The organism is Chishuiella sp. (assembly GCF_032109125.1).
Classification (GTDB): Bacteria; Bacteroidota; Bacteroidia; order Flavobacteriales; family Weeksellaceae; genus Empedobacter.
Window position 1 is genome coordinate 1 of the sequence record NZ_DAMCLZ010000011.1, and the last position, 57,671, is coordinate 57,671.

The following is a 57,671-nucleotide window of genomic DNA, read 5'->3' on the forward strand; positions in this document are numbered from 1 at the left end:
TGAATAACTTGGGGATTTTTTTATGCTTATAATTTACGTAATATGTACAATGTACCAAGTATTCGGTGTTTTTAGTAACTATACGTATTACTTGAAACTTATAACTCAAAACTTAAAACTTCTAGTTTCTAAATTCAGACTTTGTAATTCGCAATAGGGATTGCAGAGGAAATCCTTTATAAACAATTCTATTTACACTTAAGAACATATTTACTTGTTTGGAAAGATTGTAACGGAAAGCCTGGCCAGAAGGGATTGCCCAAATAGAAATTATTTTTATAAAAAAATCCAAAACTTAGATGCTTTGGATTCTAATAATTCTTTTTTGAACAGATCTAATATTTATTAAGTTCTTTTTCGAATTCTTCTAAATATTTTGCTAAATGTATTCCGTCTACAAAGCCATGATTTGCTTCTACAGAAATGGGCATATACATTTTATCTTTGTCCTTATAAGCTTTTCCAAAGATTATTCGTGGAATAGATTCTTTAGTTCCGTAATTTGTAGGCTGTATTAGTCCTGTAAATCTTGTCCAAGGCATAGTAGAATGTCTTACAAGTCCTTCTGTAATATCTTCATTTTTTATGTGTAAACCAACAGAGTTTTCTACACTTGCTATTTGTTCTTTTAATTGTTTATTGAATACTTCGAAGTCTTGAGTGAAATTCATTAAAGCAAATCCAAAAGTTCCATCTTTTCGTCCAATTGTTGTTCCACAATCTAAATGATCATATAAATAGATTTTATCATCTTCAATTCTGTATTTAAATTCTTGTACATTATTTTCTGCTTGCATAGAGCAAAATAGATATAGAGCAAAAAACGAAATTTGATTTGACTTAGAAAATTTAAAAGCTTTAGTACATTCTACTTCTGCAACAATACCAACATACGGATTATCCATATTAGAGAACATATTGTAATGTTCTTGTCGGTTCCAACCTTCAGGATTAAAAACTTTTCTCATACTGCAAAAGTAAAATAGATGAATAAAGAATGTAAATTTTTTTCATTAAATTTAAGAATCTAAGTTAAAAATTATGAAACAAGAGAATAGTATTGATTTGTTAGTTGGTTGTTATACGGAAGAAAATGAGAATTCTGGTTTAGCTTTCTATAAATTTAATCTCGTGACTGGAAATGCTATTTTTGTGAATGATTATAAAATTAATAATCCTTCTTATTTTACAAAGAATGCTGACGGTACAATTATATATGTTGTCTCTGAAGAAGAAGATAAATATGAAAGTGCTGTATCTGCTATAAAACTAGATAAAAGCAAAGGAAATTTTACGTTATTGAATTCTGTTTCTACAAAAGGAGCTGCTCCTTGTTATATATCCATAGATAATGAAAATAAATATTTGGTAACAGCGAATTATTTAGGAGGAAGTATTTCAGTTTTTAAACTACAGGAAAATGGTAAAATAGAAGATTTAATTCAACAAATAAAATTTGATGAAGAAAGTATACATCAAGAAAGACAAAATCAGTCACATTTGCATTGTGTAGTTTATTCACCATCTTATAATCATTTATTCGCTACAGATTTGGGTGGAGATAAGATTTATAAATTTGATATCAATAAAGATACTGATGATTATTTGACACCATCAGAAAATTATTTAACAGAAATTGAAGAAGGATCAGGACCAAGACATTTAATTTTTAGTGAGAATAAGTTTGCATATTTGATTAGTGAGCTGAGTGGAGAAGTAAAAGTTTTTGATTTTTTGAATGAAAATCTTTTAGAAAAACAAACTGTAGTTTCTCAGTATAACAATGCGGAAGGAAGTGCTGATATACAAATTCATCCGAATGGAAAATATTTATATACGTCGAATAGATTAGAGGATGATGGTTTAACTATTTTTAAAATAGATCAAAATTCAGGATTACTTACTTCTATTGGTTATCAGGAAACAGCTTTGCATCCTCGTAATTTTGTGATTTCTCCTAATGGTAAATATTTATTGGTTGCTTCTAAAGATTCTCATATTATTCAAGTTTTTGAAATTGATAATACAACAGGATTATTAACAAATATTAATAGTGATATTGAAATTGATTTACCAGTTTGTATAAAATTTATTTAATAATGAATATATTTTACATGTCTAATCTTTAATATCATTCTCTTTTTTCCATTTTCTTATTCTGGCTCTAGCATTTGTATATGGAGATGAAGTATTGAACTGTATCATTCGCCCTAATGTCCATTTTTCATACCAGGCTATTTCATATAAATCCTGATTAGATTTTGAATTGATTATATTAATAATGTCAGTAACTATTTTATCTAATTTAGTATTTAGTTCTAAATAGTTATAATTTTGATAATCAATATAAAATTTTTGAGCTAGTTTACCTAATTCATTCCATTTGTAACCTTCTTCAGGAAAAGAAACAGGTAACCCTTGCTCTTTTTTATAAATCCATTTTAAAACCAATTCTCCCCAACCAATAAGGTAGGAAAGAAGATTATTTATACTCATGACTGTCCCTTTTGAATGACCTTCTAATTCTTTTATAGAAGTTAATTCTGATGGAATTGTAATTAATTCTTTTTTTAGTTTGCTATAATTTAATGTAATAGCTTTTATTAATTCTTCTTTATTTACTGGTACAGCCATAATTGATCATTTAAGTTATTAAAAATAGAAAAAGTGTATAATAAAATTGGCATAATTTTTTATGAATCAATAATTAAACATAAAAAGAATGAAGAAAATAATCTTAACTACTACTTATTTTTTATTAGTGAGTTTTACTGCTTGTGGGCAAAATAAATCAAAAGATAATGAATCTTTTAACTTATCTAAGATTGAAAATTCGGAAGAACTTAATTTAAGTGATTATCAAAAACAACAAATAAAAAAAATAAACCAAGAAATAGGACCTAAGTTTGAGCAAATAGGTAGAGATAATTCATTGTCTGGATATGAAAAAGGGAACAAAAAAAGAGAGTTAGCAAAAGAACATAAAACTCAAATTTTTAATGTCTTAACTAGTACTCAAAAGAAAATATGGATTGATAAGTACGGTAATAATCGAAAATCTATAAAAGATAATATAACAGATCATATTGATGATCAATTAAATATTTTAGAAAAAAAATATAAGGCAGATAAAAAAGAAATAGAAAAAGATAATTCTTTAACGAAAGAAGAAAAAAAACAGAAAAAAAATCAATTAGAAGATAAATTTAAGAATGATAAAGAGCAATTAAAATTTGAGAAAAATTCTAAAAACAGCGATTTATTAAAAGGTTCGTAATTAGATTATTTAAACAGTATCATAAAACAATATGATATTTATTTATCATATTGTTTTTATATATAAAACTATTTGTTGATTAATTTTTTTCCAAAGCAGACAGCTTTATCATTACCTATATAATTACCATAGTTTTCAATTTTTTGATAACCATTTTTTAAGTAGAATTGACAAGCTTCATGATTTAATTTTCTTGTTTCTAGCCAAATTTTAGTATAATCAAGAGATTTTGCTTTTTCTTCTAAATAGTTCAATATAATTTCTCCAATTCCTTTTCTAGGATATTTTGCATACATTCTTTTTAATTCTGCAATTTCATTGGAAATAGGACGAAATGCACCACAGCCAACAATTTCATTATTGATGTAAACCTTTATAAAAATAGATTTTTTACATTCGTTATCCCAATCGATAAAAGAATTTTTACCACTACTACCAAATCTTTGCTCTAATTCATTAGAAAGTAATTCTATAAGAGGTATAACTTCATAATCTGTAGGAGAGGTTTCTATAATTTTAATATTCATTTTAGTGTAAAAATTTCAATTTTAACTAATTTACGCCATTCCTCCGTTAATACCTATATTTTGACCAGTAATCCATTGTGCATCATCTTTTGCTAGGAATAAGATAAGAGGTATAATATCTTCTACATTTCCTATTCTATTGAATGCAGATAGACTAGCAATTTTATCAATTAACTCATCTGATTTTCCTTTTAGAAATAATTCTGTATTCATTGGTCCAGGAAGAACAGAGTTTACAGTAATTCCTCTATGTCCAATTTCTTTTGCAAATATTCTTGTCATTTGCTCTACGGCAGATTTTGTGGCTGAATAGATAGAATATGCAGGCATAGCTAATTTGGAAGTAGAGCTAGATATATTAATAATACGTCCATTGTCTTCTAGTTTTTTAGCAGCTATTTTCATCATTAGAAAAACACTTTTTACATTTGTATTAAACTGTTGGTCAAATTCTTCTTCAGAAAAATCTTTTAAAGGTTTTGTTATCATAATTCCTGCATTATTAATTATAATATCTATTTTCCCAAAATGTGTTATAGTTGTATCAAAAAGATGATTAATTTCTCTACTATTCCCAACATTTGCTTTTATAGCGATAGCATTTCCTCCATTATTATTTATTTTGTCAACAACATCATTTGCTTCTTTTTCGTTAGAATTATAGTTGATTATGACGTTAGCACCTTGCTTTGCAAATTCTATGGCAGTATTTTTTCCTAATCCTCTAGAGGAACCTGTTATAATTACAGTTTTATCTTTTAAATAACTCATTTTTAAAATTTTATATTAATGTAAAGTTATGAGAAATAAAATCTATAAAAGTGGTGAAGGTTTCAGAATTTATATTTTATTTAAAACTATTTTTCTATACAAAGATGGTGTTTCACCTGTATGTTTTTTAAAGTATTTTGTGAAATTTGTAGGTTCAAAAGTTAATAGTTTAGCAATTTCTACAATTTTGAGTTCGCTGTTGCTTAATAATTTCTTTGCTACATTAATCGTTTTTTCATTACAAATATCACAAGGAGATTTTCCTGTTTTTTCTTTTATTGTATTACTAAGATGAATGGGATGAATATTCATAATATTTGCTAAATCTTTTATACCTAAATATTCTTCTTCTTCTCCATTTATTATTTTATCTAAATGATTGTCTAGTATATAAAGAAACTCTTTTGTTATTTCTTCAGGTCTTTTAAGAGTTTCTTTTTCATTTAAATTTTTCATTTTTTTTATTCTTTTTCAGCTAATTCTTTTAATTTTTTATTCATTTCGATGAATCCATTTTTCGTTTTTTCAGGATTGAATAATCCTACAAAAATTCCATTGAAAATTTCAGATTGTTTAAAAGTTACAGAACCATCCATATTATCTGTAAGCTCAAATTTATGTTTTCCATCAAATAAACCACTAAAAATAAATTTACCTAACCAACTTAGTTCTTTATTTTCTATTCTAGAAAGTACTGTTGGTTTAAATGTCATTCCTTGTCCGTTAGTAGGTTGAATATGAACAACTAATTTACTACCTATTTCTGCTTTTCCTGTTATAGAAGTCATAAAAGGATTCCAAACAGGAAAATTTTTGAAATCTATAAGGATAGACCAAATTTTTTCTGGAGTAGAATAAATTTTAATTTCTGATTTAATTTCTTTTGTCATGATGATTGAGTTTTAATTAATCTCTTTTTTTCTATAACAAAGTTCTTTAAGATATAAATAAATTGGCTTGATAAAAATCAAGAAATTAATCAATTTGCTTTTTTCTTATTCTACTAAATGTTTCTGGAGTCATACCAAGCATAGAAGCAATATAATTTAATGGAACATGATTGAATAATTCTTTGTTATTTTCAAAAAAAGAAATATATCGTTCCTCTGCTGTCATAGATAAATGACTAAAAATTCTATCTTCAAGTGTTGTAAAACAATGTACAATAAATAATTTTTCTAATTCATTCCATTGTTTTACAATTTTATTAAGTTTTTCATATTCTTTCTTCTCTATAGTATAAATCACAGTTTCTGTAAGAGCTTGTATTGTCCAGCGAGCAGGTTTATCAAAAATAAAACTAGAAAGGTCTGTCACGAAATAACCTTTAGGAGAAATCCATTGTGTTATTTCTTTATTTTCTGTTTCTAAAAAAATTCTTAAATAACCAGATTGAATAAAACTTAGTCGATTACACTTTTTATTTGTTTCGAGAAAAAAATCTCCTTTATTTAGTTTCTCTATTTTAAATAAGGAAGTAATGGATTTTAGTTCATCATTATTTAAAACTCCAAAATAAGATTTTATACTGTATTCTAATTCTGTTAAGTTTTTATCTTCCATTGTATTTTTTTTGAGATAGTAATTTAAGCTTTTTTATTATTTAATCTTAGAATATATTATATGAAATATGAATTAGCTATTTGTAATTAGTTGTAAATTGTAATAAAATATAGAGCCAATGAAAATAGCATTTTTTTCATCTAAACCTTATGATGAATTATTTTTTAGAAAAGAGAATGAAAAATATAATTTCGAACTAAATTTTTTTGATACTAATTTAAGTTCTCATTTAGTAAATGCATTAGAAGATGAAATAGCTATTTGTGTTTTTGTGAATGATATAGTAGATAGAAATGTTATAAAAATACTAGCGAAGAAGGGAGTTAAAATAATTGCACTGCGTTGTGCTGGTTTTAATAATGTAGATTTAGAAGCAGCAAAAGAATATGGAATAAAAGTTTGTCGTGTTCCTGCCTATTCTCCTGAAGCTGTAGCAGAGCATACATTAGCAATGTTACTTACATTGAATAGAAAAACGCATAAAGCTTATAATAGAGTTAGAGAGCAAAATTTTTCTTTGAATGGTTTATTAGGATTTAATATTCATAAAAAAACTGTTGGCGTAATAGGAACAGGAAAGATAGGAAAAGCTTTTATAGATTTGATGAAAGGATTTGATTGTAAAATATTAGCTTATGATTTATATCCAGATAAAGATTTAGAAAATTCAGGAGTAAATTATGTTGGTTTAGATACATTATTTAAAGAATCTGATATTATTTCATTGCATTGTCCTCTTACTCCAGAAAATAAATATCTTATCAATAAAGCTACAATAGCTATTATGAAAGATGGCGTTACAATTATTAATACAAGTCGTGGAGGATTGATAAATACGATTGATGCAATAGAAGCACTTAAAGAACATAAAATAGGATATCTAGGTATTGATGTTTATGAACAAGAAGAAAAACTATTTTTTCAAGATTTATCAGCAGAGATTATTCAAGATGATACAATTCAACGTTTAATGAGTTTTCCAAATGTTTTAGTAACAGCTCATCAAGCATTTTTTACACAAGAAGCTCTAGAACAAATATCAGAAATTACTCTGCGTAGCATTTCAGATATAACAACAAAGGGAAAAACAGAGGAAATAGTGATGTTGTAAAATTAAAATTCAGCAATTCGAATTTCATTTCGATTAAGTATTAGAAAACCATTTATTTCTAAAGCTTTTAATAATCGAGAAATAACAACTCTAGAAGTATTAAGTTCATAAGCAATTTCCTGATGGGTTTTGTTTATGAATTTACTTTTATTGATGGATGCAATATCTAATAAATATTTTTTAAGCCTATCACTCATCGTATTAAATGCAATATTATCTATTGTTTCTAACATTTCATCTAGTCGATTATTATAACTATTTAAAATGAACTTTCTCCAACTTTTATATTTGGCTAACCATTCATCCATTTTTACTGATGGAAGCATTACTAGTTCTCCATCTGTTTCGGCAACAGCTCTTATTTTACTTTGTTTATTTTCTAAACAACAATCAATAGTTAAAGAGCAAGTATTTCCTCTTTCTAAAAAATAAAGTAATAATTCTCCATGATCAAAATCTTCTCTCATTATTTTTATTGCACCACTTAATAAGATAGGAATACCATTAATATTTTCATCAATATCTATAATGATATCATTTTGATGAAATCTTTTTAGCAATCCTAATTCTTCAAATTCATTTAATAATTCGTTATCAAAAAGATTTGGATAAACAATTTTTATTTTATCTTTTATCATTGCTTAATGAGGGATATATTTTTTAATTATACCATATAGATATGTACCTAATAAAGCTCCTAAAATAACAATTAGTATAGAGTAAACACCACTTCCTAATAATACAAATAGAGGTCCTGGACAAGCACCAACAAGTGCCCAACCTAAACCAAATAATATACCGCCAACAAGATATCTAGTGATAGAATATTTTTTATTTTCGATTATTATTTTTTCTCCATCAATATTTTTTAATTTCTTCTTTTTTATAAGTTGTACTCCAATTAAACCTACAACTAATGCAGAACCAATAAAGCCATACATATGGAAGGATTGAAACATAAACATTTCATATATTCTAAACCAAGAGGCAGTTTCCGATTTATACATTGTTATTCCAAAAAGAACACCTAATAATATGTAAATAATATTTTTCATAATTTTTTAAAATATTAAAGGAAATAAAATATGAACCATGAACAATCCACCAATAAAAAAACCAATAACAGCAATAAGAGAAGGTAATTGTAAATTACTTAATCCAGATATAGCATGCCCAGAAGTACACCCGCCAGCATATCTAGTTCCAAAACCAATTAGCAGCCCACCAATAAACAATAATACAATATTTTTGAAAGACATTTCATTAAAAATCTCTGTAGGGAAATAAGATTTTCCAGCACTTTTAAAACCAATTTTATATAGGTCATCTATCGTATCTTCTGAAATAGTAGGAATTTGATTTTGAGATAGAAAATGTACAGAGATATAACCTCCTATAATAGAGCCAAAAAGAAAAAGTAAATTCCATTTTTGTTTTTTCCAATCAAATCGAAAAAAATCACAAGATTTTCCAGCACCAAATGCCGAGCATATTGTTCTAAAATTAGAAGAAAACCCAAAAATTTTACCAAGAAAAATTAATATTAACATTATTATTGCTATGATAGGACCTCCAAAATACCAAGGCCAAGGTTTTAAAATATAGTCCATATTTCAGATTGTTTATATTTTCAAATATTATACAATTTATTGATTTCTTTAGTAACGAATGTTACATATACTTTTTTATAAAAAACTGTTTCATTAAAATTTATAAAATCAAAAAAATAAATACATTTGATAAATAGAGAAAATGAAAATGATAAAAATTGCAATTTTTGGAGACATACATGGTAATTTACCAGCTTTGGAAACGGTTTTAAATGATATAGAAGTAAGAGGTATAAAACAAAAATACTGTTTAGGAGATTTAGTAGATTTTGCTCCTTGGGGAAATGAAGTGATAGATAAAATAAAAAAACTTAATATTTCTTGTATTATGGGAAATCATGATGAAAGAATAGGACGTGATTTACCAATTATTCCAATAGCAAGACACTCTGAAATAGAAACAGAAGCGAGATTTATAGCAATTAATCATTCAAAAAAAACAATAACAGCAGACAATAAACAATTTTTAGCAGAATTACCATTTCATATAAAATTAAATTATATAATAGGACAAAAACATTGGAATATACAATTGGTTCATGCAAGTATCGATAGTAATACCAATTACATTTATGAATCAGAAGATGATGAGATATTCAACGCAATGTTTACCGAATCAAAAGCTGATATTATTTTTATGGGACATACTCACCTTTCTTATATAAAACAAATAGAAGATAAATGGGCTGTAAATACAGGTTCAGTAGGTCGTTCTAGAGAAGAAAATAGATTAGCATCTTATGCAATATTAACTTTAACAGAGGAAAAATTAGAAACTGAAATAATACAGTTAACCTATCCGATTGATAAAGTTGTAGAGGCAATAGAAAATAGTGAAATACCAAATTACTATGCTCATTTTTTATTAAACAAAGCTTAATTTATAAAAATATACTTTACTATTTAATCAATTTAAATATGAGAAAAATACAACAAGTATTATTTGCTTTTTTATTTATAATTCAAATTCATGGGCAAGTAACCAATGAAAATAAAGCACGTATTATTATTTTAGCAACAGGAGGTACAATTGCAGGTTCTGGAGAATCTTCAACGAAATCAGCCTATACTGCAGGAAAAGTACCTATTGATAATTTGTTAAATGCAGTTCCAGAAATGTACAAATATGCAGATATAAAAGGAGAACAAATAGCACAAATAGGAAGTCAGGATATGAATATAGAAACTTGGCTAAAACTAAGTAATCGTATTAATCAAATTTTTGAAAATAATGAAGCAGACGGAGTTGTTGTTACTCATGGAACAGATACACAAGAAGAAACAGCTTATTTTTTATCACTTACAATTAATTCTAAAAAACCAGTTGTTTTAGTTGGAGCTATGCGACCAGCTACAGCAATGAGCCAGGATGGTAATAAAAATTTACTAGATGCTGTTATGGTTGCTTCGTCTCCAGAAAGTAAAGAAATAGGAGTTGTAACAGCAATGAATGAAGAAATTTTTGCAGCACGAGATGTTACAAAAACAATTACAACAAGCACAGCAACATTTCAATCAAGAAATTTTGGTCCTATTGGACTTATATATGATGGAAAAGTAAGTTATTACTATAAAACACTTAGAAATCCAGCTAAAAAATTTAATGTAAAAGAACTTAAAACATTACCATTAGTAGAAATAATATACGGTTATGCTGATGCAAAACCTTCTGCAATTATTGCAGCACAAAAAGATAGAGCTGTAGGAATAGTATATGCAGGAATGGGTAACGGAAATTTTAATGCCCCTGTAGGAAAAGCTTTAGAGAGTGCTTCTAAGGATGGTATTATAATTTGTCGTTCATCAAGAACCGGAGGAGGAAGGGTAACATTATATAACGAAGTAGATGATAAAGCACTTGGATTTATAGTAGCAGATGATTTAAATCCCCAAAAAGCTAGAATTTTATTGATGTTAGCATTAACAGAAACAAAAGATAAAACAAAGATTCAAGATATGTTTTTTAACTATTAAAATGATTTGGGCAATCATTTCGTGCCGTGATTTCCATTTAATCACTATCACAAACTAAAATAAAAAAAGGTTGATAAAGTTTTATCCTGTCAACCTTTTTTATTTAAAATAGGTTTGGGTTGTATTTCTTGATTTATACTATCATTTTGGTACTTATTCCAATTCTATTCCAGGCATTTATTGTAATTATAGCCATTATAATCTCGGCAATTTCGTTTTCATTGAATACATTTTTAGCTAACATATAAGTTTCATCACTTAATCCATTTTCATTAATTAATGTAATTTCTTCTGTCATAGCTAAAATTATTTGTTCCTCTTTAGTATATAAAGACGTTTCTCTCCAAACACTTAATAAAAATATGCGTTGATGTGTTTCACCTAATTTTAAAGCATCAGAGCTGTGCATATTTATACAGAAAGCACAACCATTTATTTGAGAAGCTCTAATTCGTATCAATTCAAAAAAAATATTTGGTAAAGAAGAACTTTGTAAATAATTTTCTAATCCGCAGATTGCATCATATGCTTTAGGTGAAATTTTCTCTATATCAATTCTTTTGTTCATTTTATCTCTTTTTTATGAGACAAACTTATAAAAGTTATTTTGTGAAAAACTTAAACTAGTTTAAGAACGAGTTTTATTTTTTATTTCACTAAGATATTCTGGTGTCATATTTAAATAAGAAGCTAGCATTCTTTGGGGTACTCTATTTGTAAATTCAGGAAATTGATTATTGAAATGATGATAAAATTGTTCCCTAGAAAAGTCAGATAAAAATTTTGATCTTAATTGTAGTGCACCATATGCTTTTTGATAAATTAATCTAAAATAACGTTCAAATTGAGGGAATTTTTTCAATAATTCTTCTTGATTATGATAATCGATTTTTAAAACAATTGATTTTTCTATACTTTGAATAGTAAATGAAGTGTTTTCTTTACTCTCAAAAGCTAAATAATCAGTAATCCACCAATTTTCTATTGCAAACTGGACCGTTTGCTCTGTACCTTTTTCATCAATGAAAAACATTCTTAAACAACCTTTCAATACAAAATAATGAGAGTTACATTTCTTATTTTGTTCTAATAAAAATTCTTTTTTATTGATTGTTTTTTCTTTGAAAAAAGACAGAATATTAGTTTCATCTTTAGAATCTATTTCTATATATTTTTTAAAATGGTTTAGGATATTGAGGAGCATATTAATGAAGTATAGATTTATATATTATTTGATAAATATAAAAACAAAAAAATCTCCTAAGAAAATAATTGCTTAGGAGATTTAGTATATTATTTAATGAATCTTTTTTTAATCATTCAATTTAAGAACAGCTAAAAATGCAGACTGAGGAACTTCTACACGACCAATTTGACGCATTTTTTTCTTACCAGCCTTTTGTTTTTCTAATAATTTACGTTTACGAGAGATATCACCACCATAACATTTTGCAGTTACATCTTTACGTAAAGCTTTAATTGTTTCACGAGCAATGATTTTAGCTCCAATAGCTGCCTGAATTGGAATATCAAATTGTTGACGAGGAATTAATTCACGTAATTTCTCACACATTTTTTTACCAATTGTATAAGCATTATCAACATGGATTAAGGCAGATAAAGCATCTACAACTTCACCATTAATCATAATATCAACTTTTACTAATTTTGAGGCTTTCATTCCTGAAGGCGCATAATCAAAAGAAGCATAACCTTTTGAAATAGATTTTAAACGATCATAAAAATCAAAAACAACTTCAGCTAAAGGCATATTAAATATCATTTCAACACGATGTTGTGTTAGATAATTTTGAGATTGTAATTCACCACGTTTTTCTATACATAAACTCATAACTGGTCCTACGAACTCAGATTTAGTAATGATAGCAGCTCTAATATATGGCTCTTCAACACGATTTAATCCAGAAGGATCAGGTAACTCAGAAGGATTATGAACAGGAATCATTTTTTCTGGATCCTTTTCTAAATAAGCTTCATAAGATACGTTAGGAACCGTTGTAATTACAGTCATATTGAACTCACGTTCTAAACGCTCTTGAACGATTTCTAAATGTAACATTCCTAAGAATCCACATCGGAAACCAAAACCTAAGGCAGCAGAAGATTCTGCTTCAAAAGTTAAAGAAGCATCATTTAAACGTAATTTTTCAATAGAAGCACGTAAATCTTCATAATCTTCAGTATCTACAGGATAAATACCAGCGAATACCATTGGTTTTACTTCTTCGAAACCATCAATAGCACTTTCAGCAGGATTATCAACTAGAGTAATTGTATCACCTACTTTTACCTCAGAAGCATCTTTAATACCTGAAATAATATACCCAACATCTCCTGTTTTTATAACAGGTTTTTCTACTTGGTTTAATTTTAAAGTTCCAATTTCATCAGCACCATATTTTTTATTAGTAGCCATGAATTTTACTTGTTGTCCTTTTTTGATTTGTCCATTTACAACTTTGTAAAAAGCTTCAATACCACGGAATGGATTATAAACAGAATCAAAAATTAATGCTTGTAGTGGAGCTTCTGGATCTCCTTGTGGAGCAGGTATTTTTTCGATTATTGTGTGTAATAAATCTAAAACACCTTCACCTGTTTTTCCAGAGCAACGTAAAACGTCTTCAGGATCGCATCCTAAAAGATCTACAATATCGTCTGTTACTTCTTCAGGATTAGCAGAAGGTAAATCGATTTTATTCAATACAGGAATAATTTCTAAATCATTTTCTAAAGCTAAATAAAGATTAGAAATAGTTTGAGCTTGTATGCTTTGTGCCGCATCAACAATTAACAAAGCTCCTTCACATGCAGCAATTGAACGAGAAACCTCGTATGAAAAATCTACGTGACCAGGAGTGTCAATAAGATTTAAAATATATTTTTCACCATCTTTTTCATATTCCATTTGGATGGCGTGCGATTTTATTGTTATTCCACGTTCGCGTTCCAAATCCATATCGTCTAAAGTTTGATTTTGTAACTCACGATCGGAAATCGTATTTGTTACTTGCAATAAACGATCGGCCAAAGTACTCTTACCATGGTCAATATGGGCGATAATACAGAAATTACGGATGTTCTTCATATTCTATTTTCGAATAGGCAAAAATAATCTTTTCCTTTCCATACTACAAGTTTTTTAAAAAATAAAGTAATATTTTAAAAAGAAACTATTTTAATGAAGGTTTCACTTCCAGTATATATCTATAATTTTCGTACTTTCTATCATTTATTGCAGGTCTTATATATAAACCTTTTGTTGCATAATCATTTAAAATAGTTTCAATTCTTTCTAAATATTCCTTAGAAATAGTTGGATCACTACCTGAAGCATAACTAAACATTGAAATTTTCCAATCTTTCATTATAGTGAAATATAGTGTTAAGTCAGAATTTACTTGACTTTCTAATTTTTCAAATTTTTTAGTTTTTCTTAAATCTTCCCATAGTTTATCAGAAAAACATTGAGATAATTCTTCGTTTGTTTTTAAAATTTCACATCCAGGATATATAGGAAATTTGAAATTTTCTTGTGTATATGTGGGTAAGTATAGAGAGACAATAAGAAAGAATGAAATATTATTACTCATATAAATAGTTTTAAATCAGTAATTTAATTATTTATTTTGAGAAATAAAAAAAATAATTATACATTTGTCATTGAAAAACAAAAGTTTAACAATTAATACCGAAGACATAAAATGTTCAAAGATTACACATATCAGACTTCAGCTATTGCAAATGATTTTGCAATGAGTGTTCTTCGTGCATTTATTTTTTAGAAAAATAACTTCTATATTATATCATAGCCCGAAGGAACTCTCTTCGGGTTTTTTTATGTAATAAAATTTCCTGATGAAATGATTGATAAGAACAATTTTGTTCTAATAAAATCCTTTGTGTTCAATCAAAGAGATTTTTTAATTAATTATAAAAAAATAATGGGAAATAAAATCTCAGGAAAAGACTTTATTAAATTAGGTTTTCCGAAAAATAATTCAATAAATATTGTATTAGGACAAATACACAGATATAGAAAAAAAGAAAAAAAGCAAGCAATTTTAAACGAAGCGAAAGAAGTATTACTAAATCCTGAAAAATTTATGGGAGATGGAATATGGGGAAAAGTTGCTGAAGGTTTGATAAAACCAGTTGATGTTCGTTTACAAGAATTAAAAACAACTCGATCTCCATTTTCTATATTTGGTGAAAACGAAATAGATGAACAAGCAAAATTTCAATTATATGATGCTTTAAAATTACCAATTTCGGTAAAAGGAGCTTTAATGCCAGATGCTCATTCAGGTTATGGATTACCAATAGGAGGAGTTTTAGCTACAAATAATGCAGTTATTCCTTATGGTGTTGGTGTTGATATTGGTTGTAGAATGAGTTTATCTGTGTTTGATTTATCTGCAAGTTTTATGAAAGGAAAATCACATCAATTAGTTCAGGTTTTACAAGATCATACAAAATTTGGGATGTATGAAACACACAAAATAAAGGCTGATCATGAAATTTTTGAAGAGGCTATTTTTAATGAAATTCCAATACTTAAGAGTTTAAAAACAAAAGCCTTTCAGCAATTAGGTACTTCGGGAGGAGGAAATCATTTTGTGGAATTTGGAATTGTTAAGTTAGATGAGGTAAAACCTGAATGGAATTTAATTCCAGGAGAATATCTAGCAATTTTATCTCATAGTGGTTCAAGAGGTTTAGGTGCTAATATAGCTAAACATTATACATATTTGGCAACAAAACAATGTCCATTACCAAAACAAGTACAACATTTAGCTTGGTTAGATTTGGCTACACATGATGGGCAAGAATATTGGCAAGCCATGAATTTAGCTGGTAATTATGCGAAAGCTTGTCATGATGATATTCATCGCAGAATTGCAAAAGCATTAGGTAAAAGAATTGTTTTTAATATCGAAAATCACCACAATTTTGCATGGAAAGAATTGGTAGATGGAGAGGAAAGAATTGTTCATAGAAAAGGTGCTACACCAGCAGCGAAGGGAGTTTTAGGGATTATTCCAGGTTCTATGACTGCTGATGGTTATATTGTTGAAGGTTTAGGGAATGAGTTAAGTCTCAATTCAGCTTCGCATGGAGCAGGAAGAAAAATGTCTCGAGCAAAATGTAAATCAACAATTACAAAAAGTTTTATGAATTCTCAAATAAAAGATGCAGGAATTGAGTTGATTGGGGGAAGTGTTGATGAAGCTCCTTTTGCTTATAAGAATATAAAAACAGTAATGAGTTTACAAACAGAATTAGTCAAAGTTTTAGGAACATTTTCTCCTAAAATTGTTCGAATGGATAAATAAATATTATGATGAAAAAAATAATTCAGATTACATCTGGTAGAGGTCCTGCAGAATGCAATTTTGTTGTAACGAATGTTTTTAAAAGATTTCAAGAGGCTTGTACAGAAAATGATATTCAATTTTCTATTATAGAAAGAGAAATTGATAAGGATTTTAATTTAATCACTTCTATTATTTTAGAAGTTGAAGGAGAATCTTTGGACAACTTTTTAAATGATTGGATTGGAACAATTCTTTGGATTGGTAAAAGTCCATATAGAAAATTTCATCAACGAAAAAATTGGTTTATTGGTTGTTTTGAATTGGAGATACCAAAAGAAAATCAAATTAATTCTAATGAAATTGTTTATCAAACAATGAGGAGTTCTGGTAATGGAGGGCAAAATGTAAACAAAGTAAATTCGGCTGTTCGTGCAACTCACAAACGTTCTGGTATTTCGGTTGTTTCTATGGAGTCACGTTCGCAATATCAAAATAAGAAAATTGCTACAACTAGGTTATTATTAAAATTAGAAGAAGAGAATTCTAAACATTTGAAAAATTCGATCCAAGAAAAATGGATAAATCAAACTTCTATAGAAAGAGGAAATCCTGTAAAAATATTTCGTGGAGAAAAGTTTCTTTCAAGTTAATTAAAATAATGCGTTAGGGAATGAAGTGGAAATCCTTTTTTCATTAAAAAAAGATTATAACGGAATGTCCGACCGAATGGAACGCCCAAATTGTTTTTAAAAGCAAAATGCTGTTTTCATTTATATGAAACAGCATTTTTTTTGATTGAGCGTGTTAATTCTAAACCTTAATATAAATTTTATTTTTATTTAATAAATAAGCTAAAAACCAGAACAATACTAAAAAAATAAGTGAATAAATAAATGAACCTATTTCTGGTATTCCTGGAATTTTAGCACAAATATTTTGATAAAACCATCCGAATGGAGAAACATAATTGATTTCACCTTGTTCATTTTGTCCATTATTTATTCTTATTAATCCGAATAATCGAGGTAAAAGTCCACTGAGAACAAATATAAACAGCGGATTTTTTCCGAAAACATCAAAAAATTTCATCAAAATGTTTCTAATAGATAATATTTCAATAAACCAAATCATGGTAGCTATAGCAAGTATTGCAAGACCAGTTGTGTGGACAACATAGGAACTGCTCCATATTTTTTTGTTGTATGGAAATTCTAATTGCCAAAAATAGCCAATGATTAGCGCTATTGTTCCGATTGTAAATAGCCCAGCAACCAATCTATGATTAGGATAATCTGTTGTGGGAATAATTTTATTAAACCATTTAATATTACCTTGTTTTGTAATAAAATATCCAGCTAAGTAACCTAATAAAACTTGAGAAATCGTAGGAATTGTACTGTATAATCCTTCGGGATCAAAAGGAATACCTTCTCCTTTATAAATGTGTGCTAATCCTAATATTTGATGATCTAATTTTGCTCCATAAAAACCATCAATAGAATAAGGATTGTTCCCTCCTAAAATAATTGTTGTTAACCAGTAAATGATAAGAATTATGATTGAAATCCAAAGTACTTTTTTAGGTTTAAAATAAAACGCAATAATAGAAGCAAAAAAGTAAGCAATTGCAATTCGTTGTAATACTCCCATTATTCGAATTCCGTTTTCATCAGATTCTTTCCAAGCTTTGAAAATTAAATGATTATTATCCCATTTAAAAAAAGGAAACCAATTAAGAAATAAACCAATTAGAAAAATAATAATAGTTCGTTTAATTACTTTCTGCCAAAACATAGTTTGGGATGATTTTTGCATTCTAGGAATTACAAATGCCATAGCATTTCCTACAGCAAAAAGGAAAAAAGGAAAAACTAAATCAGTAGGCGTACATCCATTCCATACTGCATGCTGTAGAGGAGTAAACATAAAAGACCATGTTCCTGGATTGTTAACTAATATCATTAACGCAACAGTCGCTCCGCGAAAAACATCTAAAGAATAGTATCTAACTTGATTCATTTTGATTTTTAATAGGGTAAATATAATTATTTTTTTATATTTTAATATATTAACCTTGTTTTTTTAAGGGGTTGTTTGATAAAAATTATATCTTTACTCAAAAATGTAACAAATCTTTTTAAGATGAGAATTGAGTCAGATTTATTAGGAGAACTTCAAATTCCAAAAAATGCTTATTATGGTGTTCAAACCCAAAGAGCGATTAACAACTTCAAAATTTCTAACAATTATTTATCACAGTATCCAGAATTTGTAAAAGCACTAGGAATAATAAAATCAGGTGCAGCAAAGGCAAATTATGAATTAGGAATATTATCCTTAGAATTATATGAAGCAATAACTTTTGCTTCAAATGAATTAATTCAAGGAAAATATCTTGATGAATTTCCTATTGATATGATTCAAGGAGGAGCAGGAACTTCAACCAACATGAATGCGAATGAAGTTATTGCAAATATAGCTTTAGAATATTTAGGAAAAGAAAAGGGAGAATACCAATATTGTTCACCGAATGATCATGTAAACTTATCTCAGTCAACAAATGATGCTTATCCATCTGCACTGAAATTAGCTTTATATAATATGAATAAACCTTTAGTTGAGGCACTTATCAAATTACATAGATCTTTTGAGAAAAAAGCGAGAACGTTTGATGATGTAATAAAAATGGGACGAACACAATTACAAGATGCCGTTCCAATGACATTAGGTCAAGAGTTTGATGGTTTTGCTAATGGATTACAAAAAGAAGTGGAAAATCTAGAAAGAGTTTCTAAAGATTTTTTAACGGTAAATATGGGAGCTACAGCAATAGGAACTGGATTAAATGCTATTCCAGGATATGCACAACTTTGTACAAAAAGTATTGCTGAAATCATGAGAGAAGATGTTACTTTGGCAGATAATTTAGTTGCTGCAACATCAGATGCAAGTGCTTTTGTAGATTATTCTTCTGCATTAAAACGTCTTTGTGTAAAATTATCAAAAATTTGTAACGATTTACGCTTATTAACATCAGGACCAAGAACTGGTTTGTTCGAAATTAATTTACCACCAAAGCAACCGGGTTCATCAATTATGCCAGGAAAAGTAAATCCTGTAATTCCAGAAGTTGTCAATCAAGTATGTTTCAAGGTAATTGGGAATGATACAACAATCACAATGGCTGCAGAAGCAGGGCAGTTACAATTAAATGTTATGGAACCAGTAATTGGTTTTTCTATCATGGAATCTATTATTTATCTTACCAATGCAATGGATACTTTGCGTGTAGAATGTATTGATGGGATTACTGCAAATGCAGAACATCTTAAAAAAGAAGTTTTAAATAGTATAGGAATTGTTACAGCTCTTAATCCATATATTGGCTATAAAGTTAGTACAAAAATTGCCAAGGAAGCATTAGAAACAGGAGGAAGTGTTTATCAACTGGTTTTAGATCATGGTTTATTGTCTAAAGAAAGATTAGATGAAATATTGAATCCAAATAATATGTTAGGTCCACATTTATAAAAATATAAAAATTTAAAAAATCGGTTGAATATCATTCAACCGATTTTTTTATGATTTGATTAAAATATTATTTTAATGAATTATATTTTTTGGGCAATCCCTTCGGGCCAGGCTTTTCGTTTCAATCTTTCCAAACAAGTAAATAAGTTCTTAAATGTAAATAGAATTGTTTGCAAAGGATTTCCACTTCAATCCCTATTGCGAATTACGAAGTTAGAATTTAGAAACTATAAGTTTTAAGTTTTACGTAATACGACTTAAAACTAAAAAACTTAAACACATAAAAACTGAAAAATCTACTAATATCCATGTAAATTAACATCATCAGTAGAAACTAAATCTACTTTTTTACCCATTTTCTTTTGGATAATTTTAAAATGATGTAAATCTTCTTCTGTAATTAAACTGATAGCTTTTCCAGTTGAATTTGCTCTTCCTGTTCGTCCAATTCTATGTACATAATCCAAAGGAGAACGAGGTAATTCATAATTTATAACTGTAGGTAAACCTTCTATATGTATACCACGACCAATTAAATCTGTGGCAACCAAAACTTGTACATCACCTAATTTAAAATCTTCTAAATTATCCATTCTTGCTCCTTGCGATTTTTTACTATGAATCGCCATTGCAGAAATTTTATTTTTCTTCAATTTATCAACCAAATTATCTGCTGTTCTTGTAGAAGATACAAATACTAAAACTTGCTCTAAATTTTCAGATTTAATTAAATAACGTAAAAAAGGACCTTTATCCTCTGGGTTTACTTTGTAAGCTATTTGTTCTATTTGGTCAATATCAACTTCTTGTTTTTTTATCTCTACAATTGTAGGGTTTATAGCAAGAGTTGTTTTTATTTCCTCAATTTTGTCATTCAATGTAGCTGAAAAAAGAATAGTTTGTTTCTTTTTAGGAACAGCTTTTAGAATACGATTCATTTCATCTCCAAAACCTAACTGAAACATTTTATCAGCTTCATCAATAACTAAATATTGTAACTGATCTAATGTAAGTGCATTATGATCCATTAAATCCAATAAACGTCCAGGTGTTGCAATTAAAATTTCTGTACCATATAGATTTTTCATCTGTGGATTAATAGAAGTTCCTCCATAAACAGCTTGTGTTTTTACTTCGCGGCGTAAAGCTTCTTGTAAACCTACAAATGTTTGTTCTATTTGTACTGCTAATTCACGTGTGGGAACTAAAATTAGGGATTTTATCGCACGAGATTTTTCATACGGTTGATGTTGAATTTTTTGTAACAAAGGAGCAACAAAACATAATGTTTTTCCAGAACCTGTTTTTGCAATTCCCATTACATCTTTTCCTTTTAGAATTGATGGAATAGTTTCCGTCTGAATTTCAAATGGTTTTAAGAATCCTAATTTTGAAATTGATTTTGATAGATATGGAGATAATCCTAAACTTTCGAATGACATAAATATGATTAATGTTACAAAGGTAGAGATTAAATTTGAATGATTTTTTTATAAAAAAATCATTCAAATTTAATCTCTGTTCGCTTATTTAGAAAGTATTGAAATATAGTTAAATAGATGTGATTTTGTGAATTTTCTATAATTGCTACTTTTTTAGAATTAAGATAATGTTAAAATAAGATAAAACAGAAAAATATTCGGTTTAAAACTTTATAAAAAGCTTTTTGCTTTATAAAACTATATTTAAATTTGATTGTTATGAAAAATGATCAATCTAAAATAATTCGCGAACAAGCTCCAAGGTCAGCTACACGCGAACATTCAGTTCCGTTATATTTAACATCAAGTTTTATTTTTGATAGTGCAGAACAAGGTCGTGCTATTTTTGCAGAAGAAGAAGAGGGTATGGTTTATTCTCGTTATGCAAATCCAAATACAACTGAGTTTATTAATCGTGTATGTAAATTAGAAAAAGCAGATACAGGTTTGGCTTTTGCTTCTGGAATGGCAGCTGTTTTTGCATCTTTTGCATCTTTCATAAAATCTGGAGATCATATTGTATCTAGTCGAGCTATTTTTGGTTCAACTCATCAATTAATTACTCAATTGTTTCCTCGTTGGGGAGTAACATATACATATGTAGAATCTTCTGATGTTGAGGATTGGGAGAAATCAATACAACCTAATACCAAAATTGTATTCTTAGAATCCCCATCTAATCCAGGTTTAGAATTATTTGATTTAGAAGCTTTGGCTAAATTAAAAAATAAATTTCCACAAGTGATTTTTATAATTGATAACTGTTTTGCTACACCATATTTACAACAACCTTTAACATTAGGATTCGATATTTCTGTTCATTCAGCAACTAAATATATGGATGGTCAAGGTCGTGTTTTGGGAGGAGTTGCTGTAGGTAAAAAAGAATTGATTGATGAAATGATGTTTTTCATTCGTCACACAGGTCCTGCAATGTCAGCATTTAATGCTTGGACAATATCAAAAAGTTTAGAAACTTTGGGATTAAGAATGGATCGACATTGTGATAATGCTTTAGCCTTGGCGCAAGCTTTAGAGAAAACAAATGAAATTGTTGATGTAAAATATCCTTTTTTATCTTCTCATCCACAATATGAATTGGCAAAAAAACAAATGAAAGCTGGTGGAGGAATTGTGACATTTGAGGTGAAAGGAGGTAAAGAAAGAGCATTTAGATTTATAGATGCGTTAGAAATGATTTTATATACATCAAATCTTGGAGACTCTAGAACAATTGCAACACATCCAGCAACAACAACTCATGCAAAATTATCTGATAGCGAACGTGCTGATTTGGGAATTATGCCAGGTACAATTCGCCTTTCTGTTGGTTTAGAAGATAAAGAAGATATTATTAATGATATTTTACAAGCTTTAGACAAAACAAAATAACTTACTTTTTTGTAGGATATAATTTTTCCCTTTATAAATAAAAAATCCACTTTAAAGTGGATTTTTTATTTATATTTTGTCTAGAAATTCGTCAACTTTTTCTTCAATTGTTGCCCAAGAAGTTACTAATCGAATTGCAGCGTGTTTTTCATCAATTTTTTCCCAAGTAAAAAATTCAAAGTCTTTTTGTAAATTTTTGATTAACTCAATAGGAAAAATAGGAAAAATTTGATTAGATGAAGGTTCTGTTAAAAATTGAAATCCTTTTTTCGAGATGCCTTCAGCAAGTTTTTTTGCCATTTTATTTGCATGTAGACCTAATTCAAAAAATAAATTATTAGTAAATAATTCAGCGAATTGAATTCCAATTAATCTTCCTTTAGCTAACATTCCTCCTTTTTGTTTGATATGATAACGGAAATCTTCATTAAGTTGTAGATTATTTATAACAATTGCTTCGCCTAATAAAGCTCCATTTTTTGTCCCACCAATGTAAAAAATATCAGAATATTTTGCCATATCTTCTAATGTAATATCACTTTTAGATGACGTAAGTGCTGATGCTAATCTAGCGCCATCAACAAAAAGATATAAATTATTATCTTGACAATAGTTATATAAATGTTCTAGTTCATTTTTTTTATATAAACTTCCTATTTCTGTAGAATTTGAAATATAAACCAATTTTGGTTTTACCATATGCTCGTCGGTATGTAAATCTAGAATAGATTGTATCTGAATAGGAGTTAGTTTTCCGTCCGTAGAAATAACAGTATTCACTTTGTGTCCAGTTGCTTCTATAGCACCAGTTTCATGTACAGCAATATGTCCAGTATCTGCAGCGATAACAGATTGATGAGGTTTTAAAATAGAAGAAATAACAATTAAATTAGCTTGAGTTCCTCCAGAAACAAAATGAATGGCAGAATTATGTTTAAGTTCTTTTTTAATCAATTCTTTTGCTTCGTTACAAAATTCATCTTCTCCATATCCTGTTTGCTGTTGTAGGTTTGTTGCTATAAGTCTTTCTAAAATAGAAGGATGAGCTCCTTCGCTATAATCATTTTTAAAACTATATTTTCCCAAAATTATTTTATTTCAATTAGATTATAAATTTAGTATGTTTTTCCTATTTTTTTCCTAATTTGACGGTTAATTTGGCAAAATTATAAAATAAAATCAATGAAGGTATTAGTTGTAGAAGATGAAATAGAATTACAACAAACAATAGTTCAGTTTTTAGAAAATGAAAAAATAATTGCTGAAACTGCAAGTACATTTTCAGAAGGTATGGATAAAATTATTTCTTTTGATTATGATTGTATTTTATTGGATATTATGTTGCCAGATGGAGATGGAATCTCATTATTGAAAGAATTGAAAAAATTACAGAAAAAAACTGCTGTAATAATTTTATCTGCAAAAGATTCTGTTGATGATAAGGTAGAAGGACTTTTAGTTGGAGCAGATGACTATCTTGCAAAGCCTTTTCATTTTGCTGAGTTATTTGCTCGTATAAAAGTTGCTATGAGGAAAAATCATCAACAAGGAGAAGAGATAATATCTTATAAAAATATACAACTTTTTCCTGATGATCGTAGAGTTTTGATCAACAATCAAGAGATAAAATTGAATAGAAAAGAATATGATTTGCTATATTATTTTATGCTTCGTCCTGAAAGAGTTTTTCAAAAAACTACTTTAGCTGAGAGTGTATGGGGGGATCATATCGAATTTGTAGATAGTTTAGATTTTATCTATTCTCAAATAAAAAATTTAAGAAAAAAATTAAAAGAAGCATCATCTGAAGCTGATTTGCAAGCTGTTTATGGTGTAGGTTATAAATTAGTTTAGAATGAAGGTTTCTCTTAAAAATTATACTTTTCGATATCTTACAATTTCTCTTTTGGCTGTTATTGCTATTTGGGCATTGTTGTTTCATACTTTTATTTTAGATGAAGTTTATGATAATGTAGATGACGGATTAAAAAACCAGAAAATAGAGATTATTCGTCAATCTTATATCGATCCTTCTGTTGTTAAAACAAATAAGTTTGGTTTAAATCAGTTTAGAATATTACCTGTTGATGAAGCTCATTATGATGAATCCAATCGTCTTACTAACGAAATGATTTTTATGCCTTATGATGGTGAAGATGAGCCTTATCGTGTTTTAAGAACTGGTTTTTATGGACGAGATGGAAAAATGTATTCATTAGAAATAAGAACATCTACAGTAGAAGAAGATGATTTGATTTATGATTTATCTATTTCACTTTTTGCATTATACTTTTTTATTTTAGTAAGTATTCTATTGATTAATCATTTTGGTTTAAGTAAAGCTTTTAAACCTTTTGATAAAATTCTTAAACAATTACAAAATTATCGATTTGGGCAATCCAAAGAATTAGAAAAAGTTGAAACTAATGTTGTAGAGTTTGAGCTTTTACAAACTGAAATTTCATCTATGATTAATCGTAATGAACAAGTTTTTAACGACCAAAAATTATTCATAGGAAATGCTTCTCATGAATTGCAAACTCCATTAGCAATTGCAATTAATAAAATTGATTTATTATTAGAACAAGGAAATTTAGAAGAAAAAGAGTATATACAATTAGCAGATGCTAAAAAATCATTGTGGCGAATGGTTAGTCTTAATCGTTCTCTTCTGATGTTGTCTCGAATAGAAAATCACCAATATCAAGAAAAAGAAAGGATCAATTTTAATAAAATTATTGAAGAAATATTAGAAGATTATGAATCAATTTTTGAAACAGAAGGAATAACTGTAAAAAAAGAATTTAATACAGTCTTTGAAACAATGTTTAATAAAGACTTAGCAAATATTCTAATTTCTAATCTTATTCGAAATGCTATAAAACACAATAATAAAGAAAAATTGATTAGTATAAAAATAAACAATCTCAATGAAATTATTTTTTCTAATACAAGTGATTTATTTGCATTAAATCCTAATGAAATTTATAATCGGTTTTATAAACAAGGTTTTAGCGTAGAAAGCAATGGACTAGGGCTTTCAATTGTAAAAACTATTTTAAAGAACCAACAGACCATACATATAGATTATCAATATAAAGATGGTCTTCATCAATTTATACTAAGAAAATAATCCTATGAAAATAAATTCCAACTTCTTTCCTAAATTCTTTATCAAATTTGTCTTATCAAAACAAACTAATAATAGAATAATGAAAAAGACTTTAAGTATATTAATGTTAGGAATTGGAGCTTTTAGTTTTGCACAAGATCGTGATATTACTTTTGAGCAATTACCAGAAAAAGGTAAAAAATTTATCAAAACTCATTTTAAATCAGCTCAAATAAAATCTGTTATTTTAGATGATGATTATTTGTCTAAAGATTATGAAGTTATTTTAGCAAATGGAACAAAAATAGAATTTGATGGAAGTGGAAACTGGAAAGAAGTTGATGGAAAAAGAAATATAATTCCTACAGCTTATGCACCAGAAAAAATTATAGTATATGTTAAGAAAAGTTTCCCGAATACAAGTATTGTTAAAATTGAGAAAAATAAATATTCTTATGAAGTTGAGCTATCTAATGGTTTAGACATTGATTTTGATGCGAGAGGAAATTTTAAAAGAATTGATGATTAATAAAGTTGTTTTAAAATACATATTTATTGAGATCAAGTAGGTCTTTCTTTGTAATCTTTACAAAAAGAAAAATATTTTAAGTTTTAGTGCTTACTACACTATATTTTTTCTTCTATAAATTTATAGAAGAAAAAATATAGCATAAAACTAAATAAAAGGAAGCAACCAAATTTAAAGATAAATATTATTTATCTCTTCTTTCTAACATTGGAACAAACTTGAAGTTACCAAATTCGTAGTGTTCATAATTATCCTCAGATAATTTTATAATTACAATCATTTGTTGTGATGTTTCACCGACAGGAATAACCATTATTCCACCTATTTTTAACTGGTTTAATAATTCTTTTGGTATTTCTGGAGCACCAGCTGTTACAATAATTTTATCAAAAGGAGCAAAAGAAGGTAATCCTTTATATCCATCTCCATAAGTTTGATAACGAGGTTCGAAATTAATTTTTTTTAACATTATTTTCGAATAATCAAATAAGTCTTTTTGTCTCTCAATAGTAAAAACTTCTGCACCTAAGCCGACTAAAACAGCAGTTTGATAGCCTGATCCTGTTCCGATTTCTAAGACTTTTTCATTGGGATATATATCTAATAATTGTGTTTGAAAAGCAACTGTAAAAGGATGAGAAATTGTTTGTCCAGCAGCAATTGGAAATGCTTCATCACGGTATGCATATTCTACAAAAGCGCTATCTAAAAAAAGATGTCTTGGTACTAAGTTTATGGCTTCCAGTACTTTTTCGTCTTCTATTCCTTTTGATCTCAATAGATCAACCAACATTTTTCGTCGGCCTTTATGTTTAAAATCGTCTACAGACATTATTTCAAAATTTTTACAAAAATGCATTAAATACAAGTAATTCTCATTAATTTTAACGACAAAATCTGCCAAATGTTAAAAGTAGGAGTTATAGGTGCAGGACACCTTGGGAAAATACATTTAAAGTTATTAAAACAATCGGAAAAATACGAATTAATTGGTTTTTATGATTCTTTTCAAGAAAATGGAAAGAAAGTAGAAGCTGAATTTGGATATAAATATTTCTCTTCAATGGAAGAGCTTATTGACAATGTTGATGTTGTAGATATTGTAACACCAACTTTGTCACATTACGAAGTAGCATTAAAAGTTATTGAGAAAAATAAACATTTTTTTATAGAGAAACCAATAACACATACATTAGAAGAAGCTGACCATTTGCTACAATTAACAAATGAAAAAGGATTAAAAGCACAAGTTGGACATGTAGAGCGTTTTAATCCTGCTTTTACAGCTGCAGCACCTTTTATAGAAGAACCATTATTTATAGAAACTCATCGCTTGGCAGAGTTTAATCCTCGTGGAACTGATGTTCCTGTTGTATTGGATTTGATGATACATGATTTAGATGTTATTTTATCTATCGTAAAATCTGAAATAAAATCAATTCATTCTTCTGGAGTTTCTGTAATTAGTGATACGCCAGATATTGCAAATGCTAGAATTGAATTTGAAAATGGCTGTGTTGTAAATGTTTCCACTTCTCGTATGTCAATGAAAAATATGCGAAAAATGCGTGTTTTTCAAAGAAATGCTTATATTTCAATTGATTTCTTGACAAAGAAAACAGAAATTATAAAAATGCATAAAGCTCCTGAACATCCTAATGAGTTTGCAATGATATTAGAAAATGATAAAGGAGATCGCAGAGAAATTTGTTTTGAACATCCTGAGGTTTTACCTAATAATGCAATTTTAGATGAACTTGAAAGCTTTGCAGATGCTATAGTGAATGAAACTCCAATAAAAGTTTCTTTACAAGATGGTAGAAATGCATTAAAAGTTGCTTTGGAAATTATTGCTTATTTTGAAAAAGAACAACAAGTGATAAAAAACCAGACAATAGAAAAAGAGTAATGTATTATTAACTTTTAAGTCACTTATTCTCTAAAAATAAAGTTTGTTGAAATATTGTTTCAGAATTATATAGCTTTTTTAATATTATTTTAATTACCATGAGCAGAAAAAAATAAAAACATAACACACAAAAAAATGAAAAATATTACAGTTATTGGTGCTGGAACTATGGGTAATGGTATTGCTCATGTTTTTGCTCAGGCAGGATTCTTTGTTAGTTTAGTAGATGTTTCTAAAGAAAGTTTAGAAAAAGGTTTGAAAACTATTGAAACGAACTTGGATAGAATGTTGTCGAAAGAAATTATTACTGAAATAGATAAAACATCAACATTAAGTAATATTAAGATATTTTCTGATTTAAAGGAAGCTGTAAAAGAAGCTGATTTAGTTGTGGAAGCAGCAACAGAAAATTTAGATTTAAAGTTGTCTATATTTAAACAAATTGATGAATTTGCTCCCTCAAAAACAATTTTAACTTCAAATACATCATCGATTTCAATTACAAAAATAGCTTCAGCAACTAATCGTCCGAAACAAATTATTGGAATGCATTTTATGAATCCAGTTCCAATGATGAAATTAGTTGAGATAATCTGTGGCTATGATACAAGTAATGAAACAACAAATAAGATTGTAGAAATTACTGAAAAATTAAATAAAATTCCTGTCATAGTAAATGATTATCCAGGTTTTATAGCCAATAGAATTTTAATGCCAATGATAAATGAAGCAATTTATTCGTTGTATGAAGGTGTTGCAGGTGTTAAACAAATTGATGAAGTAATGAAATTAGGAATGGCTCATCCTATGGGACCATTACAATTAGCAGATTTTATAGGATTGGATGTTTGCTTGTCAATTTTAGAAGTGTTGTATGATGGTTTTAAAAACCCTAAATATGCACCATGTCCTTTGTTAGTAAATATGGTAACAGCAGGTAAAAAAGGAGTAAAATCTGGTGAAGGTTTTTATGATTATTCTACTTCTAAGAAAGCAGAAAAATTAGCAATTCAGTTTCAAAAATAAATAGAACAGCATTACTAAAATATAATAGTAATGCTGTTTTTTTAAATTATTTTATAGCTGCTAAAGCATCTTTGTAATCAGGTTCTTGTCCAATTTCAGGAACTTGTTCAGTATAAATAACCTCTCCGTTTGGATTGATAATTACGACAGCTCTAGATAATAATCCTTCTAAAGGGCCATCAACCATTTTCACACCGTAAGCATTTGCAAATTCTTCCGTTTTAAAATCAGATAATGTAATAACATTTTCTAATCCCTCAGCGGCACAAAAACGAGATAAAGCAAAAGGTAAATCTTTAGAGATGCATAATACAACTGTATTTTCTACTGAAGAAATTTCTTTATTAAATTCTCGAACAGATTGTGCACAAACCCCAGTGTCAATACTAGGAAAAATATTTAAAACAACATATTTACCTTGATAATCAGCTAATGTTTTTTGATTTAAATCACTTGCGGTTAACGCAAAACTAGGAGCTTTTTCTCCAATTGTTGGTAAAACTCCTCCTGTATGAATAGGATTTCCTTTAAATGTAATTTCAGACATAATAAATCTATTTTTTATTATTAAATTTTAATGATTAAAAGTAATAAAATTATAATGAGAAAAAAGTATCTTCGCAATAATAAATTGTTATACGACAAATAATTCACATAAAATTATGCAACTTTCTAAACGTTTACAAAGTTTAAAACCATCTGCTACAATAGCAATGAGTGCTAAAGCAAGAGAATTAAAATCACAAGGTATTGATGTGATTAGCTTGAGTATTGGAGAACCTGATTTTAATACCCCTGATTTTATAAAAGAAGCTGCTAAAAAAGCAATTGATGAAAACTATTCAGGTTATCCTCCAATTGCTGGTTATCCTGAGCTTAAAGATGCTATTATTAAAAAATTCAAAAGAGATAATAATATTTCTTACGAGGCAAATCAAATTGTAGTTTCTACAGGAGCAAAACAATCAATATATAATGTTTTACAAGCTATTGTTGACGAAGGAACTGAAGTAATTATTCCAACCCCTTATTGGGTATCTTACTCAGATATAGTTGAATTATCTGGAGGAAAACCAGTTTTTGTAGAAGGAACTTTAGAAGCAGATTTTAAAATTACTCCTACCCAATTAGAAGAAGCTATTACAGATAAAACACGTGCAATTATTTACTCTTCACCTTGTAATCCTTCAGGATCTGTTTATTCAGAGAAAGAATTAAAAGGGTTAGCTGAAGTATTAGCTAAATATCCAGATGTTATTATTATTTCTGATGAAATATATGAACATATTGTTTATGGGGATAAAAATGTTTCTATAGCATCTTTTCCTGAAGTATATGATCAAACAGTTACAATTAATGGATTAGCAAAAGCTTTTGCTATGACAGGTTGGAGAATAGGTTATATAGGAGCTCCTGCTTGGTTAGCAAAAGCATGTGAAACATTACAAGGACAAGTTACATCTGGAGCTAATTCTATTGCGCAACGTGCTGCAATTACAGCATTAGAAGCTGATTCTAGCTCTATAAAATATATGATTGATGCTTTTGCAGAGCGTAGAGAATTAATGTTGGGATGGGCAAGAGAAATTCCTAGTTTTAAAGTAAATGAACCTAAAGGAGCTTTCTATTTATTTCCTGATGTATCTGCTACTTTTGGTAAAGTATATAATGGTGTGCAAATAAATAATGCTGATGATTTGGCATTATATATTTTAGAATATGCTCAGGTTGCTGTAGTTTCTGGTTCTGCATTTGGATCAAAAAAATGTATCAGAATTTCTTACGCAGCTTCTGTTGATAGTTTAAAAGAAGCAATGACTAGAATAAAAAATGCTTTAATAGAAAAGTAAATTTTAGGCATAAATTTTGTTTAAAATTGATTTAATAAGTTTTAATGATTACAAAAGAATAAATAAATATAATTGAATTGAACGTTGAAATTATTTATAAAAGACTTTTGTAAACCAAATAATTACTATGAAAACGATATTAATTACAGGTGGAGCCGGTTTTATAGGTTCTCATGTTGTAAGAGAGTTTGTATTAAATTATCCTGATACACAAATCATCAATCTTGATGCTTTAACCTATGCGGGTAATTTAGAAAATTTGAAAGATATAGAAGAAAAATCGAACTATGAGTTTGTTAAAGCAGATATAGTAGATGCTAAACAAATACTAGAAGTTTTCGAAAAGCATCAACCAGATGGTGTGATTCATTTAGCTGCAGAATCTCATGTAGATCGTTCTATAACAAATCCTTTAGAGTTTGTAATGACCAATGTAATTGGAACAGTGAATCTTTTGAATGCAGCCAAACATATTTGGAAAGATAATTATGAAGGAAAGCGTTTTCATCATGTATCAACCGATGAGGTTTTTGGAGCTCTAGGAAGTGAAGGATTTTTTACAGAAGAAACATCTTATGATCCACACTCACCATATTCAGCATCCAAGGCATCTTCAGATCATTTTGTTCGAGCTTATCATGATACTTATGGTTTACCAATAGTTTTAACAAATTGTTCAAACAATTATGGACCTAATCATTTTCCAGAAAAATTAATTCCTCTTTGTATACACAATATAATTAATAATAAACCTTTGCCAATTTATGGAGATGGAAAATATACAAGAGATTGGTTATATGTGATAGATCATGCAAAGGCAATAGATTTAGTTTTTCATGAAGCAAAAGATGGAGATTCTTACAATGTAGGAGGATTTAATGAATGGAAAAACATAGATCTTGTTAAAGAATTATGTAAACAAATGGATGAAAAGTTAGGAAGAGAAACAGGAACTTCAGAACAATTAATCACTTTTGTAAAAGATCGTCCCGGACATGATTTACGTTATGCAATAGATGCAACCAAAATTAATAAAGAATTAGGTTGGTCGCCATCGGTAACTTTTGAGCAAGGACTGTCAAAGACGATCGATTGGTTTTTGGCTAACCAAGAATGGTTAGATAATGTAACATCAGGAGATTACCAAAACTATTACGAGACACAATACAATTAAAAATCTATAAAAAAGCTTTGAATAGTTAAATTCAAGGCTTTTTATAATCAACTTAATTTTTATGAAAGGAATAATACTTGCCGGAGGATCAGGAACACGCCTATATCCTTTAACAATAGCAGTAAGTAAGCAATTAATGCCAGTATATGATAAACCGATGATTTATTATCCATTATCAACATTATTATTGGCAGGAATAAAAGATATATTAATAATAACAACACCACATGATTCAGAACCCTTTCAACGTTTATTAGGAGATGGTTCACAAATAGGGTGTAATATACAGTATGCTATACAACCTAGTCCAGATGGATTAGCACAAGCTTTTATTATAGGAGAAGAATTTATTGGTGATGATTCTGTTGCATTAGTATTAGGAGATAATATATTTTATGGGACAGGATTAGAACAATTGTTAGTAAGTAAAACATCAGTAGAAGGAGGATGTGTTTTTGCTTATGAAGTAAGTGATCCAGAAAGATATGGAGTAGTAGATTTTGATGAAGCACAAAAAGTATTATCGATAGAAGAGAAGCCATCTCAACCAAAATCAAATTTTGCAGTACCTGGCCTTTATTTTTATGACAATCAAGTTGTAGAAATAGCTAAAAACTTAAAACCATCACATAGAGGAGAGTTAGAGATAACTGATGTAAATAAAGTTTACTTAGAAAAAGGAGAACTAGAAGTAGGAATTATGGATAGAGGAACAGCTTGGTTAGATACAGGAACGTTTGAGTCTTTACATGAGGCATCAGAATTTGTACGAGTGATAGAAAAACGCCAAGGAGTTAGTGTTTCTTGTATAGAAGAGATAGCTTATAGAAAGAGGTTTATTAATAAAGAACAATTACTAATAGCTGCTGAGAAATATGGTAAAAGTGGTTATGGGGATTATTTGAAATCAATTATTTAATTGTTATGAAAACAACTGTTTATACATCTGATAAGCAAACACATTTTATAAAAGAATTAAAAGATGTATTTAGTGATATTAGAAAATCTAATTTCCTAGCTTATCAGATGACTAAGAGAGATATTCAGTCTCAACATAGACAATCTATACTAGGTGTTTTTTGGATTCTTTTTCCAGTAATAATAAATTCTTTTATTTGGTTGTTTTTAAATGGCTCAGGAGTTGTAAGTATTCAGATACCTGGTGGTTTGCCTTATCCTGTTTATGTTATTTTAGGAACTACAATTTGGAATATTTTTACAGAAACTATACAAAGTCCAATTCTTTCTGTTAATCAAGGAAGAGGAATAATTTCAAAGATTAATTTTCCAAAAGAAGCTTTGTTAATGGCAGGAATTTATAAAATTATTTTTAATTTATTAATTAAAATGATTCCAATAATTGGTGTAATGATTTATTATCAAATTGTTCCATCATGGGATATCATATTATTTCCAATTTATATTTTTGTGATTCTATTGTTTTCATTTTCAATAGGTTTGATAATAACACCTTTAGGTTTAATTTACACTGATATATCTAAACTTATAAATACGGGTATACCTTTTTTGATGTATGTTACACCAGTTGTTTATGCAATTCCAAAATCAGGTTTTTTTAAATATTTATTTGAATTAAATCCAATGACCTATTTAATTACTGATACAAGAAATTCTTTAGTAGGATTAGATGCTCAATATACTTTATATATAATTATTTTAAGTGTAATTAGTTTCATTTTACTATCAATAGGTTTAGTTATATTTAGAAAATCAATGCCAATTATAATCGAAAAAATAGGAGGATAATGGAAAAAGAAGTATTAGTATCTGTTCAGAATGTATCAAAAAAGTTTTCTAAAAATTTAAAATCCTCTTTAAAATATGGAGCATCTGATATTATAAAAAGCTCTCTAGGGTTAAAAATAGATAAAGATCTTCGTAAAGATGAATTTTGGGCAGTAAAAGATATTAGCTTTGAACTAAAAAGAGGAGAATGTATAGGGTTAGTAGGTCATAATGGAGCTGGGAAATCAACTCTTTTAAAAGTTCTAAATGGATTATATAATCCAGATAAAGGACAGATTGTTATGAAAGGAAAAATAGGTGCTCTAATTGAATTAGGTGCTGGATTTAATCCAATTTTAACAGGACGAGAAAATATATATAATAATGCATCTATTTTAGGGTTCACTAAGAAGGATGTAGAAGAAAAAATGCAATCTATTATAGATTTTTCTGAAATTGAAGAATTTATTGATATGCCTGTACAAAACTATTCTTCTGGGATGAAAGTTCGTCTTGGATTTGCTGTAGCAGCTCATTTAGATCCAGATGTTTTAATAATAGATGAAGTTTTAGCTGTAGGAGATATGTCATTTTCACTTAAATGTTTTCAAAAAATAGATGAAATACTTCCTAATACAGCCGTAATATTTGTTTCTCATAATTTGACTCAGGTATCAAGAATATGTAGTCATGTCATTATAATGGATAAGGGACAAGATAAATATCAAGGGGACAATATTTCTGAAGGAATTAAAAAGTATTTTGAAATTAATGAAACTTCTGATTTAAGTAAAACACAAGTTATTTTACCAAACAAAGATTTTATTCTAGATAATTTTAAGTTTAACCAAGAACAAAATACAGATTTTGAGATAGATTGGAATGATAATTTGATAGTTAGCTTTGATTTTGAAAATTTTTCTTTAAAAAAGATGCCTTATTTTTATTTACAAGTATTTGACAAAGAACAAAAACCAATTATATCAACTAATTATACTTTTGATAAAATTAATTGGAATACTGGTCTTTATAATATAGAGATAGATTTAGGAAAAATAGATCTTTCTACCAATACATATTTTATTAATGTAGGAATTATGGAAGGATTCGAAAATAAAAATATATTTAAAATGAATAATATAGCTAAATTCTATGTAAAAAATAAATATGTTTCTTATTCTCCAATATTGAAAAAAATTAATCCAAAAATCAAAAAATTATTATAAAATTGTTATGTTATAAAACTAAAACAATTATGGTCAGTATTCAATATATACATAGAAAATAAAGTTTAAAGTTAGATTTTATTCGAAATTTTGTTTGTATGATAATATGGCCAAAATATATGATATTTTGTAAAATATTTATTATGATAAAAAGTTTTAATTATTTATTTAAAGATTTTTCTAAAATTCCTATACATTCTAAAATTGATGAAAATAAAACTAGAATAGTTGATGATATTTCTAATTTGGAAGTAGGAAAAAATATAATCCTTTCTACATATTTTACAACAAAAAATGATCCTCAGCGTGGTATTGGTATAAATAAAAATAATTTTAATTATATTGAAAATTTTTATAATAGTGCTATTTCAAGTAATTATAATTTAATTATTTTTCATGATTCATTAGATGATGATTTTATACATAAATATACAAACAGTAATGTTAAGTTTATAAAATGTAAAATTCTATGTTATTCATTAAATGACGAACGTTTTTATATATATAAAGAATTTTTAAATATAAAAAACGTTGAAAAATTAATAATGTGTGACATTAATGATGTAACTTTTAACTTAAATAAGGATATATTCAATTTTATTAAAAATGATATTTTTTATATTGGACGAGATGAATTATCCTTAATAGGCACAAATGAGTGGATTAGAAATAAAATTAATATTTTACCAAAAGAAATTAAACAGTATATCCCTCCAATATTTTATAATATGCCGGTTGTTAATGCTGGAGTAATTGGGGGAGATTATAATGTGATTAACTTGTTTTTAAAAGAATTGATTATTCTTTTTGAATTTATAAATAATGATAATAATAATAATATGATATGTGTAAATATTGTATTTTATAATTTATTTTGGACAAAATATATTAATAGACTTGATTATAAATTGATTAATCTTAAAAATAGCCAAAAATATTTAAATCAAAAATCAATCACTTATTCAAATTTTAATTTAGGTTTCCCATTTACAAGCAGTTTTAAAATGTATGAAAAATCTAATGAAATTTATATTTATCATAAATAAAAATGTAAAATGGAAAATCAATTTCTTATATCTATAATAGTCCCTTGTTATAATCAAGCACAATATTTAGATGAGTGTTTACAATCTGTTTTAGATCAAATTTATACTAATTGGGAATGTATTATTATAAATGATGATTCACCTGATAATACAGATGAAATAGCTTCGGAATGGGTGAAAAAAGATTCCCGATTTAGATATATTTATCAAAATAATTTAGGAGTTGCCGCAGCTAGAAATAATGGAATTAATAATGCTCTAGGAGAATGGATTTTACCCCTTGATGGTGATGATAAAATATCTGAAAATTATTTAAATAAAGCTTTTGAAAAAATAAAAGAAGGTTATACCTTAATATATTCTAATGCAATTTATTTTGGAAAAATTAATAAAGAATGGATTCTTGAGGACTATTCTTTAAATAAAATGCTTTATCATAATATTATTTTCTGTTCAGCAATTTTTAAAAAGAATCATATACGTTATGATACTAAAATGGATCAAGGACTTGAAGATTGGGAATTTTGGATTAATTATATTTTTTCACATAAAGAAATAAAGATATGTAAATTAAGTTCATTTGAATTTTTTTATAGGATAAAAGAAAATTCAAGAAATAATACGATAAATACTGATAATTACAAATTTTTATCTATGAAAAATTATGTATACTATAAACATTGGAGAATTTATGAAAAATATTTTGGAGATTATTTTACTTTATATGAAAAGAATTTAATATTAAGCAATCAAAATAAAGACTTTAAATTGAAGTTAGAAAGTAAAAGAATTAAAATACTAAATAAATTTTTATCATTTTTTAATAAATAATATGCCTTTTATTTCAGTAATAATACCAAACTATAATCATGCTCCTTATTTAAGACAAAGGATAGATTCAGTAATTAATCAAACTTATCAGGATTTTGAGATTATAATATTAGATGATCTTTCTCCTGATAATAGTAAAGAGATTATTGAACAATATAGAGATAACTCTAAAATTTCTCATATAATATATAATGATGTAAATTCTGGTTCAACTTTCAAACAATGGAATAAAGGAATTGATTTAGCAAAAGGAGAGTGGGTATGGATTGCAGAGAGTGATGATTTTTGTGAGAATATATTTTTAGAAACATTAGTATCGTTAATTGAAACATATAAAACAGCAGGTTTGATTTATTGTCAAAGTGTTTTTTATAATGAATTAGAAAATGACTTATCTCCTTATAGGAGTACGAATAATATTATTGAATTTATTGAAAAGGAAAATTTTGTAGAAAAAAAATTAATCCCTTTTACTACATTAATTAATGCTAGTATGGCAATTTTTAAAAAGGGTTTATATAAACAGATACCAGAAGATTATACAAATTATAGATTAGCTGGAGATTGGATTTTTTGGGCTGAAATAGGCTCATTGGCAGATGTAGTAATTAGTGGTAAATTTTTAAATTACTTTAGACAACATTCTATAAAAGTTTCAAATAATACAAAGAAAAATGGTATTAATTATTCTGAAGAAATAAATGTATTAAAGTATTTTAAAAATAGATTTCAATTAGATAATAATAAATATGAAAATGCTTTATTTCAACATTATTTTCGTTTCCTCTATGATTCATTTTCATTTAACGAAGGAGTGAAAGATAAAGTGAATAAATTATTTTTTGATAATTTCTCAGTAAAATTAAACAAGAGAGTAAGAAAACAAATTCTAGCAGATAGATTTACACATAGATATATTCCTAAATTATTAAAATTATTTTTTAATGAAAAATAATCCAAAAAATATTCTTTGGGGAAAAGGATTAAATAATTTGGATATTATCCCAAAAATAATTTGGATTTATTGGGATGGTAGTTCTGATTTAGTAGATATTTGTATAGAAAATGTAAAATTTTACCTTAAAGATTTTGAAATTAACATTTTAAATAAAAAATCTTTAAAGAGATTTTTACCAGATATTTTAGGACAAAGAGAAGATTTACCACTCGCTAATTATACAGATTTAATTCGACTTGAACTTTTGTATAAATACGGAGGTATATGGATGGATGCAAGTATTCTATTAACAGAAAATTTAGATTGGTTATTTGTTTTAAAAAAAGAAAATCATACTGATTTAATAGGTTTTTACTCTGATTTTTGTACAACAAACTATGATTATCCAATTTTAGAAACATGGTTTTTAGCTACATCGAGAGGAAATATTTTTATAAGAAAATGGTTAATGGAATTTAGGAATTGTTATTCATCTTTAAATCCTACATCTTATTATAATGATTTAAAATCAAACCTTGATTTAATACAAAATGTAAGTTATTTTGCAGATTACCTAATAGCTTATTTATCAGCAATAAAAATTATGAGAGAAAGTCGAGATTATAGAATATTAATGATTTCTGCTAATGAAACGGGACATCGTTATAATTTTGGTGCTAATTTTAATGATTATGAATTCATAGATTTTTTTCTAAATAATCAACCACCATCTAAATATCCAATACTTATAAAATTTGAAAAAAGAGGTAGAAATCTATTAGATAAAAAATTAAAAATAGGGAATTTTAAAAAATTATCATTTTTAATATTATTAAGCCAAAAAGAAAGTTTCAAGAAAAAAATAATTAGGCTATATAATTATTTAAAATTTATATTAACTAATATTTCTTCTAAAATATTAAAAAATGAATAAAGTTTCAGTTATTGTTCTTGTCTATAACCAAGAGGATTTTATAGAAAAAAATCTTCAAGGTGTTTTTATGCAAAAAACCAATTTTCCAATAGAACTAATTATATCGAATGATAAATCCACAGATAACACAGATTCAGTTATTCAGAAGTTAATAGAAAATGCACCTGAACATATTGAAATTAATTATACAAATCATAAAAATAATTTAGGAGCTACACCAAATTTTTATGATACATTAAAGAAAGTAAACGGGAAATATATTGCTTTCTGTGAAGGAGATGATTATTGGACGGATGAAAATAAATTACAAATACAATACGATTTTTTAGAACAAAATAAGGATTATACTATTTGTTGTCATAATGTGATCCAGGTTGATGAAAATGATATAATAATAAATAATAGTCAATTTAGTTCAATAGAAAATAGAGACTATACTGCATTTGAAATTTATAAAGATTGGCAAGTACATACAACTTCTATTTTTATGAAGTCAAGCGTTTTGAAAAATGATGCATTTCGTAAAACCTTAAATGATCCAACTCTATTATATTTTGATACAATAATGTTTATGGCTGCAACAACCTCAGGAAAAATGAGAGGAATGGATATTACTATGTCAGCTTATAGAAGACATTCTGCTGGATTATCTGCAGGAACAGATTTTAAAAGAGACTTGAGACATAATAAACTAGATCAGATCACTGGAAATTATTATAAAGGTAAAATTTCTCATTTAGCAGATTGGATGATTTTTTCTAGAAGTAGATTAGATTTTTGGGAATGTATAAATAAAAATAAATATTCTTTAGCATTTCAACATTTAAAATGGATTTTGAAGAAATATAAAATTTTACGAATTTATTTATTGAAGAAAATAAAATAAAATTGAAAAAAATAGCTTTTTTATCTGATGGAGATCCGAGAGATAAGTCATTATGGTCAGGAACAATGTATATGATGTATTCTAGTTTCATTCAACTAGGTTATGAAGTTGATTGGATTCCAGCTACAAAATATACTGAAAAAGAAATTAATTTTATAGAAAGAGTAGCTTCTTTTCATGAAAAAATATTAAATAGAACTTTCAATCGTTATCAAAATTTGACAAAAGCTTTTATAGCATCAAGAAGAATTAAAAATAAATTAAAAGAAACTGATTTTGATTTACTTTTTGTTTCTAATGCAATCAATGATATAGCTTTCTTGAATATAAAACAACCTATTATTTATGTAAATGATATTTTGTACGACCAACATATCAATTATTATTCCGCATATAAAGGGTTAGGTTGGTATTCTAAAAAAATATTACGTTATTTAGAGAGAAAAGCTCTTCAAAAATGTTCTGCTGTGCTTTTACCATCTGAATGGTCAGTAGAAAGAGCTGTATCTTTTTATCATTTACCCTCAGATAAAGTACATTTACTTCGATTTGGTGCAAATATAGATGTTCCTCAAAAAAATAATTTCCAACCAAAGAAGTTAACTCAACCTATTACATTCCTTTTTTTGAGTGTAGAATGGGAAAGAAAAAGAGGAGATATAGCATTAGATACTGTAGAGTTATTAGTAAAAAAAGGTTATAATGTAAAACTTAAGGTAGTAGGTTGTATACCTCCAAAAGAATCTGAGATAATGGAAGTTGTTCCATTTTTAAATAAAAATATACCTGAAGATTATCAAAAACTAAAAGATACTTTAAATTCATCTCATTTTCTTTTTGTTCCAACAGAAGCTGAGTGTTATGGTATTGTTTTTTGTGAAGCTTCAGCTTATGGATTACCGAGTATTACAACAGCTACAGGAGGAGTTACATCAATTGTTAAAGATGGAATAAATGGCTTTGCATTACCATTAAATGCTAAAGCAGATGAATATGCAAAAATAATTGAACCTTTTTTAATTAATGAGAGTAAATTTCAAGAATTAAGTAAAACTTCTAGAGCAAGATATGATCAAGCTTTGAATTGGGATGTTTGGAGAAATGAATTAAGAAATATTTTGAATAAAATTTTTGAAAAATAATGGAAAAGAGTTATAGGACAGAAAATAACTTTGATTTTTTAAGATTACTATTTGCAAGTGCTGTAGTTTTCTCTCATTCTTATTCTTTAACTGCAAAAGAAGATATTGTTTATGTATTAACTAATAAGCAAATTAATTTAGGCTGGCTCTCGGTTGATATATTTTTTATATTAAGTGGTTATTTAATTTTATCAAGTTTAAAATATAGTAAATCTATTCAGAATTATCTTTGGAAAAGGGTATTAAGACTATATCCAGCTTTATTTATATTGTTATTATTTACATTATTATTAGTTCCTTTTGTGTATGTAGGTAAGAATATTTTAAAGGAGGCTAGTTTTTGGAGTTATGCTCCTAGAGTTTTATCTTTATTTAATGTACAAATTGATATGAATAATGTTTTTAAGAATAATCCTTATCCAAGTGCTGTGAATGGATCGCTTTGGTCATTATGTTATGAGTTTTTAATGTATATTTTATTATTAGTAATCTATCCTTTTAGAAATAAAAATAAATTATTAATTCTATTTTTTTTATTAGCATTTATTTGTTCTTATATCCTTTTTTTATTTAAACCCACATTTCTTAATAGATATTTTTCTTTAATTTACATTGATACTTTTCAACTTTATAGATTATCAAAATGTTTTTTTGCAGGATGCTTATTGTATTTATTAAAATTAGAGAAGTTAAATTATTTTTTTGTTAGAGTGATCTGTATAAGTTTAATAACATTATCAATATATTTAAATTTATTTAAGTATATAGGACCATTATTATTACCAATATTTATATTATTGATTGGTCAATTAAAAACAAACTACATTAGTGGAATAATAAATAAAATAGGTGATATATCTTATGGGATATATATATATGGTTTTTTTGTTCAACAATATTTAATGTATTTTTTTAAATTAAATGTAATTGAATTAACTATATATGGAATGTTTTTTACAGGTATTTTAGCTTATTTTTCTTGGAATTTTATAGAAAAACCAATGCAGAAGTATAAAATGAAATTTTAAATAATTAACTATTCATCTAAAGAAAATAAACAATTTTCATTATTTTCATTTCCTAATTTTATTATAATAGTATTATTAAATTTTTGAACACTTTTAGGATTTGGCCATGTAGGCATTTCATGGATTAATTTAGTATCGATTTTATTAATATCTTTCAATGATGAAGGTTTTATATTCATTATATTTTGATATTTTAAAAAAGCTGAAATTCTATTTGTATCTCCTCCACACCATTCAAAAAATGAAGCACCGAAAACTTCTGATTTTTTTATTCTGAATTCTGAATTTTTTAATCTCCCATAAAAATAAAATGAATAATTAGGATCATTATAATCAGGTATGTTTATCATTAATTGAGTTTTTACATCTCTTGCTGTTGTTTTGTCTTGTTCTCCAACTTTATATTGAGAGTAATATAATTTTGAAATATAAAATATACTTGTAAGAGAAATAGTACTAATAATAATTGTTTTTAGATATTTATTTTTTAAGTGAGTTAAACAATAAATAATGGAAAAAGAAAAACAAATATTAGTTGATAAGAAAATTCTAGGAGGATAAGAATCCATTACAAGAATTATTATAAAAGGACTTATAACTAATATTATTAAAAATAAATAAGTCCAAATTTTTTCTTTATTTTTAATAATAGAATAAAGAATAAAACTTATTACAATTAAAGTTGCTAATAAATAAGGTTGCTGACCATAATAAAATCTTCCTAGTAAATTTCGAATAATATATTTAAAGTTCAATGATAAATTCTGTAATGAAAAAAAAGACTTTGCATACTCATTATTTTCCATTTTTATATTAAGTGTTTTTATTGTACAATAGTATATAAATACAGACACAGTTATAATTATTATATAGTAAAAGACTTTATTAAAAATTACTTTTACTTTATTCTCATTTTTTTTATAATCTAAAAAAAATCTTATAAATAATAATGTAAAAGGAAGTAATAGTAATGTTTGATAGATTCCAAGAATAAGATAAGAACAAATAAAACAAATAAAGTATTTTAATAAATTAGAAATATTATTAAGATATAATATATAAATACTCAAACTACATAAAAAAAGTCCAAATGATATAACATCAGCTTGTGTAATGAAATAATATTGATAAGCATATTGAGGAAAAGTTATATATAAAGCACTAAAAAGTATAGTATTAAAATTGTTAAAGTTAAAAATTTTAGAGTTTATAATAGCACTAAAAGATAAGAATATATTACTAATTAATATTGTGAAAAAAGGATTGTATGTATATATGGAATCTTTGTTAAGTCCAAATTTTATAAAATCTAAAAACCATCTTCCATGTTTTGATAAAAAACCATAATGAAGAGATCCTTCTCCATCAAGAGGTACATTAAAAAATATAATAGCTGGTAAATAGCTTATAAAAGCAATTAGAAAAATTAAAATATATAAATTATAATTTTTAGAATTATTAAGTAGTTTCATGTTTTGTTTTAAAGTATATAGTTTGGTTAATTTTTCTGTAGTATAATTTTTTTTAATCTATAAATTTAAAATTTTATTATTAAGATTGATTTACAAGTAAATTTTTACAAAATTAATTATTCCTATTTTACTTAAGACTTTAAATTTTGAATAGCCTTTAATTTTAGCAATTCCATTATATAATCTGGCAACTATTTTTCGTTGTTCATTATTTAGTGGAAATTTTAATAACTCTCTATAATATAGTAATGATGAATTAGGATTATTTAATAATAATTTTGAGTAAACTGAAGTTAATCCTCCTTCTTGGTACTCGCAATTATAAATAAATTCATCAATAAATAGGCAATTATATTTTTTACTTATTCTATTCCATACAACAGCTTCAGTACAAAATTTTTCATCATTAAAAACTGGAAAAAGAAACTCTTTCATAACAGAAGTTTTTACAACTTCTGCCATATCACCATTGTAATTATATTTATATCTAATATCAAAAAAATTAGATTCAAATTCTTTTTTATGAAATTCAATATTTTTCTCTAAATCATTTGTTATATATCTTTTTCCTGTTATTGATGCAATAGATGATATATTCTTAATTTTTCCGTAGTAAAATATGATTTTTTCAATACTATTTTCTGGTAAGTAATCGTCACTATCAACGATAAAAAACAAATCACCATTTGCTAATTCAACACCTTTATTAATTGCAGTGTGTTTACCTCCATTTAGTTGTTTATAGTATTTTATAGAGATTAGATTTTCGTTAAGAAACTGGTTGATTAAATTTTTAGTTTCATCAGTTGAACCATCATCGACAATTAACCATTCAAAGCTTTTATTAGTTTGTATAATTAATGAATTATATAATCTTGCTAGTAAATGTGCTCTATTATAAGTCGGTGTAAAAATAGTAACAATAGGTTTCATGTATAATACAATTGGTTATATTTGCAAATATACCTTAATTTATGATTCCAAAAATAATTCATTACTGTTGGTTTGGAGGAAAAGACAAGCCATCATCATTTGAATATTGTTTAGCAACATGGAGAAAATATTTACCAGATTATGAAATAAAGGAATGGAATGAGACTAATTTTAATATTTCTGAATCTATAGAATTTGTAAAAGAAGCATATAATCAAAAAAAATGGGCTTTCGTTTCCGATTATGTTCGAATTTATGCCCTATTGAATAATGGCGGTATTTATATGGATACAGATGTTGAGGTTAAAAATAATTTAGATGAGTTTCTTATACATAATTTTTTTATAGGTTTAGAAAAAGAAGGATTTGTTTCCACAGCTTTAATAGGAAGTATTAAAAATCACTCTATTTTATTAGATATGATAAATTACTATCAAAATCAATCATTTGAAATAAAAACAAGTAACCAAATCTTATCTTCAATCCTTACAAGTAAATATGCCTTTGATAATAAAAATAATAATACTCAAGAAATTTATAATAATATTTATATTTATTCGAACACCTATTTTAGTATAGATATTCCCAAAAATTATGCAACACCTTGGAATTTTATTAATAGAGAAAGTGCATATAAAAATTCATTACATGTACTTTATTATTTAGATGAATTAAATAAAATACCTTACGCTAAAAGAGAATTAAACAATATGATTAATAATCAAAAAATCATTGATGATAATTATTTATTAGATTTAATACCTTTAAAGAATATTTTATCTTATCTTAAGAAAAAACTAATTAATAAGTTTTTTAAATTTTAACGTTCATATCTTTTTATATAAAAAGGTGCACCGATCAACGTAGGTAAATGAAATAATAAACTTTTCTTTTTTTGAGTTATTGTATAATTATTAGATAATAATTCAATTAAATTGAGATAAGGATATTTTTTTAATTTTTTATAATTCTGATAAAAATATTTTCTATCAGAAGATAGAGCTTTCCATTGCATCATCAAAATCATTTCCTTATAATATAAAATGTATTTTTTTAAACTTATTTTTTTAAACTTATTTTTCTCGTTGTTATAAAATTTAGTGAAGACACTAAGTATAAAAAACATATCATCAAAATTCTTTTTTGTTTTTGATGATATAATAGAATTACTTCTTAGAAAATAGTAATAGGTATTCTCATTTACAAAGCTCACTTTTTCAGCACAAAGAGCCCATTCAAAAGCCCATAATTCATCCTCACCTAAAAGATTAGGTTTAAAATGTAGGTTGTTTTTTTCTAAAAATGATTTTTTATAAATTTTGTTTGGTGCAATAACAGGCCATTCATGGTTCATAAAAGCAGTAAAAACTTCTTCGTTATTTTTTAAAAACTTTTTAGTATTTAGTAGAGGGAAAATGACTTTTTCTATTTTTTCGTTTTCAAGATAACAAATTGTTCCACCTATAGCAACGTCAGAATTGTATTTTATAGAAGAGTTTAATAATAATTCTATAGAATCATTACTAATCCAATCATCGCTATCTAAAAAGTATATATATTCTCCATTTGAATTTTTAACTCCAGTATTTCTAGATTCAGATAAACCTTTATTTATAGAATGATGTATAATTTTTGTTTCAAAATAATTAGATAAATTATTTAAGTAATCATTAATTATAGGAATTGAATTATCTGGTGTACAATCATTCACTAATATAATTTCAATATTTTTATAGGTTTGTGAAAATACACTTTCTAAGCATTTAACAATGTATTTTTCTACATTATAAATGGGAATAATAATACTTACAAGTTTCATAGGAATAATTCTATTACGAAGATAAAATAAATTTGTAGATTTGAATTAATAATTAACTAAACTAAATGATACCAGTTACAAAGCCTTTTTTACCTCTTCAAGAAGAATACCAAAATTATTTGACAGGTATTTGGAAACGACAATGGTTAACAAATATGGGACCATTAGCAAGTCAATTGGAGATGGAATTAAAAAAATATTTATCTCTAAAGCATTTATTATTTGTTACAAATGGGACAATAGCTTTACAAATGGCTATAAAAGCATTAGATTTAAAAGGAGAAATAATAACTACACCATTTTCTTTTGTAGCAACTACTTCATCAATTGTTTGGGAAGGTTGTAAACCTATTTTTGTTGATATCGATGAAAAATCTTTAAATATAGATGCAGATAAAATAGAGGCTGTAATAACTGAAAATACATCAGCAATATTAGCTACACATGTTTATGGTAATCCATGTGACGTAGAAAAAATAGAAAAAATAGCTAAAAAATATAACTTAAAAGTTATTTATGATGGAGCACATGCTTTTGGAGTGAAGGTTAAAGATAAATCAATTTTCGAATATGGTGATATCTCTATTTGTTCATTGCATGCTACAAAATTATATCATTCTATAGAGGGTGGTTTAATGATAACTAATAATCCAGAGTTATTAAAAAAAATTGCTTTTATAAGAAATTTTGGAATCTCAGGTTATGATACATTCTCTGAACTTGGTATAAATGGTAAGAATTCAGAATTTCATGCAGCAATGGGATTAATTAATTTAAAATATGTAGATGAAATTATTTTAAAACGTAAATTATTAACAAAAAGATATGAAGAGAATTTAGTTAATTTTAAAGCTTCTAGACCTTTATGGCATAAATATTCAGAAAATAATGGAGCTTATTTACCTTTTGTTTTAGAATCAGAAGAATTACTTCTGAAAATAAAAACAGAATTAGATAAAACTGAAATATTTACAAGACGTTATTTTTATCCTAGTTTAGCAACAGCTTTACCTTATTTAAATTCGACAGATATGCCAATAACAGATGATATTTCTAAAAAAGTATTATGCTTGCCATTATTTTATGATTTGACTGAAGAGGAGGTAGATTGGATATGTAGAATAATTTTAAGAATACAAAATAATTAATATATGAAATATAATATTTTGGTATTTCCTTGTGGTTCAGAGATAGCTTTGGAAATACATAGATCTTTAAAATATTCTATTCATGTAGATCTTTTTGGCGCAAATAGCGTTGATGATCATGGGAAGTTTATATATGAAAATTATATAGGCAATTTACCTTTTTTTAATGAAGAAAATTTTATACCTAAACTAATAGAAATTGTAAAAGAAAATAAAATAGATGCTATATATCCAGCGATGGATTCAGTAATAACTATTTTAAAAAAGAATGAAGAGTATTTAGGCTGTAAGATAATATCTTCATCATATGAGACGACAGAAATATGTTTATCAAAATTAAAAACATATAGAATTTTAAGTACAATTATACCCACTCCATTGGTTTTTGATAATGATGATAAAAATATTAATTTTCCTGTATTTTTAAAACCAGAAATAGGTTATGGATCCAGAGGAGCAAAAAAAGTGACTTCTCAAGAAGATTTAAAAAATCATCTTAGTAATTATCCAACATGTATAATATCTGAATATTTACCAGGTAAAGAGTATACAGTTGACTGCTTTACTGATTTTAAAGGGAAGTTATTGTTTGTAGGTTCTAGAGAGAGAAGTCGTATATCTAATGGAATAAGTGTTAATACTTCATCTATGATCCTAGAAGATAGATTTTTAGAATTAGCAAAAAAAATTAATGATGGATTAAATTTTAATGGAGCTTGGTTTTTTCAAGTAAAAGAAAGGTATAGTAAAGAATTAGTTTTGATGGAGGTTGCATCTAGATTTGGAGGATCATCATCAGTATACAGAATGAAAGGAATAAACTTCGCAGCCTTAAGTTTATTTAATATATTCAATATACCAGTAAGTATAATAGAAAATAATTACGAAGTTGAGATGGACAGGGCATTAGATATTAAATTTAAAAGTAATTTAGTATTTAATCATGTTTATATTGATTTTGATGATGTTATAATTATAAATGATAAAGTAAATATTGAAATAATATCCTTTTTATATAAAATGATAAATGAAGGTAAACAAATTTATTTAATAACTAAACATAAATTTGATATTAATAAAAGCTTAATTAGTCATAGACTTGAACATCTTTTTGATGAAGTGATTCACTTAAAACCAGATGATAATAAATGGAAATATATAAAATATTTTGATTCAATATTTATAGATGATTCATTTTCAGAAAGAAATGAAGTTAAAAATAATCTTCAACTTCCAGTATTTAGTCCAGATATGATTTCATTACTAATATAATTAAAACAGTATGCAAACAATGCTGCCTAAAGTAAGTGTAGTAACAATAACCTGGGGACACGAAAAATTCATTGAGCAAACATTAGATAGTATTTTTTCTCAAAAATATGAAGGTCCAATTGAAATTATACTTTCAAATGATAAATCACCTGATAAGACAGATGAAATAATTAATAAATATTTATTAATTAATAATATTCCTAAAAATTTTGAAGTAAAATATACTAATCATGAAAATAATATGGGAAGTATGAAAAACTTTATTTGGTCTTTGCAACAAGCAACAGGTAAGTATATTGCTATTTGTGATGGTGATGATTATTGGACGGATTCTTGTAAATTACAAAAACAAGTAGATTTTTTAGAAAGAAATGAAGACTTTCAAATGATTTTTACAAATTGTAAAGAAGTTTCTTTAAACGGAAAAATAAATAATTTGTTAAAAAAAATATCAGAATCTAAATCTTATTCTGATATTGATATTTTTACAAATTGGATTATACCTACTTCAACAGTATTATATAAAAATAATTTTGATAAAAAAGATTGGAATATTATAAAAGATAAAAAAGTTTTTTTTGGAGACTTAGTTTTATTTCTTATTAATGCTAATAAAGGAAAAATATATGGATTAATAGATGAAACATCCATATATCGTATTCATAAAGAATCGTTAACAAATAATGAAAAATCTATTGTTTACTATGAAAAATTATTTTTTCATTTAGAGTATTTAAGTGTAATATATAATAACAAATATTTCTCTTATAGTAAGAGTAAATTAAAACAACAATCATATAAAAATTTTAGATATTTTATTAAAAAATTTAATATTAAATCAATTATATATTTTATGAAATATATAAAGTATAATAACTAATAAATGGTGTATGATTTTTTTATCAGAGCTTATCAAGTATTCTAAAGTTATTATCCAAGAATAGAAATTCTTATACATGTAATTAATAAAATATATTTCACATGAATTTATTTAAAATACCTAATTTAACTAAAAATAGAGTTTTCGGTTTAGATCTTTTATGTTTTTTTGCTATATATGGACATGCAGCATATTTTTTACCTTTTCGTGATAAAGTAGATCTTCATATGAAAATTTATTATGATGGCGTTGGTATTTTTTTTGTTCTCAGCGGATTTTTAGTTGGAACTATAATAATTAAACAATTATTTAAGGATGATGTGAAAAAATCTGAATTAATACATTTTTGGAAACAACGGTTGTCTAGAACTTTACCTAGTTATTATTTATTTCTTTTATTTGTCATAATTATATCTTATTTACCAATTTGGGATAATGTTGATATTTTTATTTCAACTCTTTTGAATAGAAAAAGTAGTTGGGGAATTACAATGAGTATTTTATATTTATTATTTTTGGTTGTAACTATATCATTATCAGTATTAATTTATAAATATTTTGAAATTCCAACAACTAAATATTTAAGAAATAATACAAATTTAATTTCAAAATAATGGACATAATAATAAAATCATTTAATAGGCCATACTATTTAGATAGATGCTTATATTCTATTAAAAAATATGCAAAAGGAGATTTTAGGATAATTATTATAGATGACGGAACTCCTGAGAAATATTTAGAAAAAATTAAAGAAAAATATCCAGATGTAGTTATAAAAAAAACAACTTTAGCAGATAAAAAAAGTGAATATTTTAAAAATATTTTTAATAAAAATAATAGTAAAGTTATTGGTTTCCCTGCAAAAGATTGGATAAAAACTGTAGAAGAATCAAGTAGCGAGTATATTTTTGTGACTGAAGATGATGTGTGGCTTACTCAAGAAATTAATTTTAATGAATATATTGATGATATGCATAATTATAATATATCATTATTAAAAATATCATGGCAAGGGATTTCTTCGAAAGGTTTAAGTATTGAAAATCCACTGACCAAAAATATTTTACAAATATTACCAATTAAAATGATTACTCCTTCAAAAAAAATGATTCATAATATTTTTTTTAATAAATGGAAAATAAAATCAATTCTTTATAGATTAGGTATAATTGATGCTACTATTTTTAAAAAATATTATTTATTAATATCAATTTCTATGGGAATTTATAAAAAAGAATATTGGTTAAAAACATGGGAAAATATTGATGGAGATTATATGGAATTAAATCAATTATCTAATGTAGGATCTAAATATAATAAAAATACAATTATTGCTAGATCTAATGAAGAATTTTTAAAGACTACATATATTTCATCTGCAACAATGCACGATCATAAAACCTCAAGTGATTTTGATATTGACTATTTTAACTTTATACTAAATGAGGAATGGTATAACTCTCAGCTAGATTCATATAATAATTTTCCTGATGATTTTTCAGAAAAGTATATAGAAAATTTTTTAGAAAAATATAATATTTCAGAAGCTTCTGTAAATGATTGGAGAAATTGGAGAAATAATTTTAAGCAATATTTTATTAATTCCGGAGCAAAAGTAGAAACAAATATATGAAAATGCTACTTGTTGTAATTTAAGAACTATTGAGTGGTTTGTGAATTGGTTAATTTACTTTTTACTTAAATAAACTTATTTTAATATCGAAATTATATGTATAAATGATGTATCTACAGATTCAATATTAAATGCTTTAAATGAATATCAAAAAATAGATAATAAGAATTATTGTTTTAGGTAAAGAAAATAAAAAATATGCTCAATATTCTATAATCGTAGTAAAAATAGCTTCTAAAATTATTTTTTTAATTGATTATGATAATTTTATTAGGGAAATATTTAAATCACTGGGCAAGAATATTAATAGCGTATAGTAGCATAATATGATATTAATATAAGAGGATTAGTAAAGTCTTCAATATTCATCATTATCTTTTAATTTTTTAGCCTTTAAAAATAATTCTCAAGATAAAGAAGTTGTAAAATTTAAACATAAAAAAGACTACAATTTATTTTATATTAAACGAATAATATTTTATAAATACTTAAACTATGATAAGCATTCTATCGAAAATAACTCTTAAAATATTAAAAAAAGGTACTTTTAAATTACTTTTTTCTCACAAAGCAGTAAAAAAATCAAACCAATTAAAAATAGGTAATTATAATACATTTACTATTCATGAAAATGCTTTCGAAGTTATTTTAGGAAAGTTAGAAATTAGAAATTATTGTAATATTTTAGTTCATAATAATGCAAAACTCATTATTAATAATAATTTTTTTATGAATAATTATTGTTCTATTAATTGTTTAGATAAAATCGAGATTGGTGAAAATACCTTGTTTGGAGAAGGTGTTAAACTTTATGATCATAATCATAAGTATTCGTCTTCACCAAATTTTAGAATTGAAGCAAGAGAATTTAATACAGCTCCAATAAAAATCGGTAAAAACTGCTGGTTGGGAAGTAATGTAACTGTTCTAAAAGGAGTAACAATAGGTGATAATTGTATTATTGGTGCAGGTTGTATTATATATAAAGATATTCCAGCAAATAGTATGATTATAAATAAACAAGAAGTTTTAGAAAAAGATTTGTAAAATGAATACTTTAAATTCTCCATTATTATCTGTAATAATGTCTGTTTATAATGCTGAGTTATATATCAAAGAAGCTATTGATTCTATATTGAACCAGACTTTTAGAGACTTTGAATTTATAATTATAGAAGATTGTTCCACGGATAATTCTCTGAAAATACTTGAAAATTATGCATCTATAGACAATAGAATTTGCATTATTAAAAAGGAAAAAAATCAAGGAGCTAAAGGTTTTATAAATAACCTTAATCTTGGAATAAAAAATGCTAAAGGAAAATATATTGCTAGAATGGATGCTGATGATATTTCTTCTTTAGATAGGTTTCAAAAACAAGTAGATTATTTAGAAAATAATTCTTCTATATTTATGGTAGGATCAATAGTTTCTTTAATTAATGCAAATGATGAATTGATTGGAATGATGGAAACTCCTGAGATTGATTCTGAAATAAAAAATAGAATGATCAATCATATATCGATGTTTCATCCCGTTATATTATTCAGAAGTGAGAAGAATATTTTTTATAGAGAGAAAATGTATGGATGTGAAGACTATGACCTTTATTTACGTTTAATGAATGAAGGAAAAAAATTTTATAATTTTCAAGAACCCTTATTAAAGTATAGAATATTAAACGATAGTATTTCAAGAAAAGAAAACAAATTAGTTCGTTGGAGCTTTGTAGAGAAAGCTAGACAATTTTATAAACAATATTCAAATAATATGAAGGATGGTTATGATAATTTCAATCCTAATAATTTTAAAAATATACTTGATAAAAATCAACAGAACAGTGAAAATGATATTATTTTCTGTATTAAAAGTGCAATAAAATTTGAAGATAAAAATAGTTTACTTTTATTGATAAACAAATTAAAAAAACAATATCCTTCTTCTCCAAATTTAAAATATAAAGTAGTTTCTTTTTTACCAGTTTCTTTTTATAAAATAATTAATAAATTTATTTAAACTTATGAATATTATTATAAAATCATTTAATAGAGCTTTTTACTTAGATCGTTGTTTGAAATCTATTGAAAATAATGTGAAAGGTAATTATGATATAATTATTTTAGATGATGGTACACCTAGTAAATTTATTGAAAAACTTAAAATTAAATATCCTAATGTATGTTTTAATCTATCAAGTCAAGTCAAAGAAAAACAGCTAGCGATTGAAAGTAATTTAAAGAATGGAACAAAAATAGATGGTTTTAAAATACCTACTGATTTATGGAAAATAACTGTAGAGAAAAGTGATGATTATGTTTTAGTTATTGAAGATGATGTATGGTTTACTAAGGAAATCAATCTTAATAACATTATTAATCAAATGATTTTATATAAAATTCCTTTAGTTAAATTAGGTTGGTTAGGTAATTTGAATGATGAGATCAATTTCTGTGAAGTGAAGGATTTATCAGTAGATTTAAAATCAGTAATTCCCAAAAAAATATTCACATCAAATAAATTTATTATGAATTTATTTATGTATAATAAATATAAATTTTTTACTATATTATATAAATTAGGAATTGTTGATAATTATACTAAAAATAAATATTGGACATTAAATTCAATTCTAATGGGATTATATCATAAAGATTATTGGTTATCAATATGGAAGGATGCAAAAGGATTAGTAGATGAGAAACAACAACTCCGTAATGCAGCAGTTTGGTATCATAATAATAAAAAAGTAATTTTCGCAAGAACCAAAGAAGAAGTTCTAAAAACTACGTTTCAATCTTCTGCTACCGGATCATATCATAAGGGTCAGGAAGAATTTGATGTTAATAGGATGAATCATATTCTAAATGAAGCTTGGTACAATGATGAATTTGATTCGATAGAAAATTATCCAAAAGATTTTTCTAATGATTATATAAAAAAGTTTTTAGATAAAGAAAATCATCCTGACGCTCAATATCAAGAATGGTTTAATTGGGCTGAAAAATTTAGACAACAATATAGAACTTTAGGAGCTGAAATAGACTAATAAACATATAATCATGAAAAAAGTAAAAGTACTTTTTCGTCATCGCTCTATGGAGATGGGAGGAGTTCAGAAAGTATTATTGGATTTATTGAATAATTTAGATAGAAATAAATTTGAAATAGCTTTACTTTTAAATTTAAATCAAGGTATTTTACTAAAAGATATTCCAGAAGATATACATTTATCTTTTCTTACTGAAGGAAAAGATAGTTTTTCGGATAATTTTATTTTAAATAAAATTCAACTTGGTTATAGAAGACTAAAATTAATTTTATTTAATAAATTTCCAAATCTCACAAAATCAAAAATTCCATTTGTACCAGATATAGAGATAGGTCTTTTTCATTATGATTTAGAAGGTCTTATTAATAGTCCTTATAAAAATTCTAAGAAAATATGTTGGTTGCATTCTAATTTAAGTAATTTATTACATTCTTTTAACATTAATAAGATCATATCTTTATATGAAAAGTGTGATTTATCTATACATGTTTCTCAAGATACTTTAGATGATGCAGTTAAGACATCAAATGGGAAGTTTACTAATGGTATTGTTATATATAATGCATTTAATATAAATGAGATTTTTAAAAAATCTAAAGTTGAAGAAGTGTATTTAGAAAATAAATATCCAACCTTTATATCTGTAGGAAGAATAGGAAAACAAAAAGGCTATGATATGTTATATGAAGTTCATAAACTGCTATTAGTTGAAAATATTCATCATACAATTTATATTATAGGTCAAGGTCCAGATTATAATGTTTTAAAACAAAAAATAGAACATGAAGGTTACAGTGAATCTTTTGTTTTACTTGGGCAAAAAGAAAATCCTTTCCCTTATATACAATCAGCTAATTTTTATGTACAATCTTCAAGATATGAAGCTTATCCATTAAGTATAGGTGAAGCTCTTATACTAAAAAAAATAGTTATATCAACAAATGTTGGTGGAATTAGAGAAATGATAAAAAATGGAGAAAATGGATTACTTACGGAATCATCTGTAGGAGGTATATATGAAGGAATGAAAAAATTATTATCTAATTCTGAATTAGTAATTCAAATTAAAAATAATTTAGCTAATATTGAAGAACAATTTGATAGTAAAAAAATTTTTAGTCAAGTTGAAAAAATATTATTGGGAGTAGTAAAAAAATAAATTATGTTTTTTTTTATATCGCATTATTTTAAAATTTCATATTATTAGTAGAAATATTTATTCTTATATATGTAAATCGAGAGGATTAAAGGTTGGAGAAGGAACTATTTTTATAGAAGCACCTGATTTTGGTTCAAAACCTGATTTAATTGAAATAGGAAGAAGACTAAGATTACAGCTGGTTGTAGATTTATTAATCATGATGGAGCTATGTATGTCATTTATTCTATGGATAAGTATAAAGATGCTCGAAATTTTGGAAGAATTAAAATTGGTAATAATTGTTTTATTGGTAACAATTGTACATTATTACCAGGTGCTAAAATGGGTGATAATTGTATTTTAGGAGCAGGTTCTGTACTTAATTGTTCAATCCCTGATAATACTGTTTATACAGGGGTGCCAGTTAAATTTATTTGTACAATAGAAGCATATGGAGATAGAGCCTTAGAGAATAATATTTCTTATCCTAGGGATTTAGAAAATAATAGGAAAGAATTAGATAGCTATATTTCTAAAAATTTACCAGATAATTATAAACCTTATAAATAAAAATGCCCCAACTATCTTGAGGCTATTTTTTTATTATTTAATATTATTCTTGAACTAATAATCTAAATCCTTCTCCATGTATATTTACAATTTCTACAGCAGGATCTTGTTTAAGATACTTACGTAATTTAGCAATATATACGTCCATAGAACGAGAAGTGAAATAATTATCGTCATGCCAAATACGAGTTAATGCTATTTCTCTTGGCATTAAATCATTTTTGTAAACAGCTAATAAACGTAATAATTCGTTCTCTTTAGGAGATAATTTCTGAGATTTACCATCGTAAATCAATTGACGAAGTTTTGCATTGAAATTGAATTTTCCAATTTTAAAATCTTCTTGTTCAAATTTTTCTTCTTCTCCTGAATTTCTTTGTAAAACAGCCTTAATTTTATATAATAAAACTTCAGAATCAAATGGTTTTAATACATAATCATCAGCACCTATTTTATATCCATTCAGTACATCTTCTCTCATATTTTTAGCAGTTAAAAATATGATTGGTTGCTCACTTTTTAACTCCTTGATTTCTTTACCTAAAGTAAATCCGTCCTTTTTAGGCATCATTACGTCTAAGATACATAAATCATAATCGCTTTCTTTGAATTTAGTTAGCCCATCTTCTCCATCTATAGCATGTGTAACATCAAAATCGTTTATGATTAAATAATCTTTTAATACACTTCCAAAGCTAGGATCATCTTCTACTAAAAGTAGTCTTTGTTTATCACTCATTGATCTATGATTTTAGAGGGATTTTAATGTAAAATGTACTTCCTTTTCCTTGTGTACTTTCTGCCCAAACTTGTCCTCCATGTAATTGGACAATTTTTTTGACATAAGCTAAACCAAGTCCATGGCCTTTTACATTATGTATATTTCCCGTTTCTTCTCTATAAAATTGTTCAAATATCTTTTTTAAAACACTCGAAGACATTCCCATTCCTTTATCAGATATCTCAATTATAAAACTTTGGTCTTTGTTGTAAGTTTTTACTCGAACCTCAGGAGCTTCCGGAGAGTATTTTCGAGCATTATCCAAAATATTTATAATAATATTCTCTAAATGAAAAGGATCACCTTTCACAAAAGAGTGTTCTGCGTTGTATTCTTCAAATATTGTACCATTTCTTTCCTCTACAATAAATCTAATTGGTTCGACACTTTTTTGAACAATACCATTTAAATTTACTTCTTCAAAATTCATATCCATTTGATTATGTTCAAGTTTAGACATACGTAATACCATTTCTACATGAGCATTCATACGTTTATTTTCTTGTTTAATCAAATTAGCATAATATTTAACCTTTTCAGGATCAGTATATATTTTTTCATTCTTTAAGGCGTCAGATGCTATATTTATAGTAGCAATAGGTGTCTTAAATTCATGTGTCATGTTATTAATGAAGTCAGTTTTTACTTCTGAGCTCTTTCGTTGTATTTGCATATTGTATATAGACAATGAAAATACAGTTATAATAATCATTGTAAGAACAAAAGTTAATGATATTACAGGTACTGTGGGAGCAATGATTGCTAGATTTCTATTTTCAAAATTTGCAGCTAAATAGTATTCTATGTGATCTTTTCTATCCAAAAATAGAGGTACCATAAATTCTATTTTTTCGGGATCAAATTTATCTGATTTAATATCAGTAGTAGATGAATCTCTTTTTAAAACAGCCAATATAGGAGAAGTTTGCTTTATACCTCTATTCCTTAATTCTGATTTTAAAATAGAGTCTAACATTTTATAAGACACTCGTTTATCAATAGGAGTTGTTCCAGCAT

61 protein-coding genes (1 of these 61 running past the window's edge) are annotated in these 57,671 nt (G+C 26.2%); 37 read left to right on the forward strand and 24 right to left on the reverse strand.

The annotated features are described in order from the left end of the window. Positions 1-335 precede the first annotated feature (335 nt). On the reverse strand, positions 336-968 hold the full coding sequence (locus RT575_RS11380) for a CatA-like O-acetyltransferase (RefSeq protein WP_313580946.1): 633 nt from the start codon (positions 966-968) through the stop codon (positions 336-338). A 73-nt stretch (positions 969-1,041) separates the two neighbouring features. On the opposite strand from RT575_RS11380, the gene RT575_RS11385 reads away from it, so the two are divergent. Continuing rightward, the gene (locus RT575_RS11385) at positions 1,042-2,097 is read left to right on the forward strand and encodes a lactonase family protein (protein ID WP_313580948.1); all 1,056 of its coding nucleotides are present in this window, start codon (positions 1,042-1,044) and stop codon (positions 2,095-2,097) included. Between the two features lie 21 nt (positions 2,098-2,118). Here RT575_RS11385 and RT575_RS11390 read toward each other — a convergent pair whose 3' ends face one another. Continuing rightward, positions 2,119-2,634, reverse strand: a complete 516-nt coding sequence (locus tag RT575_RS11390) for a ClbS/DfsB family four-helix bundle protein (protein WP_313580950.1) — start codon at positions 2,632-2,634, stop codon at positions 2,119-2,121. An 88-nt stretch (positions 2,635-2,722) separates the two neighbouring features. Here RT575_RS11390 and RT575_RS11395 point away from each other — a divergent pair, with 88 nt between their 5' ends. Continuing rightward, positions 2,723-3,277 carry a hypothetical protein gene (locus RT575_RS11395; protein WP_313386217.1) on the forward strand — a complete coding sequence of 185 codons (555 nt, stop codon included), beginning with the start codon at positions 2,723-2,725 and terminating at the stop codon, positions 3,275-3,277. Positions 3,278-3,345: 68 nt separating this feature from the next. Here the strand turns inward: RT575_RS11395 and RT575_RS11400 are convergent, their stop codons facing one another. The 5 genes from RT575_RS11400 to RT575_RS11420 form a co-directional block, all read right to left on the reverse strand. After that, a complete protein-coding gene (locus tag RT575_RS11400; RefSeq protein WP_313580952.1) occupies positions 3,346-3,804 on the reverse strand; it encodes a GNAT family N-acetyltransferase in 459 nt (152 codons plus the stop codon). A gap of 30 nt (positions 3,805-3,834) precedes the next feature. Beyond that, positions 3,835-4,575 carry an SDR family oxidoreductase gene (locus tag RT575_RS11405; protein ID WP_313580954.1) on the reverse strand — a complete coding sequence of 247 codons (741 nt, stop codon included), beginning with the start codon at positions 4,573-4,575 and terminating at the stop codon, positions 3,835-3,837. 69 nt (positions 4,576-4,644) lie between these two features. After that, positions 4,645-5,031, reverse strand: coding sequence for an AraC family transcriptional regulator (locus RT575_RS11410; protein ID WP_313386214.1), 387 nt, complete (start codon positions 5,029-5,031; stop codon positions 4,645-4,647). 5 nt (positions 5,032-5,036) lie between these two features. Beyond that, the gene (locus RT575_RS11415) at positions 5,037-5,465 is read right to left on the reverse strand and encodes an SRPBCC domain-containing protein (protein ID WP_313580956.1); all 429 of its coding nucleotides are present in this window, start codon (positions 5,463-5,465) and stop codon (positions 5,037-5,039) included. Between the two features lie 85 nt (positions 5,466-5,550). Next, on the reverse strand, positions 5,551-6,138 hold the full coding sequence (locus RT575_RS11420) for a Crp/Fnr family transcriptional regulator (protein WP_313580958.1): 588 nt from the start codon (positions 6,136-6,138) through the stop codon (positions 5,551-5,553). A 118-nt stretch (positions 6,139-6,256) separates the two neighbouring features. Between RT575_RS11420 and RT575_RS11425 the strand changes: the two genes are divergently transcribed. Continuing rightward, positions 6,257-7,249, forward strand: a complete 993-nt coding sequence (locus tag RT575_RS11425) for a 2-hydroxyacid dehydrogenase (RefSeq protein ID WP_313580960.1) — start codon at positions 6,257-6,259, stop codon at positions 7,247-7,249. A 2-nt stretch (positions 7,250-7,251) separates the two neighbouring features. On the opposite strand, the gene RT575_RS11430 is transcribed toward RT575_RS11425, so the two are convergent. From RT575_RS11430 to RT575_RS11440, 3 genes are read right to left on the reverse strand one after another with little or no spacing between them, the layout of a single operon-like run. After that, on the reverse strand, positions 7,252-7,887 hold the full coding sequence (locus RT575_RS11430) for a Crp/Fnr family transcriptional regulator (protein WP_313386210.1): 636 nt from the start codon (positions 7,885-7,887) through the stop codon (positions 7,252-7,254). Positions 7,888-7,890: 3 nt separating this feature from the next. Further along, the gene (locus RT575_RS11435; protein ID WP_313580962.1) at positions 7,891-8,304 is read right to left on the reverse strand and encodes a DUF6691 family protein; all 414 of its coding nucleotides are present in this window, start codon (positions 8,302-8,304) and stop codon (positions 7,891-7,893) included. A 6-nt stretch (positions 8,305-8,310) separates the two neighbouring features. Beyond that, positions 8,311-8,859, reverse strand: coding sequence for a YeeE/YedE thiosulfate transporter family protein (locus tag RT575_RS11440; RefSeq protein ID WP_313580964.1), 549 nt, complete (start codon positions 8,857-8,859; stop codon positions 8,311-8,313). 142 nt (positions 8,860-9,001) lie between these two features. Here RT575_RS11440 and RT575_RS11445 point away from each other — a divergent pair, with 142 nt between their 5' ends. Together RT575_RS11445 and RT575_RS11450 are read left to right on the forward strand one after the other, a co-directional pair. Then, the gene (locus tag RT575_RS11445) at positions 9,002-9,739 is read left to right on the forward strand and encodes a metallophosphoesterase family protein (RefSeq protein WP_313580966.1); all 738 of its coding nucleotides are present in this window, start codon (positions 9,002-9,004) and stop codon (positions 9,737-9,739) included. A gap of 38 nt (positions 9,740-9,777) precedes the next feature. After that, a complete protein-coding gene (locus tag RT575_RS11450; RefSeq protein ID WP_313580968.1) occupies positions 9,778-10,833 on the forward strand; it encodes a type II asparaginase in 1,056 nt (351 codons plus the stop codon). A 133-nt stretch (positions 10,834-10,966) separates the two neighbouring features. On the opposite strand, the gene RT575_RS11455 is transcribed toward RT575_RS11450, so the two are convergent. The 4 genes from RT575_RS11455 to RT575_RS11470 form a co-directional block, all read right to left on the reverse strand. Next, the gene (locus RT575_RS11455; RefSeq protein ID WP_313580970.1) at positions 10,967-11,401 is read right to left on the reverse strand and encodes a carboxymuconolactone decarboxylase family protein; all 435 of its coding nucleotides are present in this window, start codon (positions 11,399-11,401) and stop codon (positions 10,967-10,969) included. A gap of 60 nt (positions 11,402-11,461) precedes the next feature. Beyond that, a complete protein-coding gene (locus tag RT575_RS11460) occupies positions 11,462-12,037 on the reverse strand; it encodes a Crp/Fnr family transcriptional regulator (protein WP_313580971.1) in 576 nt (191 codons plus the stop codon). A gap of 108 nt (positions 12,038-12,145) precedes the next feature. Next, positions 12,146-13,942, reverse strand: a complete 1,797-nt coding sequence (gene lepA / locus RT575_RS11465) for a translation elongation factor 4 (protein ID WP_313386202.1) — start codon at positions 13,940-13,942, stop codon at positions 12,146-12,148. An 85-nt stretch (positions 13,943-14,027) separates the two neighbouring features. Further along, positions 14,028-14,447 carry a hypothetical protein gene (locus tag RT575_RS11470; protein ID WP_313580972.1) on the reverse strand — a complete coding sequence of 140 codons (420 nt, stop codon included), beginning with the start codon at positions 14,445-14,447 and terminating at the stop codon, positions 14,028-14,030. A 351-nt stretch (positions 14,448-14,798) separates the two neighbouring features. On the opposite strand from RT575_RS11470, the gene RT575_RS11475 reads away from it, so the two are divergent. Beyond that, complete coding sequence (locus tag RT575_RS11475; RefSeq protein WP_313580974.1) at positions 14,799-16,190, forward strand: RtcB family protein; 1,392 nt, start codon at positions 14,799-14,801, stop codon at positions 16,188-16,190. A gap of 5 nt (positions 16,191-16,195) precedes the next feature. Beyond that, positions 16,196-16,822: a peptide chain release factor H gene (prfH, locus tag RT575_RS11480; RefSeq protein WP_313580976.1), complete on the forward strand. Its 627-nt coding sequence runs from the start codon at positions 16,196-16,198 to the stop codon at positions 16,820-16,822. Positions 16,823-16,982: 160 nt separating this feature from the next. Here the strand turns inward: prfH and RT575_RS11485 are convergent, their stop codons facing one another. Beyond that, positions 16,983-18,191 (reverse strand): DUF5009 domain-containing protein, encoded by a 1,209-nt coding sequence (locus tag RT575_RS11485; RefSeq protein ID WP_313580978.1) that lies wholly within the window; start codon positions 18,189-18,191, stop codon positions 16,983-16,985. A gap of 123 nt (positions 18,192-18,314) precedes the next feature. On the opposite strand from RT575_RS11485, the gene aspA reads away from it, so the two are divergent. Continuing rightward, the gene (gene aspA / locus RT575_RS11490; protein WP_313580979.1) at positions 18,315-19,703 is read left to right on the forward strand and encodes an aspartate ammonia-lyase; all 1,389 of its coding nucleotides are present in this window, start codon (positions 18,315-18,317) and stop codon (positions 19,701-19,703) included. A 299-nt stretch (positions 19,704-20,002) separates the two neighbouring features. Here aspA and RT575_RS11495 read toward each other — a convergent pair whose 3' ends face one another. Continuing rightward, on the reverse strand, positions 20,003-21,145 hold the full coding sequence (locus tag RT575_RS11495; RefSeq protein WP_313580981.1) for a DEAD/DEAH box helicase: 1,143 nt from the start codon (positions 21,143-21,145) through the stop codon (positions 20,003-20,005). Positions 21,146-21,403: 258 nt separating this feature from the next. On the opposite strand from RT575_RS11495, the gene RT575_RS11500 reads away from it, so the two are divergent. Then, positions 21,404-22,576 (forward strand): aminotransferase class I/II-fold pyridoxal phosphate-dependent enzyme, encoded by a 1,173-nt coding sequence (locus RT575_RS11500; RefSeq protein ID WP_313580982.1) that lies wholly within the window; start codon positions 21,404-21,406, stop codon positions 22,574-22,576. Positions 22,577-22,645: 69 nt separating this feature from the next. Here RT575_RS11500 and RT575_RS11505 read toward each other — a convergent pair whose 3' ends face one another. Further along, positions 22,646-23,662 (reverse strand): low specificity L-threonine aldolase, encoded by a 1,017-nt coding sequence (locus RT575_RS11505; protein ID WP_313580984.1) that lies wholly within the window; start codon positions 23,660-23,662, stop codon positions 22,646-22,648. A gap of 96 nt (positions 23,663-23,758) precedes the next feature. Between RT575_RS11505 and RT575_RS11510 the strand changes: the two genes are divergently transcribed. The 3 genes from RT575_RS11510 (at position 23,759) to RT575_RS11520 (ending at position 26,217) form a co-directional block, all read left to right on the forward strand. Beyond that, on the forward strand, positions 23,759-24,430 hold the full coding sequence (locus RT575_RS11510) for a response regulator transcription factor (RefSeq protein WP_313580986.1): 672 nt from the start codon (positions 23,759-23,761) through the stop codon (positions 24,428-24,430). A 1-nt stretch (position 24,431) separates the two neighbouring features. Further along, complete coding sequence (locus tag RT575_RS11515) at positions 24,432-25,709, forward strand: HAMP domain-containing sensor histidine kinase (RefSeq protein WP_313580988.1); 1,278 nt, start codon at positions 24,432-24,434, stop codon at positions 25,707-25,709. Positions 25,710-25,788: 79 nt separating this feature from the next. Next, a complete protein-coding gene (locus RT575_RS11520; RefSeq protein WP_313580990.1) occupies positions 25,789-26,217 on the forward strand; it encodes a PepSY-like domain-containing protein in 429 nt (142 codons plus the stop codon). 184 nt (positions 26,218-26,401) lie between these two features. Here RT575_RS11520 and RT575_RS11525 read toward each other — a convergent pair whose 3' ends face one another. Next, positions 26,402-27,049: a protein-L-isoaspartate(D-aspartate) O-methyltransferase gene (locus RT575_RS11525; protein ID WP_313580992.1), complete on the reverse strand. Its 648-nt coding sequence runs from the start codon at positions 27,047-27,049 to the stop codon at positions 26,402-26,404. Between the two features lie 72 nt (positions 27,050-27,121). Between RT575_RS11525 and RT575_RS11530 the strand changes: the two genes are divergently transcribed. Together RT575_RS11530 and RT575_RS11535 are read left to right on the forward strand one after the other, a co-directional pair. After that, positions 27,122-28,126 carry a Gfo/Idh/MocA family oxidoreductase gene (locus RT575_RS11530; RefSeq protein ID WP_313580994.1) on the forward strand — a complete coding sequence of 335 codons (1,005 nt, stop codon included), beginning with the start codon at positions 27,122-27,124 and terminating at the stop codon, positions 28,124-28,126. A 135-nt stretch (positions 28,127-28,261) separates the two neighbouring features. Further along, positions 28,262-29,152: a 3-hydroxybutyryl-CoA dehydrogenase gene (locus RT575_RS11535; protein ID WP_313580995.1), complete on the forward strand. Its 891-nt coding sequence runs from the start codon at positions 28,262-28,264 to the stop codon at positions 29,150-29,152. A 46-nt stretch (positions 29,153-29,198) separates the two neighbouring features. Here the strand turns inward: RT575_RS11535 and tpx are convergent, their stop codons facing one another. Then, complete coding sequence (gene tpx / locus RT575_RS11540; RefSeq protein ID WP_313386187.1) at positions 29,199-29,699, reverse strand: thiol peroxidase; 501 nt, start codon at positions 29,697-29,699, stop codon at positions 29,199-29,201. Positions 29,700-29,814: 115 nt separating this feature from the next. On the opposite strand from tpx, the gene RT575_RS11545 reads away from it, so the two are divergent. The 12 genes from RT575_RS11545 to RT575_RS11600 all read left to right on the forward strand — a co-directional run bounded on the left by RT575_RS11545 (position 29,815) and on the right by RT575_RS11600 (position 41,952). Continuing rightward, entirely contained in the window at positions 29,815-31,002 is a 1,188-nt protein-coding gene (locus RT575_RS11545; RefSeq protein ID WP_313580997.1) for a pyridoxal phosphate-dependent aminotransferase, read from the forward strand. A 127-nt stretch (positions 31,003-31,129) separates the two neighbouring features. After that, positions 31,130-32,176 (forward strand): dTDP-glucose 4,6-dehydratase, encoded by a 1,047-nt coding sequence (rfbB, locus tag RT575_RS11550; RefSeq protein ID WP_313580999.1) that lies wholly within the window; start codon positions 31,130-31,132, stop codon positions 32,174-32,176. A gap of 61 nt (positions 32,177-32,237) precedes the next feature. Next, entirely contained in the window at positions 32,238-33,095 is an 858-nt protein-coding gene (gene rfbA, locus RT575_RS11555; protein ID WP_313581001.1) for a glucose-1-phosphate thymidylyltransferase RfbA, read from the forward strand. Between the two features lie 5 nt (positions 33,096-33,100). Continuing rightward, the gene (locus RT575_RS11560) at positions 33,101-33,943 is read left to right on the forward strand and encodes an ABC transporter permease (RefSeq protein ID WP_313581003.1); all 843 of its coding nucleotides are present in this window, start codon (positions 33,101-33,103) and stop codon (positions 33,941-33,943) included. Beyond that, positions 33,943-35,148: an ABC transporter ATP-binding protein gene (locus tag RT575_RS11565; protein WP_313581005.1), complete on the forward strand. Its 1,206-nt coding sequence runs from the start codon at positions 33,943-33,945 to the stop codon at positions 35,146-35,148. Before RT575_RS11560 ends, RT575_RS11565 begins: the two co-directional genes overlap by 1 nt. 143 nt (positions 35,149-35,291) lie before the next feature. After that, positions 35,292-36,194: a hypothetical protein gene (locus RT575_RS11570; protein ID WP_313581007.1), complete on the forward strand. Its 903-nt coding sequence runs from the start codon at positions 35,292-35,294 to the stop codon at positions 36,192-36,194. Between the two features lie 9 nt (positions 36,195-36,203). Further along, positions 36,204-37,025: a glycosyltransferase family 2 protein gene (locus RT575_RS11575; RefSeq protein WP_313386179.1), complete on the forward strand. Its 822-nt coding sequence runs from the start codon at positions 36,204-36,206 to the stop codon at positions 37,023-37,025. A 1-nt stretch (position 37,026) separates the two neighbouring features. Next, positions 37,027-37,980, forward strand: a complete 954-nt coding sequence (locus RT575_RS11580; RefSeq protein ID WP_313581009.1) for a glycosyltransferase family 2 protein — start codon at positions 37,027-37,029, stop codon at positions 37,978-37,980. Further along, positions 37,970-38,896 (forward strand): capsular polysaccharide synthesis protein, encoded by a 927-nt coding sequence (locus tag RT575_RS11585; protein ID WP_313581011.1) that lies wholly within the window; start codon positions 37,970-37,972, stop codon positions 38,894-38,896. The genes RT575_RS11580 and RT575_RS11585 overlap by 11 nt, the downstream gene beginning before the upstream one ends. Next, positions 38,889-39,782: a glycosyltransferase gene (locus RT575_RS11590; protein WP_313581013.1), complete on the forward strand. Its 894-nt coding sequence runs from the start codon at positions 38,889-38,891 to the stop codon at positions 39,780-39,782. The genes RT575_RS11585 and RT575_RS11590 overlap by 8 nt, the downstream gene beginning before the upstream one ends. 2 nt (positions 39,783-39,784) lie before the next feature. Then, positions 39,785-40,924: a glycosyltransferase family 4 protein gene (locus tag RT575_RS11595; RefSeq protein ID WP_313581014.1), complete on the forward strand. Its 1,140-nt coding sequence runs from the start codon at positions 39,785-39,787 to the stop codon at positions 40,922-40,924. Then, positions 40,924-41,952 carry an acyltransferase gene (locus RT575_RS11600; protein ID WP_313386174.1) on the forward strand — a complete coding sequence of 343 codons (1,029 nt, stop codon included), beginning with the start codon at positions 40,924-40,926 and terminating at the stop codon, positions 41,950-41,952. The genes RT575_RS11595 and RT575_RS11600 overlap by 1 nt, the downstream gene beginning before the upstream one ends. Positions 41,953-41,960: 8 nt before the next feature. Here RT575_RS11600 and RT575_RS11605 read toward each other — a convergent pair whose 3' ends face one another. Both RT575_RS11605 and RT575_RS11610 read right to left on the reverse strand, forming a co-directional pair. Then, a complete protein-coding gene (locus tag RT575_RS11605; RefSeq protein WP_313581016.1) occupies positions 41,961-43,424 on the reverse strand; it encodes a glucosyltransferase domain-containing protein in 1,464 nt (487 codons plus the stop codon). A 90-nt stretch (positions 43,425-43,514) separates the two neighbouring features. Continuing rightward, positions 43,515-44,357: a glycosyltransferase family A protein gene (locus tag RT575_RS11610; protein ID WP_313581018.1), complete on the reverse strand. Its 843-nt coding sequence runs from the start codon at positions 44,355-44,357 to the stop codon at positions 43,515-43,517. Positions 44,358-44,398: 41 nt separating this feature from the next. Here RT575_RS11610 and RT575_RS11615 point away from each other — a divergent pair, with 41 nt between their 5' ends. Beyond that, positions 44,399-45,181 carry a glycosyltransferase gene (locus RT575_RS11615; RefSeq protein ID WP_313581020.1) on the forward strand — a complete coding sequence of 261 codons (783 nt, stop codon included), beginning with the start codon at positions 44,399-44,401 and terminating at the stop codon, positions 45,179-45,181. Here the strand turns inward: RT575_RS11615 and RT575_RS11620 are convergent. Next, positions 45,178-46,176, reverse strand: coding sequence for a glycosyltransferase family 2 protein (locus RT575_RS11620; RefSeq protein WP_313581022.1), 999 nt, complete (start codon positions 46,174-46,176; stop codon positions 45,178-45,180). The two genes, RT575_RS11615 and RT575_RS11620, sit on opposite strands and share 4 nt — an antisense overlap. Before the next feature lie 65 nt (positions 46,177-46,241). Between RT575_RS11620 and RT575_RS11625 the strand changes: the two genes are divergently transcribed. The 10 genes from RT575_RS11625 to RT575_RS11670 all read left to right on the forward strand — a co-directional run bounded on the left by RT575_RS11625 (position 46,242) and on the right by RT575_RS11670 (position 55,873). Then, positions 46,242-47,324 (forward strand): DegT/DnrJ/EryC1/StrS family aminotransferase, encoded by a 1,083-nt coding sequence (locus tag RT575_RS11625; RefSeq protein WP_313581023.1) that lies wholly within the window; start codon positions 46,242-46,244, stop codon positions 47,322-47,324. A 3-nt stretch (positions 47,325-47,327) separates the two neighbouring features. Then, positions 47,328-48,596: an ATP-grasp domain-containing protein gene (locus tag RT575_RS11630; protein ID WP_313581025.1), complete on the forward strand. Its 1,269-nt coding sequence runs from the start codon at positions 47,328-47,330 to the stop codon at positions 48,594-48,596. Between the two features lie 10 nt (positions 48,597-48,606). Then, on the forward strand, positions 48,607-49,476 hold the full coding sequence (locus RT575_RS11635) for a glycosyltransferase (protein ID WP_313581027.1): 870 nt from the start codon (positions 48,607-48,609) through the stop codon (positions 49,474-49,476). A 101-nt stretch (positions 49,477-49,577) separates the two neighbouring features. Then, entirely contained in the window at positions 49,578-50,090 is a 513-nt protein-coding gene (locus RT575_RS11640; protein WP_313581029.1) for a hypothetical protein, read from the forward strand. After that, positions 50,090-51,112, forward strand: a complete 1,023-nt coding sequence (locus RT575_RS11645; protein WP_313581030.1) for a glycosyltransferase — start codon at positions 50,090-50,092, stop codon at positions 51,110-51,112. The genes RT575_RS11640 and RT575_RS11645 overlap by 1 nt, the downstream gene beginning before the upstream one ends. 495 nt (positions 51,113-51,607) lie before the next feature. After that, positions 51,608-52,159 carry an acyltransferase gene (locus RT575_RS11650; RefSeq protein ID WP_313581032.1) on the forward strand — a complete coding sequence of 184 codons (552 nt, stop codon included), beginning with the start codon at positions 51,608-51,610 and terminating at the stop codon, positions 52,157-52,159. 1 nt (position 52,160) lies between these two features. Continuing rightward, a complete protein-coding gene (locus tag RT575_RS11655) occupies positions 52,161-53,129 on the forward strand; it encodes a glycosyltransferase (protein WP_313581034.1) in 969 nt (322 codons plus the stop codon). A 4-nt stretch (positions 53,130-53,133) separates the two neighbouring features. Then, positions 53,134-54,159, forward strand: coding sequence for a glycosyltransferase family 2 protein (locus tag RT575_RS11660; protein WP_313581036.1), 1,026 nt, complete (start codon positions 53,134-53,136; stop codon positions 54,157-54,159). 13 nt (positions 54,160-54,172) lie between these two features. After that, the gene (locus tag RT575_RS11665) at positions 54,173-55,321 is read left to right on the forward strand and encodes a glycosyltransferase (protein ID WP_313581038.1); all 1,149 of its coding nucleotides are present in this window, start codon (positions 54,173-54,175) and stop codon (positions 55,319-55,321) included. A 228-nt stretch (positions 55,322-55,549) separates the two neighbouring features. Next, positions 55,550-55,873, forward strand: a complete 324-nt coding sequence (locus RT575_RS11670; protein WP_313581040.1) for a DapH/DapD/GlmU-related protein — start codon at positions 55,550-55,552, stop codon at positions 55,871-55,873. A gap of 43 nt (positions 55,874-55,916) precedes the next feature. Here RT575_RS11670 and RT575_RS11675 read toward each other — a convergent pair whose 3' ends face one another. After that, entirely contained in the window at positions 55,917-56,612 is a 696-nt protein-coding gene (locus RT575_RS11675; protein WP_313373411.1) for a response regulator transcription factor, read from the reverse strand. A gap of 4 nt (positions 56,613-56,616) precedes the next feature. After that, positions 56,617-57,671, reverse strand: the 3' portion of a protein-coding gene (locus RT575_RS11680; protein ID WP_313581041.1) for a HAMP domain-containing sensor histidine kinase. Its footprint extends 460 nt past the window's final position; the window shows 1,055 of its 1,515 coding nt (coding positions 461-1,515); the start codon falls outside the window, past its right edge; it ends in the stop codon at positions 56,617-56,619.

Bases quoted from the DNA above. Each gene is read 5' to 3' on its own strand.
- RT575_RS11380 (WP_313580946.1), bottom strand. From the start codon at position 968: ATGAGAAAAGTTTTTAATCCTGAAGGTTGGAACCGACAAGAACATTAC.
- RT575_RS11385 (WP_313580948.1), top strand. From the start codon at position 1,042: ATGAAACAAGAGAATAGTATTGATTTGTTAGTTGGTTGTTATACGGAA.
- RT575_RS11390 (WP_313580950.1), bottom strand. From the start codon at position 2,634: ATGGCTGTACCAGTAAATAAAGAAGAATTAATAAAAGCTATTACATTA.
- RT575_RS11395 (WP_313386217.1), top strand. From the start codon at position 2,723: ATGAAGAAAATAATCTTAACTACTACTTATTTTTTATTAGTGAGTTTT.
- RT575_RS11400 (WP_313580952.1), bottom strand. From the start codon at position 3,804: ATGAATATTAAAATTATAGAAACCTCTCCTACAGATTATGAAGTTATA.
- RT575_RS11405 (WP_313580954.1), bottom strand. From the start codon at position 4,575: ATGAGTTATTTAAAAGATAAAACTGTAATTATAACAGGTTCCTCTAGA.
- RT575_RS11410 (WP_313386214.1), bottom strand. From the start codon at position 5,031: ATGAAAAATTTAAATGAAAAAGAAACTCTTAAAAGACCTGAAGAAATA.
- RT575_RS11415 (WP_313580956.1), bottom strand. From the start codon at position 5,465: ATGACAAAAGAAATTAAATCAGAAATTAAAATTTATTCTACTCCAGAA.
- RT575_RS11420 (WP_313580958.1), bottom strand. From the start codon at position 6,138: ATGGAAGATAAAAACTTAACAGAATTAGAATACAGTATAAAATCTTAT.
- RT575_RS11425 (WP_313580960.1), top strand. From the start codon at position 6,257: ATGAAAATAGCATTTTTTTCATCTAAACCTTATGATGAATTATTTTTT.
- RT575_RS11430 (WP_313386210.1), bottom strand. From the start codon at position 7,887: ATGATAAAAGATAAAATAAAAATTGTTTATCCAAATCTTTTTGATAAC.
- RT575_RS11435 (WP_313580962.1), bottom strand. From the start codon at position 8,304: ATGAAAAATATTATTTACATATTATTAGGTGTTCTTTTTGGAATAACA.
- RT575_RS11440 (WP_313580964.1), bottom strand. From the start codon at position 8,859: ATGGACTATATTTTAAAACCTTGGCCTTGGTATTTTGGAGGTCCTATC.
- RT575_RS11445 (WP_313580966.1), top strand. From the start codon at position 9,002: ATGAAAATGATAAAAATTGCAATTTTTGGAGACATACATGGTAATTTA.
- RT575_RS11450 (WP_313580968.1), top strand. From the start codon at position 9,778: ATGAGAAAAATACAACAAGTATTATTTGCTTTTTTATTTATAATTCAA.
- RT575_RS11455 (WP_313580970.1), bottom strand. From the start codon at position 11,401: ATGAACAAAAGAATTGATATAGAGAAAATTTCACCTAAAGCATATGAT.
- RT575_RS11460 (WP_313580971.1), bottom strand. From the start codon at position 12,037: ATGCTCCTCAATATCCTAAACCATTTTAAAAAATATATAGAAATAGAT.
- lepA (WP_313386202.1), bottom strand. From the start codon at position 13,942: ATGAAGAACATCCGTAATTTCTGTATTATCGCCCATATTGACCATGGT.
- RT575_RS11470 (WP_313580972.1), bottom strand. From the start codon at position 14,447: ATGAGTAATAATATTTCATTCTTTCTTATTGTCTCTCTATACTTACCC.
- RT575_RS11475 (WP_313580974.1), top strand. From the start codon at position 14,799: ATGGGAAATAAAATCTCAGGAAAAGACTTTATTAAATTAGGTTTTCCG.
- prfH (WP_313580976.1), top strand. From the start codon at position 16,196: ATGATGAAAAAAATAATTCAGATTACATCTGGTAGAGGTCCTGCAGAA.
- RT575_RS11485 (WP_313580978.1), bottom strand. From the start codon at position 18,191: ATGAATCAAGTTAGATACTATTCTTTAGATGTTTTTCGCGGAGCGACT.
- aspA (WP_313580979.1), top strand. From the start codon at position 18,315: ATGAGAATTGAGTCAGATTTATTAGGAGAACTTCAAATTCCAAAAAAT.
- RT575_RS11495 (WP_313580981.1), bottom strand. From the start codon at position 21,145: ATGTCATTCGAAAGTTTAGGATTATCTCCATATCTATCAAAATCAATT.
- RT575_RS11500 (WP_313580982.1), top strand. From the start codon at position 21,404: ATGAAAAATGATCAATCTAAAATAATTCGCGAACAAGCTCCAAGGTCA.
- RT575_RS11510 (WP_313580986.1), top strand. From the start codon at position 23,759: ATGAAGGTATTAGTTGTAGAAGATGAAATAGAATTACAACAAACAATA.
- RT575_RS11515 (WP_313580988.1), top strand. From the start codon at position 24,432: ATGAAGGTTTCTCTTAAAAATTATACTTTTCGATATCTTACAATTTCT.
- RT575_RS11520 (WP_313580990.1), top strand. From the start codon at position 25,789: ATGAAAAAGACTTTAAGTATATTAATGTTAGGAATTGGAGCTTTTAGT.
- RT575_RS11525 (WP_313580992.1), bottom strand. From the start codon at position 27,049: ATGTCTGTAGACGATTTTAAACATAAAGGCCGACGAAAAATGTTGGTT.
- RT575_RS11530 (WP_313580994.1), top strand. From the start codon at position 27,122: ATGTTAAAAGTAGGAGTTATAGGTGCAGGACACCTTGGGAAAATACAT.
- RT575_RS11535 (WP_313580995.1), top strand. From the start codon at position 28,262: ATGAAAAATATTACAGTTATTGGTGCTGGAACTATGGGTAATGGTATT.
- tpx (WP_313386187.1), bottom strand. From the start codon at position 29,699: ATGTCTGAAATTACATTTAAAGGAAATCCTATTCATACAGGAGGAGTT.
- RT575_RS11545 (WP_313580997.1), top strand. From the start codon at position 29,815: ATGCAACTTTCTAAACGTTTACAAAGTTTAAAACCATCTGCTACAATA.
- rfbB (WP_313580999.1), top strand. From the start codon at position 31,130: ATGAAAACGATATTAATTACAGGTGGAGCCGGTTTTATAGGTTCTCAT.
- rfbA (WP_313581001.1), top strand. From the start codon at position 32,238: ATGAAAGGAATAATACTTGCCGGAGGATCAGGAACACGCCTATATCCT.
- RT575_RS11560 (WP_313581003.1), top strand. From the start codon at position 33,101: ATGAAAACAACTGTTTATACATCTGATAAGCAAACACATTTTATAAAA.
- RT575_RS11565 (WP_313581005.1), top strand. From the start codon at position 33,943: ATGGAAAAAGAAGTATTAGTATCTGTTCAGAATGTATCAAAAAAGTTT.
- RT575_RS11570 (WP_313581007.1), top strand. From the start codon at position 35,292: ATGATAAAAAGTTTTAATTATTTATTTAAAGATTTTTCTAAAATTCCT.
- RT575_RS11575 (WP_313386179.1), top strand. From the start codon at position 36,204: ATGGAAAATCAATTTCTTATATCTATAATAGTCCCTTGTTATAATCAA.
- RT575_RS11580 (WP_313581009.1), top strand. From the start codon at position 37,027: ATGCCTTTTATTTCAGTAATAATACCAAACTATAATCATGCTCCTTAT.
- RT575_RS11585 (WP_313581011.1), top strand. From the start codon at position 37,970: ATGAAAAATAATCCAAAAAATATTCTTTGGGGAAAAGGATTAAATAAT.
- RT575_RS11590 (WP_313581013.1), top strand. From the start codon at position 38,889: ATGAATAAAGTTTCAGTTATTGTTCTTGTCTATAACCAAGAGGATTTT.
- RT575_RS11600 (WP_313386174.1), top strand. From the start codon at position 40,924: ATGGAAAAGAGTTATAGGACAGAAAATAACTTTGATTTTTTAAGATTA.
- RT575_RS11605 (WP_313581016.1), bottom strand. From the start codon at position 43,424: ATGAAACTACTTAATAATTCTAAAAATTATAATTTATATATTTTAATT.
- RT575_RS11610 (WP_313581018.1), bottom strand. From the start codon at position 44,357: ATGAAACCTATTGTTACTATTTTTACACCGACTTATAATAGAGCACAT.
- RT575_RS11615 (WP_313581020.1), top strand. From the start codon at position 44,399: ATGATTCCAAAAATAATTCATTACTGTTGGTTTGGAGGAAAAGACAAG.
- RT575_RS11620 (WP_313581022.1), bottom strand. From the start codon at position 46,176: ATGAAACTTGTAAGTATTATTATTCCCATTTATAATGTAGAAAAATAC.
- RT575_RS11625 (WP_313581023.1), top strand. From the start codon at position 46,242: ATGATACCAGTTACAAAGCCTTTTTTACCTCTTCAAGAAGAATACCAA.
- RT575_RS11630 (WP_313581025.1), top strand. From the start codon at position 47,328: ATGAAATATAATATTTTGGTATTTCCTTGTGGTTCAGAGATAGCTTTG.
- RT575_RS11635 (WP_313581027.1), top strand. From the start codon at position 48,607: ATGCAAACAATGCTGCCTAAAGTAAGTGTAGTAACAATAACCTGGGGA.
- RT575_RS11640 (WP_313581029.1), top strand. From the start codon at position 49,578: ATGAATTTATTTAAAATACCTAATTTAACTAAAAATAGAGTTTTCGGT.
- RT575_RS11645 (WP_313581030.1), top strand. From the start codon at position 50,090: ATGGACATAATAATAAAATCATTTAATAGGCCATACTATTTAGATAGA.
- RT575_RS11650 (WP_313581032.1), top strand. From the start codon at position 51,608: ATGATAAGCATTCTATCGAAAATAACTCTTAAAATATTAAAAAAAGGT.
- RT575_RS11655 (WP_313581034.1), top strand. From the start codon at position 52,161: ATGAATACTTTAAATTCTCCATTATTATCTGTAATAATGTCTGTTTAT.
- RT575_RS11660 (WP_313581036.1), top strand. From the start codon at position 53,134: ATGAATATTATTATAAAATCATTTAATAGAGCTTTTTACTTAGATCGT.
- RT575_RS11665 (WP_313581038.1), top strand. From the start codon at position 54,173: ATGAAAAAAGTAAAAGTACTTTTTCGTCATCGCTCTATGGAGATGGGA.
- RT575_RS11670 (WP_313581040.1), top strand. From the start codon at position 55,550: ATGGATAAGTATAAAGATGCTCGAAATTTTGGAAGAATTAAAATTGGT.
- RT575_RS11675 (WP_313373411.1), bottom strand. From the start codon at position 56,612: ATGAGTGATAAACAAAGACTACTTTTAGTAGAAGATGATCCTAGCTTT.